The organism is Streptomyces sp. NPDC005752, from assembly GCF_040630715.1.
Taxonomy (GTDB): domain Bacteria; phylum Actinomycetota; class Actinomycetes; order Streptomycetales; family Streptomycetaceae; genus Streptomyces.
In genome coordinates this window covers 55,259-109,217 of record NZ_JBEXYB010000024.1, presented here as the reverse complement: position 1 = coordinate 109,217, position 53,959 = coordinate 55,259, and the positions used below count along the sequence as shown (strand labels likewise).

Genomic DNA, 53,959 nt, shown 5'->3' with positions numbered 1-53,959 from the left:
CCGCGGTGGAGTTGCGTACGGCCTGGAGGAGCCCGGTCGCTCCGGGGTCGCCCGGCGCGGACCTGCCGCTCCAGACGACGGGAGCCCGCCTGCGGCCGCCCGCGCCGCTCATGGCGGGGATCCTGGGTCCGGCGGAGCCCACGGGGCGCAGACGGGTGCGCTGCCCCGGGGCGAGCTGCACCCGGAAGCTGGCGTGGCTGACGATGACCTGGGCGGGGTCGCTGTCCACCTTCGTCATGCTCAGGGCGGGTTGGTCGTCGAACCGAGGCGTTCTGGTGTCCACACTCATCTAACCGAGTGATGTGTGATTAGGACACTGCCTCGACTCGTCCGAAGTGTCCGAGACCCGTCAACAGTCCCCGACGTCGGGTGCGTCCGTGTTCGCCGGGCACTCGGCGTGCGCGGGAGGTGGGCCCGCCGGGGGGCGGCTCCGCGGCCGGCACGAGCCGGTGATCCAGGGGCGGTTGCCGTGGTCCCGCCACGGCGCGGAGCCACCGGGCCGGGGCGGGAACGCGTACCGACCGTACGCCGGTGCGCGGGTACGGAGGCCGGCTGTTCCCGCCCGCGCGCCCCCGGCAGACGGATGGCGTACTTCGCCCGGCCGGCCGGCGGTTCGGCGAAGTGGATTCCGCGTAGCCGCGCCGCGTCCGGAGGCCGACCCGGGCGGATGCCGGTGCGGAGTGACGCAGGTAGGGCCCGGTGCGGGGGTAGCGCCCGGGTGCGGGGCCTGTCGGGCATCTGCCCGGCCGCCCCGGCCGCGGACGTCCCGCGGAGCAACGCAGGGACCCGGTCATGGGCCCTGCGACCTCCCGGGCGTCACGCCCTGCGGCGCGCCACCTCGTAGAGCACGATGCCCGCGGCGACACCGGCGTTCAGGGATTCGGCGCCGCCCGGCATGGAGATCCGGACCCGGTAGTCGCAGGTCTCGCCGACGAGGCGGCCCAGGCCCTTGCCCTCACTGCCGATGACGATGACGACGGGACCCCCCAGGGCCTCGAGGTCCTCGACGGTGTGCTCGCCGTCGGCGGCGAGGCCGACCACGGTGAGGCCGGCCTTCTGGTAGCCCTCCAGGGCGCGGGTCAGGTTGGTGACGCGCGAGACGGGCGTGCGGGCCGCGGTGCCGGCCGAGGACTTCCAGGCCCCGGCCGTCATGCCGGCCGCCCGGCGCTCGGGGACGACCACGCCGTGGCCGCCGAAGGCGGAGACGGAGCGGACGATCGCGCCGAGGTTGCGGGGGTCGGTGACGCCGTCGAGGGCGACGATCAGCGGGTCCTCGTTGTTGTCGTACGCGGCGGCGGTGAGGTCCTCCGGGTGCGCGTACTCGTACGGCGGGACCTGGAGCACGAGGCCCTGGTGGTTCAGGCCGTTCGTCATCCGGTCGAGCTCGGGGCGCGGGGCCTCCATGAGGTGGATGTTGCCGCGCTCACCGGCGAGCTGGAGCGCCTCGCGGACGCGCTCGTCGTTGTCGATGTACTGCTGGACGTAGAGGGTGGTCGCGGGAACGCCGTCGCGCAGCGCCTCGAAGACCGGGTTACGGCCGACGACCATCTCCGACGTGCCCTTGGCGCCACCGCGGCGCGGGGCGGGGCGGCGGGCGACGGCCTGCTTGGCCTGGGCGTTCGCCACCCTGTTCTTCTTGTGTCCCTTGCGGGCGGAGGCGGGCGGCGTCGGGCCCTTGCCTTCGAGAGCACGGCGTCGGTTACCGCCGCTGCCGACCTGCATGCCCTTCTTGTTGGACGTGCGGCGGTTCCTGCGCTGGCTGTTCCCGGCCATGACCTACCTGTTTCGTTGCTTCAGAAAAACGTCGTCAAGTGAAAGTGTGCCGCCCGGACGGCCGGGCGGCACATTTGCGCTGCTCACGCATGGTGCGAAGGTCCGCTCAGCGCGGTCCGAGTGTCCACCGGGGTCCGCTGGGGCTGTCCTCGATGACGAGGCCGGACTGGTTGAGCTGGTCGCGGATGGCGTCGGCCGCAGGCCAGTCCTTGCGCTCGCGGGCCGACTGGCGCTGGTCGAGGACGAGCCGTACGAGGGTGTCGACGACGCCGTGCAGGTCCTCGCCCCGGTCGCTCTCGCCCGCCCAGTGGGGGTCGAGCGGGTCCAGACCGAGGACTCCGAGCATCGCGCGCACCTCGGCGAGACGGGCGACCGCGGCTTCCTTGTCGTCCGCGGCGAGGGCCGAGTTGCCCTGCCGGACGGTGGTGTGGACGATCGCGAGCGCCTGCGGGACGCCGAGGTCGTCGTCCATGGCCTCGGCGAAAACGGGCGGCACCTCGGCGGCGGGCTCGACCGGTCCCCCGGCCTTCTCCACCACACGCTGGACGAAGCCCTCGATCCGCGCGAAGGCGGACTCCGCCTCGCGCAGGGACTCCTCGCTGTACTCGATCATGGAGCGGTAGTGCGGGGTGCCGAGGTAGTAACGCAGGACGATGGGGCGCCAGGCCTTCACCATCTCGCTGACCAGCACGGAGTTACCCAGGGACTTCGACATCTTCTCGCCGGACAGGGTGACCCAGCCGTTGTGCACCCAGTACTTCGCGAAGTCGTCGCCGAATGCCTTGGCCTGTGCGATCTCGTTGTCGTGGTGGGGGAAGATCAGGTCGATGCCGCCGCCGTGGATGTCGAAGGCGGTACCGAGGTACTTGTGCGCCATCGCGGAGCACTCGAGGTGCCAGCCGGGACGGCCGCGGCCCCACGGGGTCTCCCAGCTGGGCTCGCCGGGCTTGGCCGCCTTCCACATGGCGAAGTCACGCTGGTCGCGCTTGCCGGTCTCGCCGTCACCGGAGGGCTGGCGCAGGTCGTCGAGGTCCTGGTTGGAGAGCTCCAGGTATCCCTCGTACGAGCGGACGTCGAAGTAGACGTTGCCTTCGGCCTCGTAGGCGTGGCCACGCTCGATGAGGCCGCGCATCATCTCGACCATCTCGGTGATGTGGCCGGTAGCGCGCGGTTCGTACGTGGGCGGGAGGCAGCCCAGGGCGTCGTAGCCGTCGTTGAAGGCGCGTTCGTTCTCGTAGCCGATGGACCACCAGGGGCGGTTCTGCTCGGCCGACTTCTTGATGATCTTGTCGTCGATGTCGGTGACATTCCGGATGAACGTCACGTCGTAGCCGCGGTATTCGAACCAGCGGCGCATGATGTCGAAGTTCAGCCCGGACCTGATGTGCCCGATGTGCGGGGCGGCCTGGACAGTCGCGCCACAGAGGTAGATCGAGACACAGCCCGCGGTGAGCGGGACGAAGTCACGGATCTGCCGGGCGTTGGTGTCATGCAGGCGAATAGTCACGCCTCAAGGGTAGTGGGCCCGCACCAGTGCCCGGCGCCCCCTGTGGAAAACGTGTCACAACTGATCGGTGACGGTGGTGACGGGCTTCGGCGCGCGCCGTCCCGCGGACAGGGTCAGGGCGAGTACGGCACCCGCCAGGGGGATCGCGGCGAGCACCGCCCACAGCACGGGTCCGGGCGTGCCGAGGAGCGTTCCGGTTGCGGCGCTGCCCACCAGGACGGCGAGGCCCGACACGGAGGACAGTGCTCCCGTGGCGAGCCCGAGCCGGCCGTCGTCGACCAGGTCGGGCACGAGCCCCCGGGCGGCGGGGACCAGCAGCATCTGGCCGAGCGTGAGCAGGACGACGAGCGCGGCGCCGGGAAGCAGCCCGGCGGGGCCGTCGGGCGCGAGGGGCACGGCCACGAATCCGGCGGCGACGACGGCGAGCCCGGCGACGAGGGCGGTACGCGGCGCGACGCGGCGGGCGGACCAGCGGGTCAGCGGCAGCTGCGCGACGACGACGAGCAGGGAGGAGAGGGCGAAGAGTCCGCCGAGCGCGCTCTGGGATCCGGTGGCCCGTTCCACCTCGGCCGGCAGGGCGAGGTAGAGCTGGTTGTAGGAGACGAGGTAGCTGCTGTACACGAGGCAGAGGACGAGGAAGGGCCGGTTGGCGAAGACCTCCCGGGGCAGGACGGAACGCCTCCCGGCGGGCCGGACGCGGCGCGGCCGCCGGGGCATGAGCCGGGCGTGTCCGGCGAGCACGCCGACGAAGACCAGCGCGCCTGCCAGGCACGCGGTGCGGAAGTCGCCTCCCAGGAGCAGCAGCAGGCTGCCGACGAGGGGGCCGAGGAACGCTCCGGCCTGGCCCGCGGCGGAGAACACGGCCAGCACCTGGGCGCGCGGCGTGCCGGTCGCGGTCTCGTGGGCGACGGCGGCCCTGGCGGTCTCGGATTCGACGGCGGGTGAGAAGAGGGCTGCGGCGAAGCCGATGAGGAGGACGGCGCCGATGACGCCAGGGGTGGTACCGGCCTGGGCGAGCCAGCAGAATCCGGCGATGCGCAGCACGCAGCCGGTGAGGACGGCGGGCCGCGGGCCGTAGCGGTCGGTGAGTGCGCCGCCGACGACGAAGAGGCCCTGCTGGCTGAAGGTGCGCAGCCCGAGCACGAGTCCTACGAGCCACCCCGCCATACCGAGTCCGTCGCCGAGGTGCGTGGCGAGGTAGGGCAGGACGGCGTAGAAACCGGTGTTGAAGGCGAACTGGGTGGCGGTGAGCAGCCGGAGGTAGGGCTTGAACTCCGGGTCGGCGCCTGTGTCCTCGGTGACCGTCCTCATCGGTGACCCCGGCCGCGTACGGCCGCCGAGGTCAGTACCGCGAGCGCGCCGAGGGCGGCGAGGGCCGCGGCGGGGGCGAGGACGGCCCAGGGGGCGCGCTCGGCGTAGGGCATGTTCTCCGAGAGCATGCGGCCCCACTCCGGCGCGGGGGCCGGTGTCCCGAGGCCCAGGAAGCCGAGGGAGGCCAGCGCCAGTGCGATGGCCGGGACGCGCAGGACGGCGTGGCGTACGACCGGGGGCAGGACGCCCGGCCCGATGTGGCGGCGCAGCAGGTGCCACGGCCCGGCGCCGACGGCGAGGGCGGCGGTGACGTGCGGGGCGGCGCGTTCCTGGGCGTACAGCGCGGAGGTGTGGGCGGCGAGCGGGGCCCATGCGACGGCGGCGACGGCCGCTGCGGCGCCCCAGGCGCCGGGGCCCACGATCCCCGCGACGACGAGGCCGGCCAGGACCGCGGGCAACGCGTTGGCCGTCTCCGTGAGGGCCCCGGCGCGGGCGGCTCCGGCGAGCAGCCCCAGGAGCAGGGTGACGGCGCCGACGGCGACCGCGGTGAGTACGGTCCTGGCGGCCCCGTGGCCGAGGCGGGCGAGGACGTCGCGCCCCAGCGAGTCGGTGCCCAGCGGATGGGCCGCAGAGGGTGACCCGAGCCGCGCCGCGGCGTCGGCGTACAGGGGGTCACGCAGCAGGCCGATGAGGACGACGGCGGCGAGGAGGACTCCCAGCAGCACCGCTCCTACGGCCACGGTGCGGCGTGCGGGGAGCTTCGGCGCGACGAGCGGGGGCAGCGCGCCGTCGTCCCGTGCGGGGCCGAGCAGGGCCCTGGCGGCGAGCCGGGACGCGAGTCCGGCGGCGACGCCCAGGAGGAGCAGGAGCAGCACGCACGCCTGGAGGACCGGCAGGTCCTGGGCCAGGGCGGCGGACAAGGCCGTACCGCCGAGCCCGGGGATGGTGTAGAGCGTCTCGACGGCGACCGCACCGCCCGTCAGCCCGACGACGACGAGGCCGAGCTGGGGCAGCAGTGCGGGCAGGGCCCGGCGCAGGGCGTGGGCGGCGATCAGGCGGGCGGGCATCCCGTGGGCGGTGGCGGCGCGCGCCCAGGGTTCGGCGAACGCGGCAGGCAGCGCGTCGTCGAGGAGCCGTCCGAGCAGGGCGCCGGCGGGGACGCCCATGGCCAGGGCGGGCAGGACGAGCTGTTCGGGGCCGCCCCAGCCGAGTGCCGGGAACCAGCCCAGCTGCACGGCGAGGACGGTGGCCAGCACGGCGGCGAGGAGGAACTCCGGCAGGGCGGCGAGGACGGCGGCGCCGACGCCCGCCCGGGTGGTGACGAGCCGGCGGTGGGCACCGCGCCGGAGTGTTCCCGTGGCGAGGGCGAGTGCCAGGAGGACGGCGACGGCGAGCGAGGCGCCCATCAGGGTGAGCGAGACGCCGAGCGCGGAGGTCACGTCGGGGCCGACCGGCTGCCCGGAGACCCAGGACTCTCCCAGGTCACCGCGCGGCAGTCCGGCCGCCCAGGCGCCGAGGACGTGCAGTGGGCCGCCGTCGAGTCCGGTCTCCGCGCGGATCGCGTCGAGCACGGCCGGCGTGGACGGACGGTCCGCGTAGCGGGCGTGCAGGATCGTCAGCGCCGGATCGGTGCGGGTCAGCCTGGGCAGCAGGCCGATGACGGCGACGACGGCCAGGAGCGCACCGAGCCGCCCGGCCAGGTACTTCACCCGGTCACCCGATGCGGGTGTCGGCGGTGATGAGGGTGCGTTCCATCGGGTCGAGGGCCACGCCTTCGACCCGGGCGTCGTCGTAGCCCTGGACGAAGCGCTCGTGGACGAGCGGTACGAGCGCGTCGGCGCCCAGGACCGCGGCCTCTGCGGTCATCTCGGCGCCGTGGCGGGCGTCGGTGGCGCGCAGCGAAGCGGCCTTGTCCACGGCAGCGTCGACGCTCTTGTCGCACAGCTGGGAGATGTTGAAGCTGCCGTCGCAGGTGAAGTCGGAGGCGAGGTAGGAGACGGGGTCCGCGGTGTCCAGCAGGGTGTTGCGCGCCTGGATGAACCCGTCGTACTTCCCGGCGAGTGCGTCCGCCTCCATCTGCGCGTAGTCGCGGACGACCTGCCTGACGGTGAAACCGCGCTTCTCGAGCTGCTGCTGGACGAGCGTGGCGACCTCGGGGAGCTCGGGCCTGTTGGTGTAGGTGGCGAGGACGATCTCCTGCGTCCTCGAAACCTCGTCGCGGCTCGCCGCGGGGGTCCGGCCGGTGGGCGCGGTGCGCTTCCCGGCCGCCCACGGGATGCCGGGGCCGAGGAGCCCCTTCGCAGTGTCCGCACGGCCCTCGTACACTCCGGCGACCAGCGCCTCGGAGTCGATGGCCTCACGGGCGGCGGCGCGCATGGCCGGGTCGGCGAAGACACCGTGCTCGGTGTTGAGCGAGAGGCCGTTCGTCCGGGCGGACGGGAACTCGTGGACGTACGAGTCACCGAGCAGGGACGCCTGCGCGATCGGCACGTACTCGGCCACGTCGACGGCCTTCGTGCGCAGCGCGTTGGCGCGGGCGGTGCCGTCCGCGGCGAAGGTGACGTCGACGCCGGGGGCCTTCGCCTGGTCGCCCCAGTAGTCGGCGTTGCGCTCGAGGGTGGCGGAGACGGCGCCCTTGACGCCGGCCAGGGTGAACGGTCCGGTGGCGTGCCCGGCGGGGTTCACCTTTCCGTCCTTGTACGCGCCGGCGGACAGGATCGTGAGGGACGGGTTGGCGAGCCGCTGCGGGAGCAGGGGGTCCTCCGCCTTCGTGACGATCCGTACGGTGCCTGAGCCTGTGGCCGTGGCCGTCAGGGGGGTGTCGGACAGCACCCGGGGCAGCGGGGACGCCTTGCCCGCGGCGGTGAGGGAGCGGACGACGGCGTCCGCGTCGACCTTCGCGCCGTCCTGGAAGACGGCGTCGCGGAGGGTGAACGTCCACGTGGTGGGGTTGTCCTGCTTCCAGGACGCGGCGAGGGCGGGCTCGGCGGCGCCGTTCCCGTCCAGGGTCGTGAGGCCCTCGATGACGGCGAGACGGCTGAGGGTGACCGCGTCGTCCCCGTACGGGGACATGGCCTGGGCGGGCGGGAAGGCCATGACGACCCGGAGCCGCTGGTCGTCGCCGGACGCTCCGGAGCCGCTCGACGAGGAACAGGCGGCGAGGGGGAGCAGCAGGGCGGCAGTGGCGATGACCGGCAGCGGGAAGCGCCGGCTTCGGGGCATAGGCATGACGGAAACCCTATATGAAAACGATTATCATCTGATATTCGGGGTGATCGATCCCCCGGGAACGGGCATCGGCAGCTGGAAGTGGACGATGCCCTGCCCTCCGTCCGGCAGCGCGCGTTCGTCGCAGACCTCGCGGGCGAGGGAGCGCCAGAACGGCTCGGCGCCCGGCACGGCCGGATCGGTGTGCAGATAGAGCGACGTGTAACCGCCCACCCGCGCGGCGAAGTCCCCGAGCTCCCGCACCAGCATGCGGGCCAGGCCGTGCCTGCGGTGTTCGGGCCGTACGTAGATCCGGCAGAGCTGGGCCGTCGAGCCGGACGGAAAGCGGTCCGCGAGCCACTGCGGGTTGGGCGGCGCCTGCGGACCCCGGTCCCGCACCGCACCCGTCGCCACGACCTCGCCGTCGCGCACGACGACCAGGAGCGTGCAGCGCGAGGGGCGAAGATACGCGCCCTCCAGGTCGATGATGTCGGCGTGCCAGCGGGGCACGTAGCCCGAGCGCAGGTCGCGGTAGACGGTGTCCAGCATGACGGCCCGGGCACCGCCGACGTCCGCCGCGGTGGCGGTCCGCAGGACGTAGCCGGCCGGCGCGTCCGGCACCCTCGTCGCCCCGGCTGTCGCGCTCACCACTGACGTTCACCCTTGTCTCGACCCGTACGGCACATCACCTGCCGCACCAGCGTACGTGCAAACGATGCGCAACAAGCCGCCGGGGTTCCCGGCGGCTTGTTGCGCGGACGGAAGGGTGCGACCCCGCCTGGGGGTCGGGCGTCAGTCCTGGACGCGGTAGACCAGAGCGGTCGCGATGCCCGCGATCCCCTCGCCCCGCCCGGTGAATCCGAGGCCGTCGGAGGTGGCGGCGGAGAGCGACACGGGTGCGCCCACGGCGTCGGACAGCACCTTCTGGGCCTCCGCGCGCCGCTTGCCGATCTTCGGCCGGAGGCCGACGACCTGCACGGCGACGTTGCCGATCCCGAAGCCCTCGGCACGCACGATCCGGGCGGCCTCGGTGAGCAGGGTGACGCCGGACGCGCCCGACCACTCGGGACGGCCTGTGCCGAAGTGCTGCCCCAGATCACCGAGCCCGGCAGCCGAGAACAGCGCGTTGCAGGCGGCGTGCGCCACGACGTCGGCGTCGGAGTGCCCGGCCAGGCCTGGGCCCTCGCCCTCCCACAGCAGCCCGGCGCACCAGAGCTCGCGGCCCTCCTCGAAGGCGTGGATGTCCGTCCCGATACCGACAAGCGGAATCACGGGCGCGGGAACCTGCTGCCGTACGTACTCAGAACCCATCGTTCGCCCTCCGGCGTGCGAGAACGGCTTCGGCCAGGACCAGGTCCAGCGGCCGGGTCACCTTGAACGCCTCTTCGTGCCCGGGTACGACCACGACGGACGCGCCGAGGCGTTCCACCATGCCGGCGTCGTCGGTCGCCCCCTCGCCGTCGACGGCCACGGCCTTGTGTGCCTGGAGAAGCGTGTCGCGGTCGAAGCCCTGCGGGGTCTGGACGGCGCGCAGCCTGGCCCTCACCGGCGTCGAGAGGACGGGCTCGGGCTCGCCCGGCGCACCCGGCTCGACCTCCTTGACCGTGTCGGAGAGCGGCAGCGCGGGGACCACGGCGGGCGCCCCGTCCCGTACGGCCTCGATGACCGCGTCCACGGTGTCGACGGGCACCAGGGGGCGAGCCGCGTCGTGGACGAGTACGACCGAGATGTCATCGGGCAGGGCGTCGAGGCCGCGCCGCACGGACTCCTGGCGGGTCGCCCCGCCGGGGACGACGAGGTAGTCGGTGCGCTCGGGCAGGGAGTGATCGGCGATGAGGTTCTTGACCTCGGGCGCGCCGTCCGGGGGCGCCACCACGACGACGAGGGTGACGGCGCGGGACGCCGCCATCGCCCGCACGGCGTGGATCAGCATGGGGGTACCGCCGAGCGCGCGCAGCGCCTTCGGGGTACCCGGGCCCAGCCGGACGCCGCGGCCCGCCGCGGGGATCACCGCCGCGGTGCGGGAGGGGCTCGGTTCAGCGGGCGTCGGTGACATGGATGACATCGGTTGCACTCCGAAGCTTCGGCAGGTTTGTTTCCACGGCACACGTGGGTAGGGGCACAGCGAGCCGGGCGCGACGCCTCGACCTGACCGGGACCCTTCCGTGAACCCCGGGTATGTCGAGCCGCTGCGGGCCCGTCGGATGAAGCAGAGGGGGCGGCGCGAGGGCACGCCGGAGGTTTTCCGACCGCCGGACGGGTCGCTGGTTCGGGCTTTCGGGTCCGAACATGCCGCAGCGCCCGACGACTCGCCGTATCGACGGCTGGTCAGCGGGCACCGCGGCATATTTTCATACGACCGGATTCAGTTCACCGGGGTCATACCGGTCACCGAGTCATCCGGTTCAGGACGCGAGAACCTCGTCGAGCAGGGCCTCGGCCTTGTCCTCGTTCGTGTTCTCCGCGAGGGCGAGCTCGCTCACCAGGATCTGGCGGGCCTTGGCGAGCATGCGCTTCTCACCTGCGGAGAGACCACGCTCGCGCTCGCGACGCCACAGGTCACGCACCACTTCGGCGACCTTGATGACATCGCCGGAGGCGAGCTTCTCGAGGTTTGCCTTGTAGCGTCGGGACCAGTTCGTCGGCTCTTCGGCGTACGGCGCGCGCAGCACCTCGAAGACCCGGTCCAGCCCCTCCTGCCCGACTACGTCACGCACACCGACGAACTCCGCATTGTCCGCCGGTACACGAACCGTCAAGTCGCCCTGGGCGACCTTGAGCACCAAGTAGGTCTTGTCCACGCCTTTGATCTGGCGAGTTTCGATAGCCTCGATCAGCGCGGCCCCGTGATGGGGATAGACCACGGTGTCGCCAACCTTGAACGTCATGTGACAGGTACCCCTTCCGTGGCTATCCAGAGTAACACGAGAACTGCTTCTCCTGAATGGCGTTTTCGCAGGTCAGGGCATATCTCGGGGCTTGACAACTACAACACGAACGTGCTGCGGAAGCCTTCCTGAGTGCGATATTCGCAGGTCGGAGCGGGCGTGCGGCCGAGCTGAAACACGCCCGTCACACGCGACGGAAGGCCTCCAGAAGAGGCTGAACATCCCGTTTTGTCGGATTCTGGATGGTGAACTTTCTGTACTCCGTTCGGACCTCGATCACCCGTACGGCCCTTAGTGTCAGTGGCCAATGAAATTGATCTACGGTCCGAGGCCGGGTCGATTATGCGGGGGAAATGGGCCACCGCCCGGAAATCGATCATCGGCCCGGTCAGCGCACCGGCCACGCGTGTTTTGTGAACGCCGCGCGAATCTCCACCGCCCCGGAGAAGGCCGCGGCACGACGTCCGCGGCGCGACCGGGAGCGCCGGTGGGGAGGTCGGACGGCCCGAGGGGCGGGTCGGGTGCGGACCCGGGACGGTGGCTCGGTAGCCTGGGCGCGCTGACACACACTTAGGGCGGCTCCACGGCCGCCCGGGGCTCCTGTCCGCAAGTCCGAAGTCCGCAGTCCGCAACGTTCAAGGAGTTGCCGCCGCCGTGAGCCGCAGCCTTCGACACGGCGCTCTCGCCGCCACTGCCCTCGTCGTCTCGATCGGCGCGCTGACCGCGTGCGGTGCGGGCAACGACGCGCAGACGCTTCAGGTCAGGCCGGACAACGCAGCCACCGCTGTCGACGACATCAAGATCCAGAACCTGAACATCATCACCCAGCCCGAGCCGGACGCGGAGGGCCCGGCGGTCATCGCCGCCACCCTCTTCAACGACGGCACGAAGCGGCAGGTGGTGGAGAAGATCACCCTGCCCGGCACCAGCGCCACCGTGAAGCTGCAGGCCGCCAAGGGCAAGGGACCGCTCGTCGTCCCGGCCGGCGGACGGGTGATCATCGGCGGTAAGGACAACGCCTCGGCCGTGATCGAGGACGGCCGCCAGGCAGGGGCCGGCGGCAACGTCCAGAACGTCGCCTTCACGTTCAGCGAGACGGGTGACGTCCAGCTCGGCGCCGCCATCGTCCCGGCGACCGGCTACTTCGCGGACTTCGGCCCGAGCACGTTGCCGTCGGCGAAGCCCGAGCCGACCCCCTCGGGCTCCACGTCCGAGACGCCGGGCGCCCCGTCGGACGGCACCTCCGAGAGCCCCTCCGGCACGGCGACCGACACGTCGACGCCGACCGACGAGGCAACCGCCACCGACTGACCGCGCGTGTGGGAGGCCTCCCCCGGCCGGTGTGTACGGAGGGGGTGCCTCCCTTACGCACGTGTGGGGGCGCCTCCCCCCGGAGACACCCCCAGACGGCCCGCAGACTGCGGTCTACGGCTCGAACTTGTAACCCAGGCCCCGCACCGTCACCAGATAACGCGGCGCCCCGGGGTCGGGCTCGATCTTGGCGCGGAGCCGCTTGACGTGGACGTCCAGGGTCTTCGTGTCACCCACGTAGTCCGCACCCCACACGCGGTCGATCAGCTGCATGCGCGTCAGCACCCGCCCCGCGTTGCGCAGGAGCATCTCGAGCAGGTCGAACTCCTTCAGCGGGAGGTCGACCTTGCCACCGGAGACCGTGACGACGTGACGGTCCACGTCCATCCGGACGGGGCCGGCTTCCAGGGCCGCCGGAGTGACCTCCTCCGGCTCGCCGCGGCGACGCAGCACCGCACGGATGCGGGCCACCAGCTCTCGCGAGGAGAAGGGCTTGGTCACGTAGTCGTCGGCTCCTATCTCCAGGCCGACGACCTTGTCGATCTCGCTGTCCTTCGCGGTGACCATGATCACCGGGACGTTGGACCGGACGCGCAGCTGCCGGCAGACCTCCGTACCGGGCAGGCCCGGCAGCATCAGGTCGAGCAGCACGAGGTCGGCGCCGTTGCGCTCGAACTCGTCGAGGCCGTCCGGGCCGGTGGCCGCGATGGCCACCTCGAAGCCTTCCTTGCGCAGCATGTAGGACAGGGCGTCGCTGAAGGATTCCTCATCCTCGACGACAAGCACTCGGGTCACGGAAGAGCCTCCGGGGCAGGAAATGGTGCGTAGGAATCGGTCTCGTAGGGCCCGTCGTCGTCAACAGCACCGTTGACGACGAGAGGTCCGCCGGTTTTACGACCCCGTACGACGCCCGACTCGGGCAGTCGCAGGGTGAAGGTGGAGCCCTGTCCCTCGGAGCTCCAGACGGTGACCTCCCCGCCGTGCGAGGCGGCCACATGCTTGACGATGGCGAGGCCGAGACCGGTGCCACCGGTGGCCCGTGAGCGGGCCGGGTCGACGCGGTAGAACCGCTCGAAGACACGCTCACGGTCCTTCTCGGAGATGCCGAGACCCTGGTCGGTCACGGCTATCTCGATCAGATCCCCGCCGGGCGCGGCCAGCTTCCGGGCGGCGATGCCGACGCGTGTGCGGGCGGGGCTGTAGTTGACGGCATTCTCCACGAGATTGCCGAGCGCGGCCGCGAGCTGGCTCCGGTTCCCCCAGACGGAGAGGTCCTCGGCGCCGCCCGATGCCATGGTGATCTGCTTCGAACCGGCCTGCTGGCGGCACCGGTCCACAGCCTCGGCGACCAGCTCCTCCACCCGTACGGGTTCGGCGTCCTCGAGCGGGTCGTCGTTCTGCACCCGGGAGAGGTCGATGAGCTCCTGCACGAGGTTGGTGAGCCGGGTCGCCTCGATCTGCATGCGGCCGGCGAACCGCTCCACCGCCTCCGGATCGTCGGAGGCGTCCATGACGGCTTCGGAGAGCAGGGAGAGCGCGCCCACCGGGGTCTTGAGCTCATGGCTGACGTTGGCGACGAAGTCGCGCCGGACCGCTTCTATGCGGCGGGCCTCTGTGAGGTCCTCCACCAGCAGCAGGACCAGGCGTGAGCCCAGCGGGGCGACCCGGGCCGAGACGGCGAGCGCCTCGCCACGGCCCGTACCGCGACGCGGGAGGTCCAGCTCCACCTGCCGTATCTCACCGTCCCGCCGGGTGTCCCTGGCCATGTGGAGCATCGGCTCGACCGCCAGGCGTCCGCCCCTGACCAGACCCAGCGCGTACGCGGCGGAGCTGGCCTTGACCACGCCGTCGCTCTCGTCGAGCACGACCGCGGAGGAGCTGAGCACGGAGAGGACCGTGTCGACCCCCGGGGGAAGCGCCGCGTTGCCGTCGGGCCGCAGGGACGTACGCGTGGGGCGCTTCTGCTCGCGTTCGCTCCAGCGGAACGCCAGCATGGCGATCACACCGGTACACAGCCCGGCGATCGCGGCAGCTGCGGCGACCGCCGCGTTCACGTCCATGTCTCAAGGTTATGCGGGCTCGCCGACTCTCTCCCAGCCATCCGGGTGCCATCTCGAACACTCGTCGCCCAGAGTTCACCAAGGGGATAGTGACGGTTCACTTAGGCGGCCGGATCCCGACGCGTTCGCCCCGCACCGTGGCAGCGTGGGGGTCGGCCCCAAGACCCCGGCCTCAGGATCTGGAGAGGGACTTCCATGCGCGACGCTTATCACGAGGAACTCGATTCGATCGGCGAGGGCCTGGTCGAGATGGCCCGGCTCGTCGGCTCGGCGATCGGTCGGGCCACGACGTCCATGCTCGACGCCGATCTCAAGCTGGCCGAGAGCGTGATCGCCGCGGACCAGAAGGTCGACGACCTCCAGCACGACCTGGAGGCCCGCGCCATCGCGCTGCTGGCCCGCCAGCAGCCGGTCGCCACCGACCTGCGGATCGTGGTCACCTCGCTGCGGATGAGTGCGGACCTGGAGCGCTCGGGCGACCTCGCCCAGCACGTCGCCAAGCTGGCGCGGCTGCGCTTCCCGGCGGCGGCGGTGCCGCACGACCTGCACGCGACCATCCTGGAGATGGGGCAGCTCGCCCAGCGGCTGATGGCGAAGGCAGCTGAGGTGATCATCACGAAGGACGTCGACCTGGCGCTCCAGCTGGAGCAGGACGACGACGAGATGGACCTGCTGCACCGCACGTTGTTCCAGCACCTGATGGACGACCGCTGGAAGCACGGCATCGAGACCGCCGTCGACGTCACCCTGCTCGGCCGTTACTACGAGCGCTTCGCCGACCACGCCGTGTCGGTCGCCAAGCGTGTCGTCTACCTGGTCACGGGTGAGCACGCGGACGAGATCCAGGCCGCGACGCCGGTGGAGGGGGCGTAAGGGGGCGCGGACCGTCACGGCGGACGTACCTCTGTTCCTGCACTCGTGCGCCGTTGATGCGCCCTCCGTGCTGGGCATGCAAGGGGTGCGGGGGCGGTGAGCCATGCCGTAGGCCCGTCGTACGCATGCGCGTGCGACGTCGAGTCGTCCCCCTGCCGAACCCTGAGGAGGGACCATGGCCGATTCCCCCGTGACCGAACCCCAGCAGGAGACGCCGATCGAGGTCGTGCATCTGACCGTGCTGGGGGCCTGCGGCTGCGGCTCGGGCTGCGGGTGCGGCTGCCAGTCCGGCGCGCCGTGCCAGTGCGGTGGCTGAGTAGGCACCGCGCGAGCCCGGGCACCTGCCTGCACCCCCGCGGCGGACGTGGGTCCGCCGCGGGGGTGCCGTTGCGGGCTGCCCCTCGGACGGCCTCCCCTTACGTCCGCCCTCCCCTCAGGTCCGCCCTCCCCTCAGACCGCCGGTTCGGACGCGGCCCGCTCGGTGGCCGTGGCCGGCGAGACCGGCAGGGGCGGCGAGACCGGCAGGGGCGGCGAGACCGGCAGGGGCGGCACGGTGGCCGTGGCCGCCGGTGCGACGGGTGGCGCCGCCCCGGCGGGGGCCGGTTGCGGGAGGCTCAGGTTCCGCATCAGCAGCCAGTAGCCGACCGCGGCCATCGTGCCCAGCACCGCGCAGGTCCTCCACAGCCAGGCGGCGCCGTAGTGGTCGATCACGAAGCCGGACATCAGCGGGGCCACGAGCGCCGCCACCGACCAGGACATCGTGTACACGCCCTGGTAGCGCCCGCGGCCGTGCGCGGGGGACAACTGCACGACGATGCCCGTCTGCGTGGGCGCGTTGACGATCTCGGCCAGCGTCCAGACGCACACCGTCAGCGCGTACGCCCCCACCGAGCCCGCGAAGGCGGTCAGCCCGAATCCGTAACCCGCGACCAGGGACGACAGGATCAGCAGGAGGCGCGGATCGCGGTGCTGGATGAACCGGGTGACGGGGATCTGGAGGACCACGATCAGCACACCGTTGACGGCGATGGCCGTGCCGAAGTCCGAGCTGGACAGTCCGTCCGTGCCCATGGCCACCGGCAGACCGACGTACCCCTGCTGGAAGATCAGCGCGACCAGGAACGACAGTCCGACGACCCCCATGTAGCGTCCGTCGCGCAGGACCGTGGTCAGCCTCACCGCGTCCGGTGCGGGGGCCCCGGCAGCAAGGGGCCGCGCCTCGGGCCGGGACTCCGGCACCTTGAGGAAGACGACGACGGCGCAGAGCAGGGTCAGCGCCGCTTCGCCCATGAAACCGGCCAGATAGCTGTACTCGGCGATGAATCCCGCTCCGGCCGACGACACGGCGAAACCCAGGTTGATGGCCCAGTAGTTGAGCGAGAAGGCCCGCACCCGGTCCTCGGGCCGGACGATGTCGGCCATCATCGCCTGCACAGCCGGCCGGGACGCGTTGCTGGCCATGCCCACGACGAAGGCAACGCCCGCGATCGCCACCGGATGGACCATGAAGCCGAGCACGGCCACGGACACGGCGGTCGAGAGCTGCGCGATCAGCATGGTCGGGCGGCGCCCCAGCCGGTCGGTCATCACCCCGGCACCCAGCGAGGACACGACTCCGCCGAGCCCGTGGAGGGAGGCGACAAGACCGGCGTACGAAGCCGAGTACCCCCGGTCCAGGGTCAGATAGAGCGCCATGAACGTGGCGATGAACGCCCCGAGGCGGTTGACCAGCGTGCTGGTCCACAGCCACCAGAACTCCCTGGGGAGACCGGCGACCGTCTCGTGTGCCGCCTTTCTGAGACCGGCGACAGACATGGGACTACCCCCCGAGGACATGCGCGTACGGAACGGACGCCGGCCTGTGTAAGCGGCCCGGCTGCTGTACGCACGTTACGAACGCAGCATCCGCAGCCGCCACTCAATTGACGCCCCCCGTCAATCGTCACGCCCCCCAGCCGCCGCCGGTCCGCCCTGTGACCGGACGAGCGGAGGCCGGACGGGTTCGATTACGCTCGGACCCATGGCCGACGCACCGTACAAGCTGATCCTCCTCCGCCACGGCGAGAGCGAATGGAACGCGAAGAACCTGTTCACCGGCTGGGTGGACGTAGACCTCACCGACAAGGGCGAGAAGGAGGCGGTACGCGGCGGTGAGCTGCTCAAGGACGCCGGCCTGCTCCCCGACGTCGTGCACACCTCCCTCCAGAAGCGCGCGATCCGCACCGCCCAGCTCGGGCTGGAAGCCGCCGACCGCCACTGGATCCCCGTGCACCGCTCCTGGCGGCTGAACGAGCGCCACTACGGCGCCCTCCAGGGCAAGGACAAGGCCCAGACGCTCGCCGAGTTCGGCGAGGAGCAGTTCATGCTCTGGCGCCGCTCGTACGACACCCCGCCGCCCGCCCTCGAGGACGGCACCGAGTTCTCGCAGAGCGCCGACCCGCGCTACGCGACGATCCCGCCGGAGCTGCGCCCGCGCACGGAGTGCCTCAAGGATGTCGTCATCCGCATGCTGCCGTACTGGTACGACGGCATCGTCCCGGACCTCCTCGACGGCAAGACCGTCCTGGTCGCCGCCCACGGCAACAGCCTGCGCGGCCTGGTGAAGCACCTGGACGGCATCTCCGACGACGCCATCTCGGGCCTCAACATCCCGACCGGCATCCCGCTCGCCTACGAGCTGGACGCCGACTTCCGCCCCCTGAAGCCGGGCGGGACCTACCTCGACCCGGACGCGGCGAAGGCTGCGATCGAGGCCGTGAAGAACCAGGGCAAGAAGAAGTAACACGCCCGCAATGAGCCCTCCGCCTGCGGTTTCGCCGCCGGGTGGGGGGTTCGTTTCTGCCCTGGGACCGTCGCTGGGCCCTCAGCCGCTGGTGAGGCTTGCTGATCACCTTCTGAGTTCTTCCGGTCGTGCGGCAAGTCCTGTTCTCCAACCTCGCTCGCCGGCATCGGCCTCCGCTGGCACGCCGCCGCCACTCAACCGGATTGCGCTTCTACGGGCTGCCGCAGAACTGTCCTGAGCTTGGCGGGGTCGGCCCTGCGCGGGTCGCTGAGGTAGATCTCGTGGTGCAGCCCCGCCTCCCGCAGGCTGTTGGCGGGTAGGTACTCACGGTGCAGCCTGGTCAGGATCGGTGTCTCGTCGTCGTAAGGGCCGAGATGGAGGACCTGCGCGCTGGCGCCCTCGTGCAAGGTCTCTGACCGAACATCCGGAATAGCCGGAAGGTTCTTCTTCGTCAGGGCAGTGTGCTTGGCAGCTTCGATCATGTCGCTGGTGATCCAGCCGGGGACGTTGATGAGCAGTCTCCATCGCCAGTTGTCCTTGCGCCTGGCCAAGAAGTCGTCCATGTCGTCCGCCCACCACAGCCCCTCAAGTGGGCCCACGACGAAGTCCTTGCAGAGGTCGCCCTTGCTCGCGAACTTCACCGTGTAGGCCACCGCGTAGAGCGCCTCGACCGCGCGGCGGTACGTGGCGCTCGTGTTCGGGTCGCCGTGCCCGTCGAAGGCGAGGAAATGGAGCTCGGGGATGTCGATGAGCTCCCAGTCGGTGTTCTTCGGCGAGTAGCATTTCTTGAGCTCGCGCTTGACGTCGTATTTGGCGGTCATGCCGGGGGGCCTTCCTGGTAAGTGACTGTCATTCCGGATCAGCGGGTTCTCCAGGCTGCGGTGACCTCGGGGCGTTCGACAAGGCGGCGACAAGGGGCGAGCCCCACGTCCGAGCCTCGCATCAAGGCCATCGCGTCCTGAGGCGTCTTCGGTGGCCGTCCGTAGCGCACACGGCGTCAGCCACGCCTGCGACCAGATTCCGCCGATCCCGGACTTCCGCCGATGTCAGCACCGACCATCTGCTATGAAACGGCCATGGATGCTGCGCTGGTCGGCCTTGCGGGTACAACGGTGGGTGCAGTGACCGGATTTGCCGGCGCGTGGCTCGCACAGCGTGGACAGCTGCGTATGCAGCAGGAACAGCGGAATCACGCAGAACAGATCCGCTGGCTGGATGACAAGAAGGGACTTTATCGGGACCTCTTGATCGCCTTGTACGGATGGCACGACTCGCTCGCCTCCATCCAGGGAGACGAGGACGACGGCAAGTTGTCCGAGTTTCGCTCGACAGCTCACAAGTGGCTCGTAGAGGCCTCACTCATCGCCGACGATGAGGTCCGTTCCGCAATGAACGCCGTACACCGTGCGCTGCTCGACGTACAGCCCGCGATATTCGACGGCACTCCCGTGACGGATACATCGCCCCTTCAGCCCGTGCAGGACGGTCTCACCGTGCTGGAGGACGCGTTGCGAGCTGAGCTCGCGATGCCCGGTCGGGTGGTTTCACGCAGGCTTCCGGCCCCCCGTCGGGGAGCTCAGGAGGGGGCTGCGCGGCGCGAATGACACCTGTTCAGCTGCTGACCGTCACGGCCGGAGCGAGTGCCCCGCCTGGGCCGACTCCGGGCCGTCCGAGGCGTCGGCACCGGCAGGCCTCCCCCTCAGGGCGTCCGTCCGTCCGGCTCCTCGTGCGGCATGACGACGACCTGGTGCTCGTCCTCGTAGATGACCCGCCCGGGACTCGCCGATTCCACCCGTCGGCAGTCGACACCGTGTGCCGCGAGGAGCTCCAGATACCCGTCCACCCGCTCCACGAGATCGTGCGCCGAGGCCTTGAACCACGCCACGGCGCCGGGGTGGAGATCGCGATCGTAGACCGCGGGGTCGACGTGGGCGGGGTTGGTGTAATTGGCGTCGTACCAGTCGTTGTTCGTACGCCAGAAGCGGTACTGGTCCGCGGTCAGCCTGCCCTGCCGCGCCAGTTCGTTGGCCATGACGAAGACCCCCGGGAAGTGGCCGCGGGGATGTTTCACCGTTCCCTCGAAACGGATGTACGGCGCACCGGGCATGTAGGGACCTCCGTGTCGGCTCTCCAACAGCTCACACGGATACTCCCACCCCGCCGGGGACCGGGCGGCGGCCTGGGCCGGTGTACGGACAACAGCGGCGGCCCGGTGTGCTGTTCGCGGGCCGATCGAGCCCAGCGGTCGTCCGCCCCTCCAACAGCGTTGCCTGCCAGCCCTGTTGGACGAACCCGTGACTCCACCGCGTGGTCGGGCCGCGCCTTTCGGTCCGTGTCTCGCCCGGATCACCGCGGAGTGGGTCACCCGGCCGGATCGGCCCACCGGCTAACGTGGCGTTCACACCCGCCCGTTACCCGGTGTGCACACCCCGGCGGCGCGGGCAGACGGGCTCGGAAAGCAAGGAGATCGGGGAGAGCGATCATGGGCGAGTCTCTGAAGACCTTCGTCGGCGGCACCGAGGTCGAGGTGCCCAACAGCATTCCGGCGATCCGTGCCGCGCTGCCCGAGGAGAGACGCGAGGAGTTCGACCACGCGATCAACGAGGCCGGGGTGCACGAGATCCAGGCCGTGATGCGGCACTGGATGCTCGAGTCCGTGCCCGATCCCGAGGCCGAGCAGATCCTGGACCGGCTGGCTCAGGACGAGGCCGAGAGGCGGAACGTCGCTTGAGTTTCCGTATCTCCTTCGCACCGCCCGCCGACGACAGTCTGGCCAAGATGCGCGACGGCGACTCGTTCCGGGACGAGATGGCGCGCACCCTGGGCCTCGACCCCTACGGACACGCCTCGACCGCCGTGAAGCGCGAACGCGACCGGCGCGAGGCGACGGTGTCAGGCGCCATCGTCCTCTACTACGTCTCCGGGTCCGTGCTGACGGTCACCGTGGTCAGGCTCGTACCGCTGCCGTGACCCGGAGAGGCGGTAGGTGTCTCAGCCGAGCTTCTCGACCTGGGCGTCGATCACCGCGGTCGGCCGCTCGAAGTCGGCGTCCGCACCGGTCTTGCCGAGGTTGAGGGAGAAGAACGTGGCGATCGTGCCGCCCTGCCGCACGCTCACGAGCTTGAAGGGGGCCGCCTCGTCGCCCTCCCCCATCTGCACCCGCCAGGCGAGGGCCTCCTCTCCGCCCGTCACCTTCTCCTCGGTCAGCTTCGTGACCTTCTGCTTCGAGCCCTTCACGGACAGGGTGAACCCACCGGTGGCGCACTTGGCAGCGGAGTCACGGAGCTCGGCGAAGCTCTTCGCCGCGCCGTCACCGTCGTACGAGGCGAGCGTGACCAGCGACGACGTCACATCGAGCATGCCGGCGAGCAGGTCCTCGGGGTCGGCGGACTCGTCCTTCTTGGGCTCCTGGACGACCTTGCGCCCGGCGTTCCCTACCGGGTCCCCCCGCTTCACTCCGTAGAAGGCGAAGCCGATGGGCTCGCACTCCTTCTTGTCCACGGTGACGTCCTGGGGCTGCGCGATGTCCTCGGGGCCGGTCTTCGTGATCTTGTAGCCCGCTACGTCGCCCTGTTCCAGCGACACCTTCTCCAGCTCGGCCGACGTCAGCGCCTTGACCGCGGCGGGCTTGGCGGAGGAGTCGTCCTTCCCCGCCGAGGCGCTGTCGTCGCCCTTGGCATCCGAGTCGGAGCCGCCGCAGGCGGTGGCGAGCAGGGTCAGGGAAGCCACAGCGGTGGCGAGGGCGGTACGGCGTGCGAGGGTGGCGCGCATGGTTCGTTCAACTCTCCGTCCGAAGGAGCAACAGCCCTTCCCTGCCGAGTGATGCGGTGTCGGCGCGGGAGGGCTCTCGCGATGCCGCACACTCTACGATCGGACACCTGTCCGATGATCGCCCCGCCGGTCACGGGATGTGATCGTGACTCCGCTGTGATCACTCTGTGAAGTCCCTGTGGCGGTCGTCCCCGCCGTCGAGCCCTGGGGGCCCCGCCGTGTCCGTCGACGCGACAACAGCCGTGCTGCGAGCGTCGGTGTCCACCGGCCGGCGCCCCTCGAGCGCCTCGCCGGGGGCACGTACAACGCCGTCACCCGTGTGGCGTTCGAGGACGCCTGGAAGGCGGTGGCGCCGCGGCTCTTCGCGGCGCAGGAGCGGCTGTAGCCGACTCCGCACGGGTCTCAGGAGGCCGGCCGCCCGCTCACGACGGGCGCTGCGTCAGATGCGTGAAGGCGTCCAGATTGCGGGTCGATTCGCCGCGCTCCACCCGCCAGGCGTACTCCTTGCGGATCGCGCTCGCGAAGCCCAGTTCGAGCAGCGGGTTGAACGCCCCGTCCGCCGCCTCCAGGACGGCGCCCAGGAGCCGGTCGAGCTCCTCGGGCGTGACGACCGACAGCGGGAGCCTGCCGACGAGATAGATGTCGCCGAGCTGGTCGATGGCGTAACTCACGCCGAAGAGGCGCAGGTTGTGCTCCAGGAGCCAGCGGTGCACGGCCGCGTCGTTCTCGTCCGGGTGCCGGATGACGAACGCGTTGAGGGAAAGGGAGTGCTGCCCGACACGCAGCGAACAGGTCGTGGACAGCTTGCGCGTACCGGGCAGCTTCACGACGTAGGTGCCGGGCTCGGGGTTCTCCCATTCGAGCTCCGCGTCGTTCAGCGTCGTCTCGATGACCTGCGCCGCTGCTGCCTCGTCGGATACGTCAGCCATGCTGCGAGCGTACGACAACGCGCCCCGGTGCTCAGCCGTGGTGCGAGCGGGCGCGGCGCCGGTGGTCGTGCATGGCCGCCGTGTACACGTCGGCGGTCGCCGCCGCGGCCGTGTCCCAGCCGAACGACCGGGCGTGCGTGGCCGCGGCCTCGCCCATCCGGCCGGCCAGCTCGGCGCTGTCCGCGAACCGGCCGAGCGCCTGTGCGTACGCCTCCGGATCGTGGCCGGGGATCAGGAAGCCGCTGACGCCGTCCCGTACCGCGACGGGAAGTCCGCCCACCGCCGCCGCGACGACGGGTGTGCCGGCGGCCTGGGCCTCGATGGCGACGAGCCCGAAGGACTCGCTGTACGAGGGCATGACCAGCACGGACGCCGCCCGGAACCAGTCCGCGAGCTGGTCCTGACCGACCGGCGGGTGGAACCGCACGACGTCGGCGATACCCAGGCGCGCGGCCAGCTTCTGCAGGCCCTCCGGCTTGGCGAGTCCACTGCCGCTGGGCCCTCCGACGACCGGTACGACGATGCGCGAGCGCAGCGAGGGGTCGCGGTCCAGGAGCACCGCGACGGCGCGCAGCAGCACGTCCGGGGCCTTGAGCGGCTGGATGCGGCCCGCGAACAAGGGGATCAGGGCGTCCTGGGGCAGCCCCAGACGGGCGCGGGCCGCCGCGCGGCCGTCGCCGGGGCGGAACCGGTCCAGATTGACGCCGGGGTGCACGACGGCGACCGCCGCCGGGTCGGCGTCGTAGAAGCGGATGAGTTCGTCCGCCTCCCCTGCGGTGTTCGCGATGAGCCGGTCGGAGGCGTTCACGATCTGGGTCTCGCCGATGACACGCGCGGCGGGCTCGGGGGCGTCACCCTGGGCGAGCGCGGCGTTCTTGACCTTCGCCATGGTGTGCATGGCGTGGACGAGGGGCACGCCCCATCGCTGGGCGGCGAGCCAGCCGACCTGCCCGGAGAGCCAGTAGTGGGAGTGGACCAGGTCGTAGTAGCCGGGGCGCTGCCCGGCCCAGGCCTGCATCACGCCGTGGGTGAAGGCGCAGAGCTGCGCGGGCAGCTCCTCCTTGGCGAGGCCTTCGTACGGCCCCGCGTCGACATGCCGGACCAGGACACCGGGCGCCATGTCGACGGTCGGGGGCAGCCCGCCGGTGGTGGCCCGGGTGAAGATCTCGACCTCGACACCGATCGCGGCGAGGCGCCGGGCCAGTTCCACGATGTAGACGTTCATGCCGCCGGCGTCGCCGGTGCCGGGCTGGTGCAGCGGAGAGGTGTGCACGGAGAGCATCGCGACGCGGCGTGGCCTGCGCTGCCCGGCGAAACCGCCCGGGAAGCGGATACGGGGCGCCGCAAGACTGCTGCCGAGCCGGGAGACGTACTGGCTCACAGGTCCGCTCCTCCTCGCTCAGGGCATGGCACGCACGGGGCGCACGGCCCCTCGACAGGCCAGAACAGTGGAACCCGGTCTTTCATTTCCACTTTGCCAAATCATTGCGATACCTCAGGTGCGCCGGAGGGCATCCGGTACTCCCGGGTGGTCCGCGGGTGCCCGTCGGCGCTTCGCATACGCTCCCTCCCATGCACCAGCGCCCCATCGGCACCGCGACCCGCGGGACGACCAACCCCAACCGGCTGCGCCGCATGGACCGCTGGATCGCCGCCACCCACGGCCCCGCCCTCCGTCGCAGCGAGGCGCCCGTCGCGGTCGACCTGGGCTACGGTGCCGCGCCCTGGACCGCCGTCGAACTGCTGGAGCGGCTGCGCGCCGCCGAGGCGCGTACGACCGTCGTGGGCGTCGAGATCGACCAGGCGCGGGTCGCGGCTGCGAAGCCGTACGAGCGCGACGGCCTCACCTTCGTGCACGGCGGCTTCGAGGTCCCCGTGTCCGGCCGGCCGGCCCTCATCCGGGCCGCGAACGTGCTGCGCCAGTACGACGAGGCCGAGGTCGCCGAGGTCTGGCAGCGGCTGTGCTCCCGGCTCGCCCCCGGGGGACTGCTGGTCGAGGGGACCTGCGACGAGATCGGCCGCCGGCACGTCTGGGTCGCCCTCGGACCGGAAGGGCCGCGCACCGTCACGTTCGCGACCCGGCTCGGCTCCTTGGACCGCCCCTCGGACCTCGCGGAGCGCCTGCCGAAGGCCCTGATCCACCGCAACGTGCCGGGCGAACCCGTGCACGCCTTCCTGCGGGACCTCGACCGCGCCTGGGCCACGGCCTCCCCGTACGCCTCGCTGGGCGCGCGGCAGCGCTGGATCGCCGCCGTCCGGGCGGTTTCCGCCGACTGGCCCCTGACGGACGGTGTACGGCGCTGGCGGCAGGGCGAGATCACGGTCCGCTGGTCCGCGCTGCGGCCCGCGGTGTGAGGCCCCTCGGGTGAGGCGAGGGCGGGCACCGCGGGCCGGCACCGCGGTATCGATCGGGGGACCTGACCGGGTCCGGGAACGCGGGCGGATCTCCGTTCGTCACCTGTGTGACGGGGAGAGGGGCGCGGACCTCTGTTGCTTTAAGGGACAACATGGCACGATCGCGTCGTCACCTGAACGTTACTGACGGTAAGTCAGATGTGCGCGATACGGCTTTCGTTGCCATTCGCCCGGAGGGGGAGCTTGTGAACCGACGCCACTGTGCCGCTGCCGCGATCACCCTGGTCTGCGCGATGGCCCTGCTGACAGCGCCGGTCCAGGCCATGGCCGCCCCGGTGCCCGAGCCCGGCCCGACCGCCACCGCGCCCGCCGTCGGCGGGAAGAGCCTCGAAGAGGTCCGCGAGGAGATCGACACCCTCTACCGCAAGGCCGGGGCGGCCACGGACGCGTACAACCTCGCGGAGGAGCAGGCCGAGAAGCAGTCCGGCGAGATCGCGCGGCTGACCAAGGCGATCGCCGACGGCGAGGCGAAGATCGCCGAGCTGAAGGACCGGGCCGGCGCACAGGCCCGCGAGCAGTACCGCACCGGCGGCCTCCCCCCGGGCGCCCAGCTCATGCTGAGCGGCAGCCCGGACCTCTTCATGGACGGCGTCAACCAGGCCAGGCAGGGCCAGCAGGCCACCAAGGGCATGCTGACGGAACTGCAGCAGGCCCAGGAGGACTTGGAGACCTACACGCAGGACGCGAGCCTCAACTGGGAGAAGATCGAGGCCAACCGCGTCAAGCAGGCCAAGTCCAAGAAGAGCATCGACGCCCAGATCGCGGCGGCGGAGAAGATCGAATCGCAGCTGGCCAAGGAGGAGCGCACCCGGCTCCTCCAGCTGGAGCGGGACGCCGCGTCCACGGCGCAGGCGGCCTGGCTCTCCTCCGGCGCGCTCAAGGACATCAACCGCGAGGCGAGCGCCGCCGGCAAGCGGGCGGTGGCGTTCGCGACGGCCCAGATAGGCAAGCCCTACGTATGGGGAGCCGAGGGGCCCGGTTCGTACGACTGCTCGGGGCTGACGTCGCAGGCCTGGGCCGCGGCGAAGCAGCCGATCCCCCGGACGTCGCAGGAACAGTGGCGACAGCTGCCCCGCATCCCCCTCCGGGACATGCGCCCCGGCGACCTGATCATCTACCACGGCGACGCCAGTCATGTCGGGATGTACGTCGGCGACGGCTCGATCGTGCACGCCCCCCGGCCCGGCCGGCACGTCACGCTGACGGGCGCGGGAACGATGCAGATCCTGGGCGTGGTCCGGCCGGACAAGTAAGCACCGGGAGCGTGGCGGTAGCCGCGCCGGACGGCACGCGACGCCCTCCCCGGGACGGCAGGTGACGGCTTGTGGAGGGCGGCACCCGATGCCCGGCCGGGGACGGCGCGTGACGCCCCGTGGAGGGCGGCAGGTGACGCGCGCCGCACCCCGCGCCGGAGAACGACGCGGCACATGTGTACGACGCGTGGCGAGCGCGTGATGTTCGTCATGGCCTCATGTCCGTTTCATGCGCGTCGATCACGCCGGATCCGTGGTGGGACGCGGCTTATGGCCGCAGGGACGGCTGAGGATGATCGCCAGGCGCCATTCCGTTCCCCTGCCGCAGACCGCTATCGTCCCCGTCGGCGGTTCGTCGTTCGTCGTCCCGCCGCGCCCTCGGGGGAGGGAAGGAAACCCGAAACCGATGCCCGTACCCGTACCGCAGCAACGTGCCGTTCCCGCTGCGGAAACCACTCATGGCGCCGACCTCACCCTCCTGGTGATCGAGGACGACCCTGCGGGCACCTTCGCCGTTCCCGAGCCGTCGTCCACCACCGGAGCACGGATCCGCGTCCGCACCGCCCGCAACCTCACCGAGGCCGGCCGGCTGCTCACCGACGACGTCGACTGCATCCTGCTCGACCTCGACCTGGCGGCGGCCTCACTGCCCGCCGGTGCCCGGACCGAAGGCGAGGCCGGTCTCCCCGACGATCTCGCCACCCTCAAGCACGTCCTGCGCATCGCGCCGCGCCACGCGGTCCTGGCCCTCACCGCGGAGGACGACGCCGAGCGGGCCGCCGAGGCCGTGCGCGTCGGGGCCCAGGACTATCTCTTCCGCGGCGAGCTCGACGGACGCCTCCTCAGCCGCGCCATCCGGTACGCCGTGGAGCGCAAGCGCGCCGACACCGCCCAGCACCAGCTGACCGAGTCGCGGCTGCGCGCCCAGGAGAACGCCCGGCTGGAACGCGGGCTGCTGCCCACCCCGCTCCTCGACGGCTCCGACCTCGCCTTCGCCGCCCACTACCGGCCGGGCCGTAGCCGCGCCCTGCTGGGCGGGGACTTCTACGACACGGTCCGCACACCCGACGGCACGGTCCACGCGATGATCGGCGACGTCTGCGGGCACGGCCCCGACGAGGCGGCGCTCGGCGTCGAGCTGCGGATCGCCTGGCGGGCGCTCACCCTGGCCGGGCTCTGCGGCGACGCCCTGCTCTCCACGCTGCAGCAGGTCCTGGAGCACGAGCGGCAGAGCGAGGAGATCTTCGCGACGCTCTGCACGGTCGACATCGCGCCCGACGGACGCCGCGCGGGCCTGTGCATCGCGGGCCATCCCGCGCCGCTGATCGCCCGTCATGGACGGGCCGCGCACCTGCTCCCGTACGAGGACGGCGGGCCCGCCCTCGGACTGCTGCCGCACGCCCGGTGGCCGCGCCGGCAGGTCGAGCTGGGTGGCTCCTGGAGCCTGATGATGTACACCGACGGTCTGATCGAGGGGCGCGTCGGTGGGGACGGTACCCGGCGGCTGGGGCAGGACGGCATGGTCGCGATGATCAACGGGCGGCTTGACCAGGGCCTCGGCGGAGAGGCCCTGCTGGAGGCCGCGGTCACGCAGGTGCAGGAGCTGAACGGCGGCGAGCTGACCGACGACGTGGCCGTACTGCTGCTGGAACGCGACGAGGCCCGGATACACCGGCGGGGCAGGAACGCATCGCGTTCCCGCCCCGGTGCCGCCTCGTCGGCGGGTGCTCAGCGCCCGCCGTTGTAGGGGCCGTACGGTCCGTCGCTGCTGGAGCCTCCGCGGCGGCCGCCGCTGCCGCCCGATACGGCCTTGATCGCCGGCCTCACGTCCACCATGAAGACGATGGACGCGATCACGCCCGCGATCTGCAGGAACAGGATCGGAATGACGAGGTTCACGAAGACGGTGACCCCGAGGATGATCAGCCAGAAGGACTTCTTCTGCTTGTCCGCGGCCCGGTAGGCGTCCTCGCGCGCCGTCACGGCGAAGACCAGCGCGACCACGGCCAGGGCGAGCATGGCCAGGTACAGCAGCTGGAGGAACGAGCCGAATGCTTCGAGCAACACGGTGAGCACCGCCTAGTCAGTGGATGAGCGCCTCGCGGCAAAGGTACCGGGACAACGACCCGGGCACCCCCAAAGGTGCCCGGGTCGCTCCCCCCTGCAATCCCGGACCGCTTCCGCGGTCCCAGAACCGCCTCCGTCTACTTCCCGGACTGCGGGGTCGTCTTCTTCGCCACCGGCTTGCGCACGGGCGCCGGCTTCTTCGCCGTCGCGCCGGGCGCGGCCTTGGACTCGGCGGCCTTCGGCGCGGGCTTCTTCGCGGCGGGTGCGACCGGCTTCGCGCCGGACGCCGGCTTCACCGAGCCCGCCGGCCTGGCGGGAGTCACGGGCTTCGCCGGCGCCTCGGACTTCTGCTTCGGCACGGACTTCGGCTCGGCCTCGACGACGGCGGCGATCTCTACGATCTCCTCGGCCGTCTCGCCGCGCCAGGTCCGTACGCTCTGCTCGCCGCGCTCGGCGACCTTCTCGTACGTCTCCCGGGCCCGGACCGCGTACTCGGCGGCGACACCCACGCTCCGCAGCGCCAGGTCCTGGGCGGTCTCGCCCCACTTCTTCAGGTCGGTGTCCAGCGTCCCGAAGACCTCGGTCACCTTCGCCTGCACGGTGGCCTGAGCCTCCTTGGCCTGCGTGGTGACCCGCTCCTGCACGGCCTTCGGGTCGGTGTTGCGCACGGCCTCGATCCGCTCGGGCGCCTCGGCCCGCAGCTGCTCGATCAGGCCCGGGACCTTGCGCGCCTGCTCCACGGCGAGGTCCGCCGTGCCGGCCGCGAAGTAGAGGGGGGTGGGGTCGGTGAGGGTCTTACGCAGGTCATCGGTGATGGCCATGACTGTGGTCCTCCCGGATCATCAGAAGTCAGTTCGCTTGTGGGTCTGCATCACTGCCGCCGGCCGTGCGGGGGCCGCGGGCATCCGGACCGGCGCCGTTCGCTCCTCCGGCACCGCTTTCCGCGTCGGCATCGATTCTGCTCTCCGCATCGGCGGCTCCGTGGAACTCGCCGCCGGTGTCGGGCGCGACCTCGAAACCGTTCTCCCGGCGGAAGGAGTCGTAGATCTGCAGAAGCACGCTCTTCTGCCGCTCGTTGATCGACGGATCGGCCAATATGACCGCTCGCGTCTCCAGCTCCTCCCGCTCCCGCTCATCGAGGATTCCGGCCCGCACATAAAGCGTCTCGGCCGAGATCCGCAGGGCCTTGGCGACCTGCTGCAGCACCTCGGCGCTCGGCTTGCGCAGACCGCGTTCGATCTGGCTGAGATACGGATTGGACACCCCGGCGGCGTCGGCGAGCTGCCGCAGGGAGAGCTGCGCGGTACGCCGCTGCTCACGCAGGTACTCGCCGAGATTGCCGACGTTGAGTGATGCCATGGCTCGATGGTGCACCACCCTTGCTAACTTTTGCAAGCGGCTGCTTGCAAAAGTGTTCCGCGCCACCCGCGCGGCGAGCTGAGCCTGCACACGATGACTGTCCGTTCCCGGTGCTCGTGAGGGTTCCCGCTGGATCTGCTCGGCGAAGTGACCGAGTCCCGGTCAATCTGCACGGCGAGGTCTCTCGTGGGCCGAGCTACGGACGTCGCGCGACGAAGACAAACTCCTTGCCCGGCCTGTCGGGCGCGTCGCGTACGTCCTCCACCACGTACCCCTGCGCGATCAGCTCCGTCTCGACCTCCTTCCGCTCACGGAAGCGCAGGGTGGAGTCCGACGTCATCACCTCCCCGTCGGCAGCGAACACATAGGTCCAGCGGAACGTCACCAGCGGCTCGCTCACCTCGATCACCTGGACCCAGCTTTCGACCGGGCCGACATCCGGGATCTCCGTCACGCGATATGAGGCTTCGCGGTTCCACTCCTCCCAGGCGCGTCTGGCTGGGTCCCGGGTCTCGAACACCAGACGGCCACCAGGCTGCAGTGCTTCGTACGCGCCACGCAGGGTCTCGCGCCATGCCTGCGGATCAAGAATCTGCTGGGCGGCGTTCGCGGTCATGGTCGCCAGGTCGACCCGCATCGGCGGAAGTGTCGTGGCATCGCCACAGATCCAGCGCACTCGCTCGCCGCCCCGCTTGACCCGGGCCACGTCGATGGACGCTTGAGCGGGATCGACACCCACGACGTCGATCTCGCGTTCTGCCAGCAGAAGCGCGAACACGCCTGTTCCACAGCCGATGTCCAGCACGTGACGTGCTCCGAACTCCTCCGTCATCTGGACGTACGCGTCGAGATCGCCGCGATCGGGGTCGAGTGGGTCGTAGAGCGCGGCGAGCCGTGGATGTCCAAAACATTCGTCTGTCATGCGGCCGAACGTAGGGGCCGCTGAGCTCGGACGCCTACTCAGTTTCGCCACGTGCCGGACTCGATGTTCACGAGGAGAACGGGCAGCACCTCGGTCCGCCCGAGGTGCTGCCCATTCCTGGGTCAGCTGAGCCGGGCGGTGACGTACGCCTCGATGGCGTCCCGCTGGTACGCGGCCAGGCCGGGTGCGATCGCCTCGTACGCCGCGCGCCACGCCTCGTTGTCCACGCAGGAGCGTCCGATGGTGCGGTACTCCTCTGCGGACACGGGTCGCAGTTCGGTCAGAGCCTGGTACTGGGCATCGATCTGCGCCTGTACGGGCTCGGCGTCGGCCGGGTGGTCGGCTGCCATCAGGTCGGCCAGCAGGATCATCTGTGTCGTGCGCTCGCGCTGCCCGGCCTCGATGTCCTGCGGGGTCATCACTGCGACCCGTCGGGCGACTTCCTCGGCATGCCCGGGAAAGTCACGCAGGGTCTCCTGGTACTGAGAAGGCTGGATGCCCTCGAACAGGTTCTCCGGTCGGTTGACAGCGGTCATGGGTGTGCCGTCCTTCCTGGACTGCTCCAGTTCGGCGATCGTGCGGGAGACGGTGCCGGCCAGAGCGTCGAGCCGGTCCCGCTCGGCGAGCAGTCGGCGGTGGTGTCCTCGCAGGGCGTCCACCTCATCGATCTGCTCGGCCAGGATCCGGCCGACCTCGGGAATCCCCACGCCCAGCGCTCGCAGGACGAGGATCTGCTGCAGCCGCAGCAACTGGGGCTCCTCGTAGTAGCGGTGGCCGTTGAACCCGGTCCTGGCAGGCGGCAGCAGGCCGACCTCGTCGTAATGCCGCAGGGTCCGGGCGGTCACGCCCGACATACGCGCGACCTCCGCAATCGGCCAGTCCATCGCCGCCTCCCTCACGTTCGCGTCACCAAGCCGGTCTCTCCGGCCCTGTTCAGGACGGTAGAAGCTGCCGCAGCGGCAACCGCAAGCCCGAAAGCCCGGGCTCACCCGGTATCTGCTCTGCGACTACGCGGAAAACGCCCATGACAGACCCAGATCGAGGACGGTTACTGCGGAAACCCGTGAACCTTTCGCTGCCGCCCTACCTGCTCGGTGCCTCCCGGACCGCCGTCAAAACGCTGCCCGCTCCCGCGAACAGAGCCGGGGGAGTTCCACGGGCAGACTGGTCCCATGACCGCCCCTGATGCCAAGGCCGACCTCCACCTCGCTCTGCAGTGGGCTCGCGACGCCCTGCTGTGGAAGCTCGAAGGACTCTCGGAGTACAACGCGCGGCGCCCGCTGACCCCGACCGGCACGAACCTCCTGGGCCTGGTCAAACACGTGGCCGGTGTGGAACTGGGCTATCTCGGCGACACCTTCGCACGGCCGTCCGGCGAGCCGTTGCCATGGCTCGAGGACGAGGCCGACGCCAATGCCGACATGTGGGCCACCGCCGGCGAGTCACGTGAGCGGGTCGTGGGACTCTACCGCCGGGCATGGGCACACGCGGACGCCACGATCGAGGCGCTGCCCCTCGACACGGTCGGCACGGTGCCGTGGTGGCCCTCCCACCGGGCCGAGGTGACGTTGCATCACGCCGTGCTGCGCGTGATCACCGACACGCACCGGCACGCCGGGCACGCCGACATCCTCCGTGAACTCATCGACGGCGCCGCGGGATTCCGTGAGGACAACGGCAACCTGCCGCCGGGCGACGCGGCCTACTGGGAGGGGCACCGGAACCGGCTCGAACACGCGGCGCGCGAAGCCGACCGGGACGCGTGACGCCACCGCGACGAGGGACGTCCGCACCGTGGGAGCACCCGCGGTGCGGACGCCCCTGACCGCCGGGTCGGGTGGCCGTGGCGCGGGCGCCGGACGGTGCCGCGTACAGCCGATCGAACAACCCGGTGCCGCGGCCTACCCTTGCCGTATGCCGGAGCCCAGAACCTCGTACGTCTGTCTGCCGTGCCGCGCCTCGTACAAGCAGCCCTACGACAGGGAGAGGGCGGACCGCGCCTGTCCTCGCTGCATACGGGCGCTGATCCACGTCGGGTCGGCCTTCGCGGCGCCACGTCGCCGGGACACCGCGGCATGGCGTGCGCTCTCGGTGCTGCTGCACGCCGGCGTCCGCTTTCACAAGAACTGCTGCGGCGGCGGCCCGGGCTACCGGCCGCGCACGCTGCGCGAGGTGAAGGAGCGGTTGGCGTACGCCCAGCGCACCGGAGAGCCGTTCGCGCACGCCCTCCTCCGGGCGGAGCTCCCCCGGTCCGGCTGACCAAGGAGCTCTCCCCGTCCGGGCGGTGACCGGCGAACGCTTACCGACGTGCAGGCGGGCCCGGCCGGCGCCACCGTGCCGGAAGCGCCCGTCGGCGGGCCGCTCCTCGTGCTCGCGCGGTCCCGGATCCCCCGCACTCACGACTCCGCGCCCTTATCGATGAGCACCTCGACGCCGTCCAGCACCCGCTCGAGACCGAACACGAAGTCGTAGTCGGGTTCGTCCGGCTCACCCATGGCACCGGAGGACAGCAGTCTCGACAGCGCCGGATGGCGGGCGGGGTCGATGAGTCGCTGCACCGTCCGCTCCCACTGGCCCATCACCTCCTCGGCCGAAGCGCCCTTCGCCTCGACGGCGGCGGCGATATCACTCATGAGCAGGGCCTCGTTCCGCACGAAGCCGGAGACGAGGAGGATGACGGAGATCTTGTCGCCCTCGCGCAGTCCGCTGCCCTCCAGCACCTGCAGGCCCTGTTCCCACCAGGCCACCGAATGCGGACTGGCCGGCGGCCCCGCGATCGGGATGCGCAGGGACCACAGGTTGCGCCGGAACATCCCGCGCTGCGCCCACGCCCACTGACGTAGCCCCTCCCGCCAGCCTGCCCCCTCCTCCAGTGCGGCCAGGGGCTCAGGGGCACCCATCGCCGCCTCCTGCATGAGGACGTACAGCTCCTCCTTGGCGGAGACGTAGCGGTAGAGCGACATCGTGGAGGCGCCGAGTTCCTTGGCGACCCGGCCCATCGAGACGGCCGGAAGGCCCTCCGACGCGGCCACCGACACCGCCGCGTCCACGATGCGGTCCAGAGTCAGGCCGGGCTTGGGGCCCTTGACCGGACGTTCGCGCAGTCCCCATGCGGCCTCGATGCTGGCCGGCAGGCCCGTACCGCCCGACGACGCACTGCTGTTCTCCGTCACCCGAAGCCGCCTTTCCCGGTACTGGCTTGCCACCATCCTAGGTTTGCGTAATGCTTACGCAGTAACGCGTATGTCATACGCAGAAGGGGGACCGCCATGAGTACGGCCATGAACGACGTCATGATCGAGGCGCACGGCCTGACCAAGTCCTACGGGAGACCAGGCACCCGGGTCCTCGACGGCGTCGGCCTCCGGGTCGCCCGCGCCGGGATCCACGCACTGCTCGGCCCCAACGGCGCGGGCAAGACCACCACCGTGCGGATCCTCGCCACCCTCGCCACCGCCGACTCCGGCACGGCGCGCGTCGCCGGGTACGACGTCGTCGCCGACCGACGCCTGGTGCGCCGCGCGATCAGCCTGACCGGGCAGTTCGCCGCCGTCGACGAGACCCTGACCGGCGAGGAGAACCTGCGGATGATGGCGCGTCTCTCCGGCCTGACCCGCAGCCAGGCCCGTCGGCGCGCCGAGGAACTCCTCGTCCGCTTCGGCCTCACCGAAGCGGCCCGCCGCCAGGCCCGTACGTACTCGGGCGGGATGCGACGCCGCCTCGACCTCGCGGCCGGGCTGGTCGGATCACCCGAGCCCGGCGTCTTCTTCCTCGACGAGCCCACCACCGGCCTCGACCCGCGCAGCCGCCGCGAGCTCTGGCAGGTGGTCCGCGACCTCGCGGGCCGGGGCGCCGCGGTCCTGCTCACCACCCAGTACCTGGAGGAGGCCGATCAGCTGGCCGACCGGATCACCGTCCTCGACAAGGGCCGCGCCGTCGCCGAAGGCACCCCGGAGACCCTGAAATCACGGGTCGCCGGACACCGTCTCGACCTCGTCCTCCACAGCCGCGAGGCCTACCTCCGGCTGGCCACCCGCGCCGTCCACCACTCCCCCGAGACCCTCACCCTGGGCATCCCCACGGACGGGACCGCGACCCACGCCCGCACCCTGCTCGACGAGATCGACCCGCACCGCACCGAGATCGACCGCTTCTCCGTGCACAGCGCGACCCTCGACGACGTCTTCCTCGCCCTCACCGCCGACAGGACGGAGGCACCGGCCCATGTCTGACGCACCCGGAGCGCTGACCCACGCCTCGGTCATGACCGGCCGCAGCCTGCTCATCAGCCGTCGCAACGTCGACGCCGTCATCACGTCGATGATGCTGCCGATCATGCTGATGCTGATCTTCGTCTACTTCTTCGGCGGCGCGATCGACACGGGCACGGCATACGACTCGTACGTCATGTACGTCGTCCCCGGCGTCCTGTTCCTCTGCGCCGGCTTCGGCTCGGCCACCACCGCGGTGGCGGTGAGCGAGGACATGAAGGGCGGAATCATCGACCGCTTCCGTTCCCTGGACATCGGCGCGATGCCCATCCTGGCCGGCCACGTGGTGGCGAGCACGGTACGCAACCTGGTCTCGACCACGCTGGTGTTCGCCGTCGCCCTGCTCATCGGCTTCCGCCCCGCCGCCACCCCCGCCGGCTGGCTGGCGGTCACCGCCGTGCTGCTCGCCTACATCGTGGCCCTGTCCTGGATCTCCGCCGCGATCGGCCTGCTCGCCCGTACGCCCGAAGCGGCCGGCGGGTTCACCTTCTTCATGTCGTTCCTGCCCTACCCGAGCAGTGCCTTCGTCCCGGTCGACAGCATGCCGGGCTGGCTCCACGGCTTCGCCGACCACCAGCCGGTCACCCCGGCCATCGAATCGCTCCGGGGCCTCCTCCTGGACCAGCCGGTGGGCGACGCCCCCTGGACCGCGCTCGCGTGGGCCGCCGGGATCCTGGTGATCGCCCTGATCCTGTCGAGGGTGCTGTTCAGGGTGCGGACACAGTGATCCCGGGGCGCTTCGTGAACCATCGACGCCCCCAGGAGCCCGCCCGTCAGAACACGTCCGGGCACCACGCACGCCGTGGCGCCCGGAACACCACGTCCGCCTCGGCCGCCGCGCCCACGCGGTGTTCGTCGAGCCGGCCCAGGGCGGCCAGCCGCACCGGCGACTCGTCGCCCAGGCAGAGCGCGCCCAGTTCCGCCACGTCCAGCGTGAGGTCGGCGCTCCGTGTCGTGGGGACGCAGGAGGCGCCGGACGGTGAAACCTCCAGCAGGAACCGGCCGCCCGCCAGGCCCCCGGCGTCATGGACGTCCAGGACCAGTGCGCTCCCGGTCGCGTACGTACGCGCCTCCAGCGCCGCGGGTACGTCGAGGACGCGCAGCCACAACCAGTCCGCCTGGGTCACGACGCGGGCGGCACGCGGGTCCGGGAGGAGGAGCGGGAGCAGGTCGTCCGGGGCCCGGTAGCCGGTACGGACCGTGGTGATCCAGTCGATGGAGCACACGAACCGCCACAGGGACCGTTCCGCCGCCGGGGTCGCCGCAATCAGGCTGCTCACCGTCGCCGTCTCGCGCGGCTGCTTCCGGTCGCCCCAGTGGTCGTCGGCACGGTAGACGACCAAGCCGTCCACCTCCCCGTCCGGCGACCGGTACACCGCGTAGAACGGCTCGCTCCACGTCTCGTGTTCCGGGACGTCCACGCCGGTGTTGCGCTGCCACCAGCGCTCGTCGCGGGAGACCACGCCGTGCTGCCGGGCGGCGACGCGGCCGTGGAGTTCGGGGCCCAGCTTGCGCACGTCGGCTCCGTCGACCAGTTCGATCCGGCCGCCGTCCGCCTCGGACGGGACCGGCGCGCGCGGGTCCAGGCCCGCCCGGGGTACGTCGATCTCCCACTCGGTGATCCACGCGGCCGGACCGAAGCCGTACCGCCCGTAGATCGGGTACTCCGCCGCGATCAGCGAGGCGAGGACGTCGCCGCGCTCCTTCGCAGACGCGAGGTCCACGGCCATCATCCGGTTGAGCAGCCCCCGGCGGCGGTGCGTGGGGGTCACGGTCACGGCGGTGATGGCGTCGGCCGGCACCCTCGCCCCGCCCACGACGGTCAGTTCCTGCGCGAAGGACCGGAACGTGGCCACACAGCGCCCGGCGTCGAAGACGCCCTGGACACGGCCGAGATCGGTATGGGCCAGGCGCAACGCGACCTCCTCCTCACCGGGCACCCCGGCCGACGCCCGGACGAAACCGGTCCCCACGGCGCGCAGCCAGTCGGGGAACTCGGCTGCGGAGACGGTGCGTGGATCAAGGCTCATGCCGCCCACGCTAGGCGCAGGGAGTTCGGAATGTCTCCCGCATTTCCGCAGCCCCGGCGTCGCTCAGAACGCCGCCCGGATCCCGCCCACCTCGACGGCACCGCCCAGCAGCGGCGCCCGCCCGATGCGGGACACCACCGGGGCGTCGACGCCCAGCAGTTCGAGGGAACGGGCCAGGACCGGGCCCAGGGCGCGGGTGGAACCGTCGTCGATCTTGAAGGCCAGCGCCCGCCCGTCCGGCAGCGCCACCGCCTGGACCGCCTCCGCGCCCATCTTGGAGAGCGCGCCCGGCACCTCCCGCATCAGCCAGGTGTCCGGCCGCCGCGTGCCGGCGACGTACTCCGGGTGCGCCCGCATCGCGTCCGCGACCCGGCGCTCCGCCGTGCCCGGCTCCGCCAGGACGAACGCCCGGAACGCGCGAGCCAGCCCCACCAGCCCGATCGCCATCAGCGGCGCGCCGCAGCCGTCGGTGCCGATCGCCGCGACGGGTTCGCCCGCCGCCTCCGCGACGACCTCGCCGACCAGGCGCTGCAGCGGATGGGACGGGTCGAGATAGGTCGCCGTGTCCCATCCGTTGCGCAGGCAGACGGCCAGCATCGCCGTGTGCTTGCCGGAGCAGTTCATGGTGATCGGCTCCCGCACACCCCCGGCGGCGAGGTACGCCTCGGCCTCGACCGGGTCCAGTGGAAGATCGGGCGGCGTCTGCAGGTCATCGGCGTCGAGCCCGTGCTCGGCGAGCATCGTGCGCACCAGGTCGAGGTGGAAGGGCTCCCCCGAATGGCTCGCGGCGGCCAGTGCCAGCCGCTCCCCCGAGAGGTCGAGACCGGCCCGCAGGATCGCGGCGGCCTGCATCGGCTTGTTCGACGAACGGGGGAAGACCGGGGCCGCCGGGTCACCGAGCGCGAACTCCACGCTCCCGTCGGCGGCGAGGACGACCAGCGACCCCCGGTGGCTGCCCTCGGCGAAACCGGACCGCACGACCTCGGCCAGGACCGGATGCACGGAGGGCGAGGACGAGAACGGGGCTGTGGAGGAGGTCATGGGGTGGGCGGCCTTCCGGGGGCGGGCGTGACCCACCCCCGGAAGGGTCGCTTCAGGCGAGCAGGTCCTCTACTTGTGCTTCCCCGTCACGGTACCTGCGGGCGATCTCCGCGCTGCAATCGTCGACGGTCCGCTGGAGCCGGTGACGGCGCCGGGACACCTGCCGCTCGTAGCGGACGAGGCGCCCCATGGCGGTGAGCAGTTCCTCGTCCGTCCGGGCAACGAGGTCGGACAGCTCGACCTCCGCCAGCGTGTCCGCCGCCAGCTGCCGGTACTCGTCGCTGCGCGGCGTCGTGAGGGTGACGTGCCGGACCGAGGAACGGTGGAGGGACGGGGTGTCGGCGAGGATCTCCGAGAGCCGGTCCACCACGGGCGACTCGGGGCCCGCCCGGCGGGCGAGTTCGGCCCGGAGGATGTCGATGCGGCCCTGGACCAGACGGCGTACGTAACTGAGGTCCGCCTCGTCGCGTTGGGCGTCACGGCGCAGCGTGCGCAGGTCCGGCAGCCGCAGCCCGCCGAACTCCGGCTGGAGACGAACGGAGGCCAGCCCTTCGGCCGCACCGCCCGCGGTCTGCCCGGGCACGGAGACGGTCCCCGGCACCTGCACGGGGGGCGCGGCCGGCTGGCCGGGGGCGTCACCGGTCCGCTGCACCGGGGGCCGCAGGCCGGCGGCCGTCTGTGTCACTGGTACGGCACCGGGTGATGGCCCGGTTCCACGTGTCGTCATGTTGTTCCGTCCCCTCGACCGGTGCGTCGGCACACCGACATCGTGCATGGTGTCACTACGCAGGGTGTTCACGCAGGTGCTCTGTACCCGTTCGGCCCAAGATAGGTTGGTCTGTATGCGTGCAGTGATACAGAGAGTGGACGGCGCGAGCGTCACCGTCGCAGGCGCGGCGGACGATCCGTCGGGGACCGGGACGGTCGGCGAGATCGTGGGCGAGGGCCTGTGTGTGCTGGTGGGGGTCACTCACGGCGACACCGCGGAGAAGGCGGCGCAGCTCGCCCGCAAGCTGTGGACCCTGCGGATCCTGGAGGGCGAGAAGTCCTGCTCGGACGTGAACGCGCCCCTTCTGGTCATCTCGCAATTTACTCTCTACGGGGACGCCAGGAAGGGCCGCAGGCCCACCTGGAACGCCGCCGCGCCGGGCGAGATCGCCGAGCCGCTGGTCGACGAGGTGGTGGCACGGCTGCGCGCGCTGGGCGCGCAGGTGGAGACGGGCCGGTTCGGGGCGGAGATGCGGGTCTCGCTCACGAACCACGGCCCGTTCACCGTGCTGGTCGAGGTGTAGCGGCGGGGCGCACCACTCGCGGCTCCCCTACGGCTCGACGACCGTCTCCTGGGCCGCCGCGGTGTCCCCCGCGAGCAGTTCCGCGTCCACCGCCACGTTCCGCTTCACCAGTGCGAGGGCGATCGGCCCCAGCTCGTGGTGACGGGCCGAGGTGGTGACGAAACCGAGCTGGCGGCCCTCCTCACCGTCGGCCGCGAGACGGACCGGTGTCCCGTGACCGGGGAGATGGACCTCGCTGCCGTCGAGGTGCAGGAAGACGAGGCGGCGCGGCGGCTTCCCCAGGTTGTGGACACGGGCCACCGTCTCCTGGCCCCGGTAGCAGCCCTTCTGGAGGTGCACGGCACTGCCGATCCAGCCGAGCTCGTGCGGGATGGTGCGGTGGTCGGTCTCGAAGCCGAGCCGCGGGCGGTGCGCCTCCACGCGCAGCGCCTCGTACGCCAGGATCCCGGCCACGGGTCCGTGCCCGGCGGCATACGCCTCCAGGTCGGCCCGGGGCAGGAAGAGGTCACGGCCGTGCGCCGTCTCCCGCACGGCCACACCGTCCGGGACCTCGGCGATGGAACCGGCCGGAAGGTGCACGACGGCGTAGTTCTCCGTACGGTCGGCGACCTCGACCCGGTAGAAGAACTTCATCGACTCCAGGTACGCGATCAGCTCGCCCCGGGTCTCCGGCTCGGCGTGCATCCACACCGTCGCACCGTCGTCGACCAGATAGAGGGCGTGCTCGATGTGCCCGTTGGCGGAGAGGATGAGCGCCTCCGTCGCCTGGTGCGGCGCGAGGTCGCTGACGTGCTGGGTGAGCAGCAGATGCAGCCAGCTCAGCCGGTCGTCACCGGTGACCGTGACGACCGACCGGTGCGAAAGGTCGACGAGACCGCTGCCGTCGGCGAGTGCGCGTTGCTCACGGAACAGGTCGCCGTAGTGCGCGGCGACGCCTTCGTCGCGCCCCTCGGCGGGGACGGCGCCGGGCAGGGACAGCAGGGGGCTCTTCATGCGACCAGCGTACGACCCGGACGGCCGTGCCTACCGCGGGCTCCCGGGTTCCTCCGCCGGCCCGGCCTCCGCCGGCCCGGCCTCCGCCGCCTCCGCCGCCTTCGCCGTGCAGTCGGTACAGCGCCCGAAGATCGCGAAGTGCTTCATGTCGGTCTCGAAGCCGAAGGCGCCCCGCAGCTTCGCGGTGAAGTCGGCGACCACGTCGACGTCGGCCTCGATGACGTTCGTGCAGTCCCGGCAGACGAGGTGGATGTGGTGGTGGCGATCGGCCAGGTGGTACGTCGGGGCGCCGTGCCCGAGGTGGGCGTGGCTGACCAGCCCGAGCTCCTCCAGGAGCTCCAGGGTCCGGTAGACGGTGGAGATGTTCACGCCCGACGCCGTCCGGCGCACCTCGCAGAGGATGTCGTCGGGTGTCGCGTGCTCCAGGGCGTCGACCGCCTCCAGGACAAGCTGACGCTGCGGCGTCAGCCGGTAGCCGCGCTGCCGAAGATCGGTCTTCCAGTCGGTGCTCACCACAGGCCCAGTGTAGGGCGGAATCGAGCTCACTCCGGGGGCACGGACGGGTTCCCGCTCATCAGCAGACCGGCCAGGGACTCGCGCAGCAGCCCCGTCGTACGCGCGATCTCCTCGTGCACCCGGATCTTCTCGTCCAGCGCGCCCAGCACGGCGCCGATCCGCCGCAGTTCACCGGGCGGAGGGAGCACGACCGGCAGGCCGGCCAGCGTGCCGACGGTGATCGACCGGATGGCGCTTCCGGCAGCGTGGCCGTTCATCCAGGCCACGGCGCCCGGCCCGGCCAGGAAGCCGGCCAGGTACGGTGCGGAGGCCGCGTCGGCCGGCCGCAGACAGAGCACGTGGGTGTTGTGGAACCACCCGGTCTCCGCCTCGGTGACCAGGGCGACGCGCCCCACCGTGCCGGTGCGCGTGACGAGGATGTCCCCCGCGCGGACGCGTCCCCGGGTCAGCCCCTCGGCCTGGTCGGCGCCGACGAAGGCGGTGCCCGGGTGGACGATCCGGCGCTCCCGAAGATCGGCAGGCCTCACCAACGGCACCGCGCCCGGCTCCGGCTCCTTCAGGACGTTCACCGGAGTCCCGGCCGACCGCAGCTCGCACAGCTGCGACAGGGGGACGACTCCCCACCCCTGCGGCAGCCCCTCCTCGACGTACGTGGTCACAGTCCGTACTCCTTGAACAGGGCCTCGATGTGCCGGTCGACATCACGTGCACGGTCGCCGAGCTCTGCCAGGCGTCCGGCCAGCGCCCGCACCTGGCCGCCGGTCGCCTCCCGGGACGGCTCGGTTGCCAGGGTGGTCAGGTAGGCGGTCGCACTCAGCGAGTGTCCGTGCGCGCGGATCTCGTCGATGCCGACGATGCGGCTGAGGCCCCTCCGCTCCTCCCGGGACCCGGTGATCCGGACCAGCAGGTCGGTGTCCTCGGCCGCGAGCACACGGCGGGTGCGGGACGCCATGGATCCCAGGCCCGTCGCGTCGAGGAAGAAGACGTCCCTGCAGGAGCCGGCCGGACGCTTCAGGATCCACACGCTCACGGCGACTGCGGTGGCCGGGAAGAGCTGCGGCGGCAGGGCGACCAGGGCCTCGACCGCACCGTCCTCGATCATGCCCCGCCGGATCCGCCGTTCACCGGCGTGCGCGGAGGAAGCCGCGTTGGTGGGCATCACCACACAGGCCCGGCCCCGCTCGGAGAGGCTGTGGACCACGGACTGGAGCCAGTCGTAGTTGGCGTTGTGAGCCGGCGGTTCCCCATAGCTCCAGTGCGGGGCGAGGTGCCCGGAGCCCCTAGTGGTGAGCCGGGCGTTGAACGGGGGGTTCGTCAGAACACGGTCGAACCGGCCCCCCGTGTCCGCGCCGCGGTCCTGTGCCCCCGGCTCCGTGCGCAGGTCGGCCGGCTGGTGCCGTTGCGCGAGATTCATGCCCGCCAGTTCGCAGGGCACGGCCTGGGTCCCGGCACCGCTGACGGACAGCGACGGCGGTACGGGGGCGGACGCTCGCACGGCGTCGACCGAAGCGGCCAGCATCTCCCCGGCCCGGCAGTAGGGGTCGTGCAGGCGCACGGGCGGGCCGTCGCCGGAGGGCGGCCCGGCCATCAGCATCCCGGCCACCGCGCGGGCCACCGACGGGGGGGTCGGCAGCTCACCGGCAGTTCCGCCGGTCACGTCTCCGTAGGCGGCCAGCAGCAGGTCGAACGCCTCCGCGCCGGCCTCGGACTCCGGCGCGGAGGCACCGGCCGGCGCCGCGGGGCCGAGAGCGGCCACGAGTTCCCCGGCCATGCGTGGCGGGCACCTGTCGAGCGACCGGCCGAGCAGGTCCGCCAGGTGGTACGCCCCGTCCTCCCACAGGACGTGCCGCACCGCGCCCACCACGTCCCCCTGCCGGTCCGAGCAGGCGCGCCACACCTCCGGACGCAGTTGACGCACATGGACGAGGGCCATCAGGAACAGCAGGTAGTGATCGTGCGGGATGTGGCCACCGAAGTGCCGCGGATCTGTCGCCAGTGCGCGCACCGCGGCGACGAACCCCTCCGTGGCGTCCTTCCGCCGGAAGCGGTCTCCGTAGGTCGCCCCGGCTCCCTCCCCCGCCTGGCGGGCGTTGGCCGGGATCACCCGGCGGTCCAGCCAGGTCTGCACCTCGGCCTCCGGGAACAACTCGACGTCCTCGTCGCTCCGTGACACCGCTTCGGGGAAGTCGGCGTAACGGCGCTGCCAGTTGCTGACGGCCGGGCGGCGCACCGCCGTGCGGCGGGCGATGTCCGCGCGCGTGACCACGGGTCCGGTGGTGGGCGCCACGAAGTCCTCCAGTGTGGCCCCGGGATGAACCCGGAGCGGTCGGGTGCGGTCGGACCGGACGCTCAGAACCGGGGACGGCGGCTGCCGTCACAGGTCGCCCCGCGGTGGCGCAGCACAGAGGGGAACCGGTCCATCGCACGTGCCTCCGGGACGAGAGCGGGGCTCAGGTACCCGAGCAGGCGGTAGATCTTGGCGTGGTCCGCAGCGAGGTGCCGCGTGTGCACCGGCTCATGGTGCATGACCCGGTTGCGCAGGAGCACCAGGGACCCCAGCGCGTCGTACAGGGTGTCACGTCGCCCTCCGTAGTGGGGGAATGCCTTGTGGACCACCGGCACCCAGAACGTACGGTCGTAACCGGAGCCGCTGCTGAGCAGTGCGGCCCAGAAGCCGAAGGAGAGTTCCGCCACCACGCTGTCCGTCCCCACCGGACCCCGTCCGCGGCGCCGACGGCCGGCGCACTTCGCGCGGGCCTTGGCCACGAGCCTCATGCCCTGCGCGTTGAGCGGCGCCGCCTCCCACCAGTCCGCCCTCCCGTAGTGCTCGGTCAGCACCGTGTTCAGGGCGTTGCGCAGAGCGAGCTCCAGGCAGTGGAGCGGTCCGTAGAGCGCCGCGCACGCCTCGACGTTCCACCAGTACAGCCGGAGGGCCTGCGCGGCATCGCCGCCGCAGGCGTCCCGGTACGGCTCCATCCTCGGTTCCGAGAACGCCCGCCCCATCCATTCCGGCCATGCGTCCGCCATGATGCCCCCCTGTTTCCGGCCCCTGCCGTGAATGACTGCCGCGCACCTCTTGCCCACGTCGCCACCCACCGTGGTACGGTGGGCGACGAACGCTTTGGGTCCGCCTCTGTTTACACGCCGCCCGAAGCACGGCTTACGGAACCCCCAGTCGCGCGCAATGCGACTGGGGGTTCCGCGTTGTCCGGGGCGACCGGACGACGGGCTCCGCAGCGGTCCCTACCGTAGCGAGCCCTGCGCGACGATGCAAGCGCATTGCAGTGCACGCGTATCTGTTAACCCCCACTCGTCCGGCCGTCACCGCCCTCGTCCCCACGCGGGCACGCGAAAGCCCCTGGCACCGTGAAGGTGGCCAAGGGCTCAGGCAGGCCGGGCGGCGGCCCGGACCGGGCTACTTGAAGAACGCGATGCCGTCGTCCGGCATGTCCCCGAGGCTCTTCGCCATGGCGGCGACCTCTTCGGGGGTGACCACCTTCTTCAGGTGCGCCGACATGTACGGCCGCAGTTCCACGTCGGGGGTGGCCTTCTCGCCGACCCACATCAGGTCGCTGTGCACGTAGCCGTAGAGGCGCTTGCCACCGCTGTACGGACCGGAGGCGGCGGTGCGGGCCACCGCGTCGGTGACGATGTCGATCTGCGGCTTCTGCTTCGCCAGCTCGCCGTACCAGACCTCGACGATGCCCTGGTCACGCACCATGACGATCTCGACCTTGCGGTCCTTGTCGATGCGCCAGTAGCCGGACTCGGACTCGAGCGGCTTGACCTGGTTGCCCTCGGCGTCCAGAACCCAGGAGTGCGAGACGTATTCGAGGAAGTCGCGGCCGTCGTGGCTGAAGGTGACTTCCTGGCCGAAGTTGCACTTCTCGGCGCCGGGGAAGTCGGAGACGCCGGCGCCCGCCCAGTTGCCGAGGAGGAAGGCCAGCGGTACGAGGTCCGGGTGGAGGTCGGACGGAATCTCGATCATGAGCGGCTCAGACGATCTGTGAGGGTGTACGGAAGGTGTTCGGCGAGGGTCAGCGCTGGCCCTGGTACAGCTTCTTCACGGTCACGGCGGCGAAGGCGAGCACGCCGACGCAGACCAGCACCAGCAGGGCGGAGAAGAAAGCCTCAAGCACGGGAGCTCCTCGGAACGAACGACATGACGGCAGCGGACGGCCGGGCCCTCAGCCTAATGGGTGGGGGCCCGGCACGGCGGCCCGGGGTTTCCCGGGCCGGTCGCGTCAGCCCAGGAGCTGGTTCTGCAGGACGACGGTCTGGTGGAAGGGAACGGCTTCCGTGCCGCCCGCACCCTTGCGTGCCTGGACGACCAGGGCGACAGTGTCCCCGGCCAGCACATAGGCGTGACGGACCTGCTCGGCCCCGTGGGGCACGACCTCGGTGAAGGACTGCGCCGCGGTGAACTCGGGCCCGTCCACGACACTCCAGTCCTCGTCGGGGGAGGACGCGGTGGTCCCGGCGAGCGGAAGTGGCCGGGAGGCGTCCTCGAGCAGCTCGTCGCGGAACGCGGTGGAGTACGCCACGGAGTTGAACCGGAGCAGATAGATCCGGGACGACGTGCCGTCCGGCATGGTCCAGCCGCGGGCCGCTATGTGGCGCAGAGCAGAGTCCTCCAGCCGCTGGGTCATTGCGGCCCGCTCGTCCTTGCCGTACTCGGCGGCGTACCGGGCGATGTCCACCCAGCCGCCGTCGAGCTTCTTGTCCACGGTGGCACCGGCGGGTGCGGGCAGCAGCAGGCGTCGCAGGTCGGCGTGGTGGACCTCGGCGGCGTTGGAATCGCTGAACGGGCGGGGCGCATCAGCGGGCAGGGCCGGGAGGCTCAGCTCCGGGTAGTCCCAGCGCCCGTCGTCGCGCGTGCCGAGCCCCGGTACGTCGGTGCGCTCCATCGATGTGATGCCGACGGCCGTCCCCGCGCCGAGCCCGCCGAGCACCAGCACGGCGGCCGTCCACCGGAGCACCGCGCGCAGGACGCGGCGCGGTGGCCGGGGCGTGGTGGGCGCGGGTGCCTGTGCGGGGACCGGGGGGACCTGCGGGACCGGGGGGAGGAGGGTGGCTGTTGCGGATGCCGGTTCCGGGGTCGCCGCAAGGGCCGGTGCGGGTACCGGTCCCGGCGCGACGGCCGGCCCCGGTGCCTCCGCCGGTCCAGGTACGGCGGCTGGTTCCGGCACGGAGGCGGTGGCCGTGTCGACCGGTTCGGCCGTCTGCTCGGTCATACGTACTCCCCCGGGGACTTGATGTGGTCCAGCTGGTCCTTCAGCAGCTCGGCGACGGCCGCCTTGTCGACGGGCTTGACGCCGGTTGCCCGGACGCTGATGCTCAGCTCCCCGTCGTATGCCGCGCACACCATTTCCTCGATGTCGCCGGCGCTGTTTTCGGGCTGCAGATAGCAGGCCGCGTTCCGGGTGTGGCCCTTGACCTCAGGGCCCTCCCGGAAGATGCCCAGGGCGTCGAACAGCTCCGTCCGGAAGGTGTGGAAGCTCCGCACGGCCTTCTTGTCCTTCATCCGCATGATCTGGGCGTGCACCTCCAGGTCGTTCTCCTGCGTGGCGTACGAACGGACGGCGAGACCCTGCACCCGCAGCTTGTCGATCCGCTTGTCGTAATCCCGGCGCTCCTTGCCCGCGAGCCCGCGGTTGCCCTCCTTCATCGCGGCGACGGCCCGCTCACCGTCCACCTCGTCGTCGTTGCCGTACTCGCCGTCGTCCGGGCCGAGCCGGTAGCCGGCGGGCACGGGCAGCATCAGCTTGCTCAGCGCGGTGTCCGCCCTGCCGCGGCTGGTGTCCCGCGCGGGGTCCTTCCCCGGCTCGCGCGCGGACACCTTCCAGACGGTCGTCTCCACGCTGCGGTCGGCCTCGTCGACCGTGGCATGTGTATAACCGGCAGCGACGCCGACCGCGCCGAGCACCAGCAGGGCGGGAAGGGCCGTGAGCAGTTTCCGCCGGACGCGCCCGGGACCCGCGGGGGAGTCCTGAGCGCCGGACGCACCCGGGACGTCCGCCGTCTCCGGGTGCGGGGCCGCCTCGGAGGTCACCGGAGGGGAGATGTCGTTCACAGGCGCTCCAGCTGTTGCTCGGCCAGCGTCCGGATGTCCTTCTTGCTGATCGGCCTGGTGTCGAACAGATTGATCTCGATCATGATGTCGCCGCGGTGCATGACGGCCCGTGCCCGGTAGAGGGACAGGAAGCCGGGCTGCGGTCGGGGCACGTCGTAGACGTAGTAGCGGCCCTCTCCGCTGCCCTTGACCAGGTCGCCCTCGTTGCCGCCGCCTCCCTCCGTCTCGGACGAGTACCAGCGCTGACCGTCGGCGAACTCGGCTGCCGCGTTGTCCACCCCGGAGGCGAACTGGACGAGCTGGATCGTGGCCTCACGGTCCGAGCCCTTCTTCCAGGCAGCCCCTGCGATGCGACGCACGCCGGACTCCAGGAAGTACTCGAACGTGTCGCCTTCGTTGTCGAACCAGTGAGCGAGGGTGCCGACGCTCATCCAGCCGTCGTTCAGCCATTCGGCCCCCTCGTTCTCGCTCCATCCCGCTGGGCGGTCGATCAGCAGGTCGCGCAGATCGCCGTCGGTCCGGACCTGACGGTCCTGCGAGGCGGGCAACGGGGCAGGGGCCTCGCCCGCGGGAAGCGCCTCCGCGGGGTATGCCAGCTCCGTCTGTGAAAGGGCGGGCAGCGGCGTCGGCGGCCTCTCCGCCTGGATGCCGTAGCCGACCGCGGTGCCGCCGGAGATCCCGAGCAGTGCGGCGGCGGCGATCATCAGGGTCGTCGTACGGCCCCGAGGACGCGGGCGTCCAGGGGTGGAAGGCGGCTCGTCCGGCGCACCGGCAACGATGTCGTTCGGTTTCAAAAGGGTCCCCCCAAGAGACCTGAGGCACAGATTCCCTTACCTGCGCACACAACTGACCCACAGGACACAGGGGAGGTTGCCCCGCCGCGGATTACAGTTCGGCACATGCCGAAGAAGCTAGTGATCAAGGTGACCGCCGGAGCCGATGCCCCGGAGCGCTGCTCGCAGGCCTTCACCGTGGCGGCCGTGGCCGTCGCCAGCGGGGTGGAGGTCTCTCTGTGGCTGACCGGCGAGTCCGCCTGGTTCGCGCTGCCGGGGCGCGCCGCCGAGTTCGAACTGCCGCACGCCGCGCCGCTGCCCGATCTGATCGACTCGATCCTGACGGGTGGCGGGGTCACCCTCTGCACACAGTGCGCGGCGCGACGGGACATCACGGAGAAGGACGTCCTGGAGGGCGTGCGGATCGCGGGGGCCCAGGTCTTCGTGCAGGAGGCCATGGCGGACGGCACCCAGGCCCTCGTCTACTGATCCTCGGAAGCCCGCGGTCCTACCTGCGGCGCTTCCTGCCGTCCAGCTCGTCCCACCACGCGTCCGACGTCGGGTCGCCCGTGGGCTCCTCCCGGGGCGAGCGGGGCCGGGAATCCGGGGCGGGCGGGGAGTCCGAGGACGAGGAGGGCGGGGAGACCGAGGAGGCCCGGGGGTCCGAGGGGGGCCGGGGCTCCTGGGACGGTTCGTCCCACCAACGGTCCTCAGGCCCGCGGCGGTTGGCAACGATCGCCGCGACGGGCGGAATGACCATGGCGACCACGCACATCGCGACGGCCGCCGGAATCGACCAGAGACGCACGAAGGCCCAGGCGGAGACGAAGAGGAAGAGGCATCCGCCCATCATCAGGAAATAGGCGCGCCTACGCCGGGCGTACATGTGTCCAGCGTAGAGCGCTCCGGCGCCCGAGCGCATGTGGACGGCACGAAGGGCCGCACCCCCGTCAGGTGGCGTCCAACCCCCTGGGGTGCGGCCCTCCGGCCGTCGGTGCGCGTGGACTACACGGCGATGGCGACCTCGGCGAGGCCGCCGGTCTGCGCCACGACCGTACGGTCGGCGGTGCCGCCCGGGACCAGGGCGCGGAGCGTCCAGGTGCCCTCGGCCGCGTAGAAGCGGAACTGTCCGGTCGCCGAGGTCGGGACCTCGGCGGTGAACTCACCGGTCGAGTCCAGCAGACGGACGTAGCCGGTGACGGGCTCACCGTCGCGGGTCACGCTGCCCTGGATGGTCGTCTCGCCCGGCTTGATCGTCGAAGCGTCGGGGCCACCGGCCTGTGCTCCACACATGGTGTTCTGTCCTTCTGGTCGGGGTCCTGCGGTACGAATGACTGCGGGGGAACTACTTGTTGGCGCCGAGCTCGATCGGCACACCCACGAGGGAGCCGTACTCGGTCCACGAACCGTCGTAGTTCTTGACGTTCTCCTGGCCGAGGAGCTCGTGCAGCACGAACCAGGTGAGCGCGGAGCGCTCACCGATGCGGCAATAGGCGATGGTGTCCTTGGAGAGGTCCACCTGCTCGTCCTCGTACAGGGCCTTGAGCGCGTCGTCCGACTTGAACGTGCCGTCGTCGTTGGCGTTCTTCGACCACGGGATGTTGCGGGCGCTCGGCACGTGGCCGGGGCGCTGCGACTGCTCCTGCGGGAGGTGCGCCGGGGCGAGCAGCTTGCCGCTGAACTCGTCGGGCGACCGCACGTCGACGAGGTTCTGGCTGCCGATGGCGGCCACGACGTCGTCACGGTAGGCGCGGATCGACTCGTCCTGGGCCTTGGCCTTGTACTGCGTGGCCGGGCGCGACGGGACCGCGTCGGTCAGGTCGCGGGAGTCGAGCTCCCACTTCTTGCGGCCGCCGTCGAGCAGCTTGACGTTCTCGTGGCCGTAGAGCTTGAAATACCAGTACGCGTACGAGGCGAACCAGTTGTTGTTGCCGCCGTAGAGGACGACCAGGGTGTCGTTGCCGATGCCCTTCTCGGACAGGAGCTTCTCGAAGCCGGCCTGGTCGACGAAGTCACGGCGGACCGGGTCCTGGAGGTCCGTGGTCCAGTCGATCCGGATCGCGTTCTTGATGTGGTTCTTCTCGTACGCCGAGGTGTCCTCGTCGACCTCGACGATGGCGACCTGCGGGTCGTCGATGTGGGCCTCGACCCAGTCGGCGTCGACCAGAACGTCTGCGCGGCTCATGTGATTCTCCTCCGGGGCAGTCTGCGGCGGGGTGGTGCGATGGAGCGGAGTGCGAGGTGTACGCGCAGGCGCTTCGAGCGGAACGCGTACGGAAGGCACGGGGCGGCCCTGACAGCGTCGAAGGGCCGGGGGAAACGGGAGAGGGTCCCGCTCAGAAGGTGCGACAGAGCATGGCGGCGACGCGGCACAGGTCTACTGCCCGCCGCTTCGTGAGGTCCGCCTGTCGCTTCATGTGTCCGATCGTAGGGAGGTACGGGCGGAGATGTCACCGTCGTGTCATATGATGAGACACGATCGTCCGTCATGCGAGATACGGATGCGACCGACCGCCTCGGACGACCCGGAATCCGGCGGTCGTCGCGCATCGGTCTCCCGCGGGGCGGGCCAGGCGTCTCAACATCTGGATCCGCCGTCCGGATCGCCCCGCGCGAAGCGTCTGACCCCGCCCGTCCGTGTCCTCCGCGGCCGGGTCAGGTCACGTCGTCATCCCGCGAGCCGGATGTCGGCGCCCGACATCGATATCTCCAGGCCGCCGGGTGTCACCTCGATCTTCTCCAGCTTCAGACCGTCGGGCAGTCCGCCGATCCCGCGCTCGAAGTCGGTCTTCTTCCGGACCAGTCCCTCCAGGCCGGGGATGCCCTCGCCGGGGACCTCGTCGGCGCGCACCCGGACGGTGTCGCCGTCGACCAGGGTGACCGTGGAGAGCACGCTGCGCGTGACCGTCTGCTCCACCAGCGGGATCCGGACCGAGCCGGTGACCTTGACCTTGCCGTCGCCGCCGTAGGCGACCGTGACGCCTTCGTCGGCCGCCTCGGTGAGGGCCGCGTACGAGAGGAGGGCCGTCCCCGTGGCCCGGGAGGCCGTCGCGCTGGTGTATCCGGCGCCCAGCGTGACCTGCCGCAGCTGGGCCTCGATCTCACTGATCCGTATCTCACGCCCGGCAGCACTGGCGCGGATGTCCTTCACCGTGACGTCCACACGGTCGAACTTCGAACCGGCCACCTGGGTCAGGAAGGGGAAGCCCTTGATGGAGACCTCGGTCGAACCGGCCTCGGCGCCTCCGAAGGCGACCCGCCCCTCGGCCTCCGACTCCGCGAAGTACACGGCGGCGCGGTCGACGGCGACGAAGACGCCGCCCAGCACCACGGCGATGATCAGCAGTACGCGCAGTGCTCGCATGTGTGTTGTTCCCCCACTCGGACCGGCCGGACCCTGTTGCACGTGAGGCTACTGCCGCCGCGCGGTGTGCCCGCAGTGATCGACGAGTGGGAGGCCCGGCCGGTTCCCCGGCGACTGCGGGGCAGGAGTCGAGGGAACGCGGGAGTCGTCAGGCGATCGCACGGCCGATCAGATAGACGGCGGGAGCCGCGGCGGTGAGCGGCAGTGCGACTCCTGCCGTCATGTGCACGAAGCGGGACGGGTAGTCGTAGCTCGCGACCCGCAGCCCGATCAGCGCGCAGCCGCCGGCCGCGAAGCCGAGCAACGCGGACTGCGCGCCGAAGTCCGTGACCACCCCGCCGGCCAGGCCCGCTCCCGCCGAGGCGAGCAGCGCCACGACGACCGAAGCCGGTCCGGGCAACGGCAGGGCCCTGACGAGCACGGCCACCGCGACCGCGATGCCGCCCACCGTCACGGCGTCCGGCACGGCCGCCAGGTGGCCGGCGGCCAGCACGGCGAGTGCGGCCGACGCCACGGTCGCCGTCAGGCCGTACATCCGCTCGTCGGCCCCGGCCCGGCTGCGCAGCTGGAGGACGAGGGTGAGCAGCACCCAGACACCGAGCGTGCCGAGGATGGCCGCAGGGGCGTTGCTCCGGCCCGCCGCGAGCAGCACGGCGTCGGCCACGACACCGCCGGCGAACGCCAGCATGATGCCCTGCCTGGCCGGCCACATGCCGTTGAGCCGGAACCATCCCGCGGCCGTCACGGCCTGGAGCAGTACCAGGGGCACGAGCAGGGCGTACGGGCCGATCGCGGCGCCCAGCGCGAGGAGCAGGCCAAGCCCCGCGGTGATCGCGGCGGGCTGCATCCCCGGCGCGATGATCGGCGAACGTCCCTCGGCGCGGGCCCGCTGCGCGTCGGTGATCCGGCTGTTGCCCAGGGTGCTGGGCGCGCTGTAGTCGGCGTGGGCGGAGGCGGCCGCCCGGGCGTCCGGGGCCGGCGGTGCTGCCGGGGCCGCCGGGGCCGCCGGGGCCGCCGGGGCCGCCGGGGCCTCGGGCGGCAACGGGTAGGCGCCCTGGGAGCTCTGCGCGGCGGGCACGGCAGGGGCCACGGGCGCGGCCCGGTGCTGCGGCCGGACCGTCGGCTGGTACTGGGTGTCCCAGGTCTGCCCCTGCCACGTCTGGGTCACACCTTGGTCCTCCGGGGCCCGGGGGGTTCCCTGCTCCGGGTACACGGCGGGCTGCTGCTGGGCGTACGGCTGCTGCTGATCCTGCCCGTACGCGGGCTGAGCGGGCTGGCCGTACGCGGGCTGACCGTACGCGGGGTCGTAGGGCTGCTGCCCGTACGCGGGGTCGTAGGGCTGCTGCCCGTACACCGGCTGCTGCGGAGGCTGTCCGTCGTAGGCGGGCTGCCCGTGCGAGTCAGAGGGCTGCTGCCCCTGATGCTGCTGCGCGTGTCCCGGGTCGTACGGATACTGCTGATCGCTGTTGCTCATGGTCTGCGGTTCACCCTCCTGCGAACGGCGGGAGCACCTCGACCGTGCCGCCCTCGGCAAGCCGTACGGTCTCATGACCACGGGTCCCCACAGGATTCCCGTCGATCAGGAACGAGCATCGGAGCAGTACGCGCGTCAGCTCACCTGGGTGCCGTTCGCGCACCCCGTCGAGCGCCTCGGCGAGTGTCCGCGCCGTGTAAGGCTCCTCCGCGGTCCCTGCGGCGGCCTTGGCCGCGGCCCAGTAGCGGATCGTCCCCGCTGCCATGGCGGCACCCCTTTCGTCGTGCGTCGACTGTCCATCATGGATCACGCCGACTCCGTCCAGTCGGCGATACGGGCCAGCAGTTTCCCGTCGGCGGCGTTCTCGGCGTGCCCCATGCCGTGTTCCAGCCAGAGTTCCGCTCCGTCCCCCGCCGCCTCCACGAGCATCCGCGGGTGGTCGACGGGGAAGTACGGGTCCCGGTCGCCGTGCACGATCAGCAGCGGTGCGGTGATCAGTGGGACGGCCTCCACCGGCGAGAGCGGCACGGGGTCCCAGTCCTCGCGATGGATGCGCGTACGGAAGCCGTAGCGGCCCACGAGCCGGCCCGTGGGCCGGGTGACGACCCAGTGCAGGCGGCGCATCGGGGCCGTGCCGCGGTAGTACCAGCGTGCGGGCGCGCTCACGGCGACGACCGCGTCCGTGTGTGCGTCGGCATACGCGCCTGAATGCGCCTCCCCGCGCCCCTCGTGCGCCCTATGCGCCCTGTGCGCCTCTGTGCGCCTCTGCACCCGTTCGGCCCCCGCCACCAATTCCGCGTTTCCGTCACCGTTCCCGGACCCGCCGGCTTCGGGCGCCGTATACAGAGCGGCGTGCCGGAGCACCACGGAACCGCCCATCGAGAAGCCGACCGTGACGACGCGCCGGTGTCCCAGCGACCGCGCCCAGGTGACCGCGGCCGCCAGGTCCAGCACCTCGCGGTCGCCCACCGTGGATCGTCCGCCGGACCTTCCGTGGCCACGGAAGGAGAACGTGATCACGGCCGCACGCTGGGCGAACACCTCCGCGGCCCGCCGCAGTGCCGGCCGGTCGACGGAGCCGGTGAAGCCGTGCGCGAGGACCACGGCTGTCCCGGCCGGGACAGCGCTCCCGGGAGCGCCGGAACCCGCCGTACACGGGGTGTACACCGCCTCGATACGGACCCCGTCACCGGTCAGCAACCTGGCGCGCCGGGGTGCCCGCGTGATCGAGGGAACAGAAGAACTCGGGAATCGGCCCTCGGACAACGAACTCATGTGGGCTATTCTGCTGCGAAGAGGATCCGGGCAAAGCAGCCCCCGGATCCTTTTGTGCTTTCCGGGCGTTGTTACGGCAGCGTTTCGGCAAGCTCAGCGGTCCCCGGGCGCGGGACCGCACAGTGAAAACCGTATGACGGCCGTCGCAGGTGACGGCCGTACGGGAGTACGAAGCAGTGCCGCATACTCCCCCGGGTCCGACCCGGGAGTGCCCCTCTCGCAGGGAACGAGGAGGACCGACGTAATGGGCGAGCTGAACGTGCACGATCGACCGACGACCCAGGCAGGTGGGCGGCGATGAGTTCACTGCTGCTTCTGACGAATGCCCTTCAACCGTCGACGGAGGTGCTCCCCGCCCTCGGCCTTCTGCTGCACAGCGTGCGGGTCGCCCCCGCCGAGGGACCCGCGCTCGTCGACACCCCGGGTGCC

62 protein-coding genes (2 of these 62 cut by a window edge) are annotated in these 53,959 nt (G+C 71.3%); 18 read left to right on the top strand and 44 right to left on the bottom strand.

Annotation, left to right across the window (positions count from 1 at the left end; all coding sequences use genetic code 11):
* The 10 genes from ABZ441_RS21240 to ABZ441_RS21195 all read right to left on the bottom strand — a co-directional run.
* Positions 1-289 carry the beginning of a DoxX family membrane protein gene (locus tag ABZ441_RS21240; RefSeq protein ID WP_358976336.1) on the bottom strand. The gene continues 1,325 nt to the left of window position 1, outside the view, so 289 of the gene's 1,614 nt are visible here — the first part of the coding sequence; its start codon is at positions 287-289; the stop codon falls past the left edge of the window.
* 527 nt (positions 290-816) lie between these two features.
* Positions 817-1,773: a 23S rRNA (guanosine(2251)-2'-O)-methyltransferase RlmB gene (gene rlmB / locus ABZ441_RS21235; protein ID WP_358976334.1), complete on the bottom strand. Its 957-nt coding sequence runs from the start codon at positions 1,771-1,773 to the stop codon at positions 817-819.
* A 106-nt stretch (positions 1,774-1,879) separates the two neighbouring features.
* The gene (cysS, locus tag ABZ441_RS21230; RefSeq protein WP_358976331.1) at positions 1,880-3,280 is read right to left on the bottom strand and encodes a cysteine--tRNA ligase; all 1,401 of its coding nucleotides are present in this window, start codon (positions 3,278-3,280) and stop codon (positions 1,880-1,882) included.
* A 54-nt stretch (positions 3,281-3,334) separates the two neighbouring features.
* Complete coding sequence (locus ABZ441_RS21225) at positions 3,335-4,591, bottom strand: MFS transporter (RefSeq protein ID WP_358976328.1); 1,257 nt, start codon at positions 4,589-4,591, stop codon at positions 3,335-3,337.
* Positions 4,588-6,300 (bottom strand): ABC transporter permease subunit, encoded by a 1,713-nt coding sequence (locus ABZ441_RS21220; protein WP_358976326.1) that lies wholly within the window; start codon positions 6,298-6,300, stop codon positions 4,588-4,590. The genes ABZ441_RS21225 and ABZ441_RS21220 overlap by 4 nt, the downstream gene beginning before the upstream one ends.
* A 4-nt stretch (positions 6,301-6,304) precedes the next feature.
* Positions 6,305-7,813, bottom strand: a complete 1,509-nt coding sequence (locus tag ABZ441_RS21215) for an ABC transporter substrate-binding protein (RefSeq protein ID WP_358976420.1) — start codon at positions 7,811-7,813, stop codon at positions 6,305-6,307.
* 33 nt (positions 7,814-7,846) lie between these two features.
* Positions 7,847-8,446: a GNAT family N-acetyltransferase gene (locus tag ABZ441_RS21210; protein WP_358976323.1), complete on the bottom strand. Its 600-nt coding sequence runs from the start codon at positions 8,444-8,446 to the stop codon at positions 7,847-7,849.
* A gap of 144 nt (positions 8,447-8,590) precedes the next feature.
* A complete protein-coding gene (gene ispF, locus ABZ441_RS21205; protein WP_358976319.1) occupies positions 8,591-9,109 on the bottom strand; it encodes a 2-C-methyl-D-erythritol 2,4-cyclodiphosphate synthase in 519 nt (172 codons plus the stop codon).
* Positions 9,099-9,863, bottom strand: coding sequence for a 2-C-methyl-D-erythritol 4-phosphate cytidylyltransferase (gene ispD / locus ABZ441_RS21200; protein WP_358976316.1), 765 nt, complete (start codon positions 9,861-9,863; stop codon positions 9,099-9,101). Before ispD ends, ispF begins: the two co-directional genes overlap by 11 nt.
* Before the next feature lie 340 nt (positions 9,864-10,203).
* Positions 10,204-10,686, bottom strand: coding sequence for a CarD family transcriptional regulator (locus tag ABZ441_RS21195; protein ID WP_006380568.1), 483 nt, complete (start codon positions 10,684-10,686; stop codon positions 10,204-10,206).
* A 654-nt stretch (positions 10,687-11,340) separates the two neighbouring features.
* On the opposite strand from ABZ441_RS21195, the gene ABZ441_RS21190 reads away from it, so the two are divergent.
* On the top strand, positions 11,341-11,997 hold the full coding sequence (locus ABZ441_RS21190; protein ID WP_358976310.1) for a DUF461 domain-containing protein: 657 nt from the start codon (positions 11,341-11,343) through the stop codon (positions 11,995-11,997).
* A 114-nt stretch (positions 11,998-12,111) separates the two neighbouring features.
* Here ABZ441_RS21190 and ABZ441_RS21185 read toward each other — a convergent pair whose 3' ends face one another.
* Together ABZ441_RS21185 and ABZ441_RS21180 are read right to left on the bottom strand one after the other, a co-directional pair.
* Positions 12,112-12,792 (bottom strand): response regulator transcription factor, encoded by a 681-nt coding sequence (locus ABZ441_RS21185; protein WP_014047499.1) that lies wholly within the window; start codon positions 12,790-12,792, stop codon positions 12,112-12,114.
* Positions 12,789-14,057, bottom strand: a complete 1,269-nt coding sequence (locus tag ABZ441_RS21180) for an ATP-binding protein (RefSeq protein WP_358976306.1) — start codon at positions 14,055-14,057, stop codon at positions 12,789-12,791. Before ABZ441_RS21180 ends, ABZ441_RS21185 begins: the two co-directional genes overlap by 4 nt.
* A 195-nt stretch (positions 14,058-14,252) precedes the next feature.
* On the opposite strand from ABZ441_RS21180, the gene phoU reads away from it, so the two are divergent.
* Together phoU and ABZ441_RS21170 are read left to right on the top strand one after the other, a co-directional pair.
* Positions 14,253-14,930: a phosphate signaling complex protein PhoU gene (gene phoU / locus ABZ441_RS21175; RefSeq protein ID WP_358976303.1), complete on the top strand. Its 678-nt coding sequence runs from the start codon at positions 14,253-14,255 to the stop codon at positions 14,928-14,930.
* A gap of 175 nt (positions 14,931-15,105) precedes the next feature.
* Positions 15,106-15,246: a hypothetical protein gene (locus ABZ441_RS21170; RefSeq protein ID WP_358976300.1), complete on the top strand. Its 141-nt coding sequence runs from the start codon at positions 15,106-15,108 to the stop codon at positions 15,244-15,246.
* A gap of 134 nt (positions 15,247-15,380) precedes the next feature.
* On the opposite strand, the gene ABZ441_RS21165 is transcribed toward ABZ441_RS21170, so the two are convergent.
* The gene (locus ABZ441_RS21165; protein WP_358976297.1) at positions 15,381-16,745 is read right to left on the bottom strand and encodes an MFS transporter; all 1,365 of its coding nucleotides are present in this window, start codon (positions 16,743-16,745) and stop codon (positions 15,381-15,383) included.
* A gap of 205 nt (positions 16,746-16,950) precedes the next feature.
* Between ABZ441_RS21165 and ABZ441_RS21160 the strand changes: the two genes are divergently transcribed.
* Entirely contained in the window at positions 16,951-17,712 is a 762-nt protein-coding gene (locus tag ABZ441_RS21160; RefSeq protein ID WP_014154899.1) for a phosphoglyceromutase, read from the top strand.
* A 194-nt stretch (positions 17,713-17,906) separates the two neighbouring features.
* On the opposite strand, the gene ABZ441_RS21155 is transcribed toward ABZ441_RS21160, so the two are convergent.
* Positions 17,907-18,533: a GyrI-like domain-containing protein gene (locus tag ABZ441_RS21155; protein ID WP_358976293.1), complete on the bottom strand. Its 627-nt coding sequence runs from the start codon at positions 18,531-18,533 to the stop codon at positions 17,907-17,909.
* Positions 18,534-18,755: 222 nt separating this feature from the next.
* Here ABZ441_RS21155 and ABZ441_RS21150 point away from each other — a divergent pair, with 222 nt between their 5' ends.
* Positions 18,756-19,316 carry a hypothetical protein gene (locus ABZ441_RS21150; protein WP_358976290.1) on the top strand — a complete coding sequence of 187 codons (561 nt, stop codon included), beginning with the start codon at positions 18,756-18,758 and terminating at the stop codon, positions 19,314-19,316.
* 95 nt (positions 19,317-19,411) lie between these two features.
* Here the strand turns inward: ABZ441_RS21150 and ABZ441_RS21145 are convergent, their stop codons facing one another.
* Positions 19,412-19,819 (bottom strand): hypothetical protein, encoded by a 408-nt coding sequence (locus ABZ441_RS21145; RefSeq protein WP_358976287.1) that lies wholly within the window; start codon positions 19,817-19,819, stop codon positions 19,412-19,414.
* A 375-nt stretch (positions 19,820-20,194) separates the two neighbouring features.
* Between ABZ441_RS21145 and ABZ441_RS21140 the strand changes: the two genes are divergently transcribed.
* The gene (locus ABZ441_RS21140; RefSeq protein WP_031093484.1) at positions 20,195-20,443 is read left to right on the top strand and encodes a hypothetical protein; all 249 of its coding nucleotides are present in this window, start codon (positions 20,195-20,197) and stop codon (positions 20,441-20,443) included.
* Positions 20,440-20,682, top strand: a complete 243-nt coding sequence (locus ABZ441_RS21135; RefSeq protein ID WP_358976283.1) for a hypothetical protein — start codon at positions 20,440-20,442, stop codon at positions 20,680-20,682. Before ABZ441_RS21140 ends, ABZ441_RS21135 begins: the two co-directional genes overlap by 4 nt.
* 21 nt (positions 20,683-20,703) lie before the next feature.
* Here the strand turns inward: ABZ441_RS21135 and ABZ441_RS21130 are convergent, their stop codons facing one another.
* The gene (locus ABZ441_RS21130) at positions 20,704-21,483 is read right to left on the bottom strand and encodes a hypothetical protein (RefSeq protein WP_358976282.1); all 780 of its coding nucleotides are present in this window, start codon (positions 21,481-21,483) and stop codon (positions 20,704-20,706) included.
* 178 nt (positions 21,484-21,661) lie between these two features.
* On the opposite strand from ABZ441_RS21130, the gene ABZ441_RS21125 reads away from it, so the two are divergent.
* Positions 21,662-21,868 (top strand): hypothetical protein, encoded by a 207-nt coding sequence (locus ABZ441_RS21125; RefSeq protein WP_358976280.1) that lies wholly within the window; start codon positions 21,662-21,664, stop codon positions 21,866-21,868.
* A gap of 37 nt (positions 21,869-21,905) precedes the next feature.
* Here the strand turns inward: ABZ441_RS21125 and ABZ441_RS21120 are convergent, their stop codons facing one another.
* On the bottom strand, positions 21,906-22,412 hold the full coding sequence (locus ABZ441_RS21120; RefSeq protein ID WP_358976277.1) for a YbjN domain-containing protein: 507 nt from the start codon (positions 22,410-22,412) through the stop codon (positions 21,906-21,908).
* Positions 22,413-22,443: 31 nt separating this feature from the next.
* A complete protein-coding gene (mshA, locus tag ABZ441_RS21115) occupies positions 22,444-23,793 on the bottom strand; it encodes a D-inositol-3-phosphate glycosyltransferase (RefSeq protein WP_358976274.1) in 1,350 nt (449 codons plus the stop codon).
* Between the two features lie 191 nt (positions 23,794-23,984).
* Here mshA and ABZ441_RS21110 point away from each other — a divergent pair, with 191 nt between their 5' ends.
* From ABZ441_RS21110 to ABZ441_RS21100, 3 genes are all read left to right on the top strand, one after another.
* Entirely contained in the window at positions 23,985-24,767 is a 783-nt protein-coding gene (locus ABZ441_RS21110; protein ID WP_358976271.1) for a class I SAM-dependent methyltransferase, read from the top strand.
* A gap of 245 nt (positions 24,768-25,012) precedes the next feature.
* Positions 25,013-26,080, top strand: coding sequence for an NlpC/P60 family protein (locus ABZ441_RS21105; protein ID WP_358976268.1), 1,068 nt, complete (start codon positions 25,013-25,015; stop codon positions 26,078-26,080).
* 406 nt (positions 26,081-26,486) lie between these two features.
* Positions 26,487-27,827 carry a SpoIIE family protein phosphatase gene (locus ABZ441_RS21100; protein ID WP_358976265.1) on the top strand — a complete coding sequence of 447 codons (1,341 nt, stop codon included), beginning with the start codon at positions 26,487-26,489 and terminating at the stop codon, positions 27,825-27,827.
* On the opposite strand, the gene ABZ441_RS21095 is transcribed toward ABZ441_RS21100, so the two are convergent.
* The 5 genes from ABZ441_RS21095 to ABZ441_RS21075 form a co-directional block, all read right to left on the bottom strand.
* On the bottom strand, positions 27,809-28,147 hold the full coding sequence (locus ABZ441_RS21095) for a DUF2516 family protein (RefSeq protein WP_358976262.1): 339 nt from the start codon (positions 28,145-28,147) through the stop codon (positions 27,809-27,811). The two genes, ABZ441_RS21100 and ABZ441_RS21095, sit on opposite strands and share 19 nt — an antisense overlap.
* A gap of 137 nt (positions 28,148-28,284) precedes the next feature.
* Positions 28,285-28,968 carry a hypothetical protein gene (locus ABZ441_RS21090; protein ID WP_358976259.1) on the bottom strand — a complete coding sequence of 228 codons (684 nt, stop codon included), beginning with the start codon at positions 28,966-28,968 and terminating at the stop codon, positions 28,285-28,287.
* A gap of 28 nt (positions 28,969-28,996) precedes the next feature.
* Positions 28,997-29,506: a helix-turn-helix transcriptional regulator gene (locus tag ABZ441_RS21085; protein ID WP_358976417.1), complete on the bottom strand. Its 510-nt coding sequence runs from the start codon at positions 29,504-29,506 to the stop codon at positions 28,997-28,999.
* Positions 29,507-29,702: 196 nt separating this feature from the next.
* Positions 29,703-30,428: a class I SAM-dependent methyltransferase gene (locus tag ABZ441_RS21080; protein WP_358976256.1), complete on the bottom strand. Its 726-nt coding sequence runs from the start codon at positions 30,426-30,428 to the stop codon at positions 29,703-29,705.
* A 122-nt stretch (positions 30,429-30,550) separates the two neighbouring features.
* Entirely contained in the window at positions 30,551-31,312 is a 762-nt protein-coding gene (locus ABZ441_RS21075) for a MerR family transcriptional regulator (RefSeq protein ID WP_358976253.1), read from the bottom strand.
* A 288-nt stretch (positions 31,313-31,600) separates the two neighbouring features.
* Here ABZ441_RS21075 and ABZ441_RS21070 point away from each other — a divergent pair, with 288 nt between their 5' ends.
* Positions 31,601-32,194: a DinB family protein gene (locus ABZ441_RS21070; protein ID WP_358976250.1), complete on the top strand. Its 594-nt coding sequence runs from the start codon at positions 31,601-31,603 to the stop codon at positions 32,192-32,194.
* 148 nt (positions 32,195-32,342) lie between these two features.
* Complete coding sequence (locus tag ABZ441_RS21065) at positions 32,343-32,687, top strand: deoxyxylulose-5-phosphate synthase (RefSeq protein ID WP_358976246.1); 345 nt, start codon at positions 32,343-32,345, stop codon at positions 32,685-32,687.
* 137 nt (positions 32,688-32,824) lie between these two features.
* Here ABZ441_RS21065 and ABZ441_RS21060 read toward each other — a convergent pair whose 3' ends face one another.
* Positions 32,825-33,601: a TetR/AcrR family transcriptional regulator gene (locus ABZ441_RS21060; protein ID WP_358976243.1), complete on the bottom strand. Its 777-nt coding sequence runs from the start codon at positions 33,599-33,601 to the stop codon at positions 32,825-32,827.
* Positions 33,602-33,697: 96 nt separating this feature from the next.
* Here ABZ441_RS21060 and ABZ441_RS21055 point away from each other — a divergent pair, with 96 nt between their 5' ends.
* Both ABZ441_RS21055 and ABZ441_RS21050 read left to right on the top strand, forming a co-directional pair.
* Positions 33,698-34,660, top strand: a complete 963-nt coding sequence (locus tag ABZ441_RS21055; protein WP_358976240.1) for an ATP-binding cassette domain-containing protein — start codon at positions 33,698-33,700, stop codon at positions 34,658-34,660.
* Positions 34,653-35,426 carry an ABC transporter permease gene (locus ABZ441_RS21050; protein ID WP_358976237.1) on the top strand — a complete coding sequence of 258 codons (774 nt, stop codon included), beginning with the start codon at positions 34,653-34,655 and terminating at the stop codon, positions 35,424-35,426. Before ABZ441_RS21055 ends, ABZ441_RS21050 begins: the two co-directional genes overlap by 8 nt.
* Positions 35,427-35,472: 46 nt before the next feature.
* Here ABZ441_RS21050 and ABZ441_RS21045 read toward each other — a convergent pair whose 3' ends face one another.
* The 3 genes from ABZ441_RS21045 to ABZ441_RS21035 all read right to left on the bottom strand — a co-directional run bounded on the left by ABZ441_RS21045 (position 35,473) and on the right by ABZ441_RS21035 (position 38,497).
* Positions 35,473-36,729: a GNAT family N-acetyltransferase gene (locus ABZ441_RS21045; RefSeq protein ID WP_358976235.1), complete on the bottom strand. Its 1,257-nt coding sequence runs from the start codon at positions 36,727-36,729 to the stop codon at positions 35,473-35,475.
* A 63-nt stretch (positions 36,730-36,792) separates the two neighbouring features.
* Complete coding sequence (locus tag ABZ441_RS21040) at positions 36,793-37,770, bottom strand: asparaginase (RefSeq protein ID WP_358976232.1); 978 nt, start codon at positions 37,768-37,770, stop codon at positions 36,793-36,795.
* Between the two features lie 52 nt (positions 37,771-37,822).
* Entirely contained in the window at positions 37,823-38,497 is a 675-nt protein-coding gene (locus tag ABZ441_RS21035) for an ABC transporter substrate-binding protein (RefSeq protein ID WP_358976229.1), read from the bottom strand.
* A 115-nt stretch (positions 38,498-38,612) separates the two neighbouring features.
* On the opposite strand from ABZ441_RS21035, the gene dtd reads away from it, so the two are divergent.
* A complete protein-coding gene (gene dtd, locus ABZ441_RS21030) occupies positions 38,613-39,062 on the top strand; it encodes a D-aminoacyl-tRNA deacylase (protein WP_205018057.1) in 450 nt (149 codons plus the stop codon).
* A 27-nt stretch (positions 39,063-39,089) separates the two neighbouring features.
* Here the strand turns inward: dtd and ABZ441_RS21025 are convergent, their stop codons facing one another.
* From ABZ441_RS21025 to ABZ441_RS20985, 9 genes are all read right to left on the bottom strand, one after another.
* Entirely contained in the window at positions 39,090-40,055 is a 966-nt protein-coding gene (locus tag ABZ441_RS21025; RefSeq protein ID WP_358976225.1) for a folate-binding protein, read from the bottom strand.
* Between the two features lie 30 nt (positions 40,056-40,085).
* Positions 40,086-40,571 (bottom strand): transcriptional repressor, encoded by a 486-nt coding sequence (locus ABZ441_RS21020; RefSeq protein WP_358976222.1) that lies wholly within the window; start codon positions 40,569-40,571, stop codon positions 40,086-40,088.
* Positions 40,572-40,597: 26 nt separating this feature from the next.
* Positions 40,598-41,230 carry a restriction endonuclease subunit S gene (locus tag ABZ441_RS21015; protein WP_358976218.1) on the bottom strand — a complete coding sequence of 211 codons (633 nt, stop codon included), beginning with the start codon at positions 41,228-41,230 and terminating at the stop codon, positions 40,598-40,600.
* Positions 41,227-42,858, bottom strand: coding sequence for an N-6 DNA methylase (locus ABZ441_RS21010; RefSeq protein WP_358976215.1), 1,632 nt, complete (start codon positions 42,856-42,858; stop codon positions 41,227-41,229). The genes ABZ441_RS21015 and ABZ441_RS21010 overlap by 4 nt, the downstream gene beginning before the upstream one ends.
* Before the next feature lie 62 nt (positions 42,859-42,920).
* On the bottom strand, positions 42,921-43,598 hold the full coding sequence (locus ABZ441_RS21005; protein ID WP_358976212.1) for a hypothetical protein: 678 nt from the start codon (positions 43,596-43,598) through the stop codon (positions 42,921-42,923).
* Between the two features lie 388 nt (positions 43,599-43,986).
* The gene (locus ABZ441_RS21000; protein WP_205018051.1) at positions 43,987-44,559 is read right to left on the bottom strand and encodes an FABP family protein; all 573 of its coding nucleotides are present in this window, start codon (positions 44,557-44,559) and stop codon (positions 43,987-43,989) included.
* 256 nt (positions 44,560-44,815) lie between these two features.
* A complete protein-coding gene (locus tag ABZ441_RS20995; protein ID WP_358976209.1) occupies positions 44,816-45,805 on the bottom strand; it encodes a hypothetical protein in 990 nt (329 codons plus the stop codon).
* Complete coding sequence (locus tag ABZ441_RS20990; RefSeq protein ID WP_358976206.1) at positions 45,802-46,644, bottom strand: hypothetical protein; 843 nt, start codon at positions 46,642-46,644, stop codon at positions 45,802-45,804. Before ABZ441_RS20990 ends, ABZ441_RS20995 begins: the two co-directional genes overlap by 4 nt.
* A complete protein-coding gene (locus ABZ441_RS20985; RefSeq protein WP_358976202.1) occupies positions 46,641-47,348 on the bottom strand; it encodes a hypothetical protein in 708 nt (235 codons plus the stop codon). Before ABZ441_RS20985 ends, ABZ441_RS20990 begins: the two co-directional genes overlap by 4 nt.
* A gap of 195 nt (positions 47,349-47,543) precedes the next feature.
* Here ABZ441_RS20985 and ABZ441_RS20980 point away from each other — a divergent pair, with 195 nt between their 5' ends.
* Positions 47,544-47,906 carry a DsrE family protein gene (locus ABZ441_RS20980; RefSeq protein ID WP_358976199.1) on the top strand — a complete coding sequence of 121 codons (363 nt, stop codon included), beginning with the start codon at positions 47,544-47,546 and terminating at the stop codon, positions 47,904-47,906.
* A gap of 19 nt (positions 47,907-47,925) precedes the next feature.
* On the opposite strand, the gene ABZ441_RS20975 is transcribed toward ABZ441_RS20980, so the two are convergent.
* From ABZ441_RS20975 to ABZ441_RS20940, 8 genes are all read right to left on the bottom strand, one after another.
* Positions 47,926-48,303, bottom strand: coding sequence for a DUF3099 domain-containing protein (locus ABZ441_RS20975; RefSeq protein ID WP_358976196.1), 378 nt, complete (start codon positions 48,301-48,303; stop codon positions 47,926-47,928).
* Positions 48,304-48,422: 119 nt separating this feature from the next.
* Positions 48,423-48,710 carry a DUF1416 domain-containing protein gene (locus tag ABZ441_RS20970; RefSeq protein WP_014154938.1) on the bottom strand — a complete coding sequence of 96 codons (288 nt, stop codon included), beginning with the start codon at positions 48,708-48,710 and terminating at the stop codon, positions 48,423-48,425.
* Between the two features lie 52 nt (positions 48,711-48,762).
* On the bottom strand, positions 48,763-49,602 hold the full coding sequence (locus tag ABZ441_RS20965; RefSeq protein WP_358976191.1) for a sulfurtransferase: 840 nt from the start codon (positions 49,600-49,602) through the stop codon (positions 48,763-48,765).
* Between the two features lie 151 nt (positions 49,603-49,753).
* Positions 49,754-49,834 (bottom strand): putative leader peptide, encoded by an 81-nt coding sequence (locus ABZ441_RS20960; RefSeq protein WP_350310325.1) that lies wholly within the window; start codon positions 49,832-49,834, stop codon positions 49,754-49,756.
* Between the two features lie 251 nt (positions 49,835-50,085).
* Positions 50,086-50,781 (bottom strand): DUF2993 domain-containing protein, encoded by a 696-nt coding sequence (locus ABZ441_RS20955; RefSeq protein WP_358976188.1) that lies wholly within the window; start codon positions 50,779-50,781, stop codon positions 50,086-50,088.
* A 148-nt stretch (positions 50,782-50,929) separates the two neighbouring features.
* Positions 50,930-52,255: a hypothetical protein gene (locus tag ABZ441_RS20950; protein ID WP_358976185.1), complete on the bottom strand. Its 1,326-nt coding sequence runs from the start codon at positions 52,253-52,255 to the stop codon at positions 50,930-50,932.
* A gap of 10 nt (positions 52,256-52,265) precedes the next feature.
* Positions 52,266-52,520, bottom strand: coding sequence for a MoaD/ThiS family protein (locus ABZ441_RS20945; RefSeq protein ID WP_205018042.1), 255 nt, complete (start codon positions 52,518-52,520; stop codon positions 52,266-52,268).
* Between the two features lie 41 nt (positions 52,521-52,561).
* Complete coding sequence (locus ABZ441_RS20940) at positions 52,562-53,530, bottom strand: alpha/beta hydrolase (protein ID WP_358976180.1); 969 nt, start codon at positions 53,528-53,530, stop codon at positions 52,562-52,564.
* A gap of 297 nt (positions 53,531-53,827) precedes the next feature.
* Here ABZ441_RS20940 and ABZ441_RS20935 point away from each other — a divergent pair, with 297 nt between their 5' ends.
* Positions 53,828-53,959, top strand: partial view of a response regulator transcription factor gene (locus ABZ441_RS20935; protein ID WP_358976177.1) — the start only. 672 nt of this gene lie beyond the right edge of the window; only the first 132 of its 804 coding nucleotides appear in the window; its start codon is at positions 53,828-53,830; its stop codon lies off the right edge, out of view.

Excerpts from the sequence above, each read along its gene's own strand:
- ABZ441_RS21215 (WP_358976420.1), bottom strand. The coding sequence starts at position 7,813 with ATGCCCCGAAGCCGGCGCTTCCCGCTGCCGGTCATCGCCACTGCCGCC.
- ABZ441_RS21055 (WP_358976240.1), top strand. The coding sequence starts at position 33,698 with ATGAGTACGGCCATGAACGACGTCATGATCGAGGCGCACGGCCTGACC.
- ABZ441_RS21040 (WP_358976232.1), bottom strand. The coding sequence starts at position 37,770 with ATGACCTCCTCCACAGCCCCGTTCTCGTCCTCGCCCTCCGTGCATCCG.
- ABZ441_RS21070 (WP_358976250.1), top strand. The coding sequence starts at position 31,601 with ATGACCGCCCCTGATGCCAAGGCCGACCTCCACCTCGCTCTGCAGTGG.
- ABZ441_RS20940 (WP_358976180.1), bottom strand. The coding sequence starts at position 53,530 with ATGAGTTCGTTGTCCGAGGGCCGATTCCCGAGTTCTTCTGTTCCCTCG.
- ABZ441_RS21100 (WP_358976265.1), top strand. The coding sequence starts at position 26,487 with ATGCCCGTACCCGTACCGCAGCAACGTGCCGTTCCCGCTGCGGAAACC.
- dtd (WP_205018057.1), top strand. The coding sequence starts at position 38,613 with ATGCGTGCAGTGATACAGAGAGTGGACGGCGCGAGCGTCACCGTCGCA.
- ABZ441_RS20960 (WP_350310325.1), bottom strand. The coding sequence starts at position 49,834 with ATGAAGCGACAGGCGGACCTCACGAAGCGGCGGGCAGTAGACCTGTGC.
- ABZ441_RS20965 (WP_358976191.1), bottom strand. The coding sequence starts at position 49,602 with ATGAGCCGCGCAGACGTTCTGGTCGACGCCGACTGGGTCGAGGCCCAC.
- ABZ441_RS20980 (WP_358976199.1), top strand. The coding sequence starts at position 47,544 with ATGCCGAAGAAGCTAGTGATCAAGGTGACCGCCGGAGCCGATGCCCCG.
- ABZ441_RS20945 (WP_205018042.1), bottom strand. The coding sequence starts at position 52,520 with ATGGCAGCGGGGACGATCCGCTACTGGGCCGCGGCCAAGGCCGCCGCA.
- ABZ441_RS21050 (WP_358976237.1), top strand. The coding sequence starts at position 34,653 with ATGTCTGACGCACCCGGAGCGCTGACCCACGCCTCGGTCATGACCGGC.
- ABZ441_RS21045 (WP_358976235.1), bottom strand. The coding sequence starts at position 36,729 with ATGAGCCTTGATCCACGCACCGTCTCCGCAGCCGAGTTCCCCGACTGG.
- ABZ441_RS21085 (WP_358976417.1), bottom strand. The coding sequence starts at position 29,506 with ATGGCATCACTCAACGTCGGCAATCTCGGCGAGTACCTGCGTGAGCAG.
- ABZ441_RS21075 (WP_358976253.1), bottom strand. The coding sequence starts at position 31,312 with ATGGACTGGCCGATTGCGGAGGTCGCGCGTATGTCGGGCGTGACCGCC.
- ABZ441_RS21170 (WP_358976300.1), top strand. The coding sequence starts at position 15,106 with ATGGCCGATTCCCCCGTGACCGAACCCCAGCAGGAGACGCCGATCGAG.
- ABZ441_RS21120 (WP_358976277.1), bottom strand. The coding sequence starts at position 22,412 with ATGGCTGACGTATCCGACGAGGCAGCAGCGGCGCAGGTCATCGAGACG.
- ispD (WP_358976316.1), bottom strand. The coding sequence starts at position 9,863 with ATGTCATCCATGTCACCGACGCCCGCTGAACCGAGCCCCTCCCGCACC.
- ABZ441_RS21025 (WP_358976225.1), bottom strand. The coding sequence starts at position 40,055 with ATGAAGAGCCCCCTGCTGTCCCTGCCCGGCGCCGTCCCCGCCGAGGGG.
- ABZ441_RS21080 (WP_358976256.1), bottom strand. The coding sequence starts at position 30,428 with ATGACAGACGAATGTTTTGGACATCCACGGCTCGCCGCGCTCTACGAC.
- ABZ441_RS21160 (WP_014154899.1), top strand. The coding sequence starts at position 16,951 with ATGGCCGACGCACCGTACAAGCTGATCCTCCTCCGCCACGGCGAGAGC.
- ABZ441_RS20955 (WP_358976188.1), bottom strand. The coding sequence starts at position 50,781 with ATGCGAGCACTGCGCGTACTGCTGATCATCGCCGTGGTGCTGGGCGGC.
- ABZ441_RS21000 (WP_205018051.1), bottom strand. The coding sequence starts at position 44,559 with ATGATCGAGATTCCGTCCGACCTCCACCCGGACCTCGTACCGCTGGCC.
- ABZ441_RS20970 (WP_014154938.1), bottom strand. The coding sequence starts at position 48,710 with ATGTGTGGAGCACAGGCCGGTGGCCCCGACGCTTCGACGATCAAGCCG.
- ABZ441_RS21165 (WP_358976297.1), bottom strand. The coding sequence starts at position 16,745 with ATGTCTGTCGCCGGTCTCAGAAAGGCGGCACACGAGACGGTCGCCGGT.
- ABZ441_RS20950 (WP_358976185.1), bottom strand. The coding sequence starts at position 52,255 with ATGAGCAACAGCGATCAGCAGTATCCGTACGACCCGGGACACGCGCAG.
- ABZ441_RS21150 (WP_358976290.1), top strand. The coding sequence starts at position 18,756 with ATGTCAGCACCGACCATCTGCTATGAAACGGCCATGGATGCTGCGCTG.
- ABZ441_RS21130 (WP_358976282.1), bottom strand. The coding sequence starts at position 21,483 with ATGCGCGCCACCCTCGCACGCCGTACCGCCCTCGCCACCGCTGTGGCT.
- rlmB (WP_358976334.1), bottom strand. The coding sequence starts at position 1,773 with ATGGCCGGGAACAGCCAGCGCAGGAACCGCCGCACGTCCAACAAGAAG.
- ABZ441_RS21090 (WP_358976259.1), bottom strand. The coding sequence starts at position 28,968 with ATGGCCATCACCGATGACCTGCGTAAGACCCTCACCGACCCCACCCCC.
- ispF (WP_358976319.1), bottom strand. The coding sequence starts at position 9,109 with ATGGGTTCTGAGTACGTACGGCAGCAGGTTCCCGCGCCCGTGATTCCG.
- ABZ441_RS21005 (WP_358976212.1), bottom strand. The coding sequence starts at position 43,598 with ATGGCGGACGCATGGCCGGAATGGATGGGGCGGGCGTTCTCGGAACCG.
- ABZ441_RS21225 (WP_358976328.1), bottom strand. The coding sequence starts at position 4,591 with ATGAGGACGGTCACCGAGGACACAGGCGCCGACCCGGAGTTCAAGCCC.
- ABZ441_RS20975 (WP_358976196.1), bottom strand. The coding sequence starts at position 48,303 with ATGTACGCCCGGCGTAGGCGCGCCTATTTCCTGATGATGGGCGGATGC.
- ABZ441_RS21035 (WP_358976229.1), bottom strand. The coding sequence starts at position 38,497 with ATGACGACACGTGGAACCGGGCCATCACCCGGTGCCGTACCAGTGACA.
- ABZ441_RS21180 (WP_358976306.1), bottom strand. The coding sequence starts at position 14,057 with ATGGACGTGAACGCGGCGGTCGCCGCAGCTGCCGCGATCGCCGGGCTG.
- ABZ441_RS21110 (WP_358976271.1), top strand. The coding sequence starts at position 23,985 with ATGCACCAGCGCCCCATCGGCACCGCGACCCGCGGGACGACCAACCCC.
- ABZ441_RS20995 (WP_358976209.1), bottom strand. The coding sequence starts at position 45,805 with ATGACCGAGCAGACGGCCGAACCGGTCGACACGGCCACCGCCTCCGTG.
- ABZ441_RS21195 (WP_006380568.1), bottom strand. The coding sequence starts at position 10,686 with ATGACGTTCAAGGTTGGCGACACCGTGGTCTATCCCCATCACGGGGCC.
- ABZ441_RS21155 (WP_358976293.1), bottom strand. The coding sequence starts at position 18,533 with ATGACCGCCAAATACGACGTCAAGCGCGAGCTCAAGAAATGCTACTCG.
- ABZ441_RS21145 (WP_358976287.1), bottom strand. The coding sequence starts at position 19,819 with ATGCCCGGTGCGCCGTACATCCGTTTCGAGGGAACGGTGAAACATCCC.
- phoU (WP_358976303.1), top strand. The coding sequence starts at position 14,253 with ATGCGCGACGCTTATCACGAGGAACTCGATTCGATCGGCGAGGGCCTG.
- ABZ441_RS21065 (WP_358976246.1), top strand. The coding sequence starts at position 32,343 with ATGCCGGAGCCCAGAACCTCGTACGTCTGTCTGCCGTGCCGCGCCTCG.
- ABZ441_RS21140 (WP_031093484.1), top strand. The coding sequence starts at position 20,195 with ATGGGCGAGTCTCTGAAGACCTTCGTCGGCGGCACCGAGGTCGAGGTG.
- ABZ441_RS20985 (WP_358976202.1), bottom strand. The coding sequence starts at position 47,348 with ATGATCGCCGCCGCCGCACTGCTCGGGATCTCCGGCGGCACCGCGGTC.